The following is a 48,037-nucleotide window of genomic DNA, read 5'->3' as shown; positions in this document are numbered from 1 at the left end:
TTACCAAACAACTCGTTAGTTATTTGCTAGGAACCACTCTCTATAAAATATAGATGGTATCCCCTAGGGGATTCGAACCCCTGTTACCGCCGTGAAAGGGCGGTGTCCTAGGCCTCTAGACGAAGGGGACCCGGACTTATGTTTTAACTCGTAACCGAGCTTTGTAACACATTCACTTCAGTAGGCTAGGAAGCAAATGCCTTGTTCTTACCAAACAACTCGTTAGTTATTTGCTAGGAACCCAAATGTGGTATCCCCTAGGGGATTCGAACCCCTGTTACCGCCGTGAAAGGGCGGTGTCCTAGGCCTCTAGACGAAGGGGACCCGGACTTATGTTTTAACTCGTAACCGAGTTTTGTAACACATTCACTTCAGTAGGCTAGGAAGCAAATGCCTTGTTCTTACCAAACAACTCGTTAGTTATTTGCTAGGAACCCAAATGTGGTATCCCCTAGGGGATTCGAACCCCTGTTACCGCCGTGAAAGGGCGGTGTCCTAGGCCTCTAGACGAAGGGGACCCGGACATATTAATTTGAACCTAACGTTCCCGTTTAACATCTACGGCCTCATATGCACTCTTCTAAATAACGAATTGTGCCTGGGTGCATTAATTTAAACTTTCGTTTCTGCTTAATAAGGCAGTAAATTGGTGGAGCTACACGGGATCGAACCGTGGACCTCTTGCATGCCATGCAAGCGCTCTCCCAGCTGAGCTATAGCCCCAAATTTTTGTCAACACAGCTAACTTTAGCAGTATATGTATCAGCAGAAATTTAGATTTTGTTCTTACCAAATAACTCGTTAGTTATTCGCTAGGAACCAATATTTGGTATCCCCTAGGGGATTCGAACCCCTGTTACCGCCGTGAAAGGGCGGTGTCCTAGGCCTCTAGACGAAGGGGACCCCGGACATATTAATTTGAACTTTTCACTAGAAAAGGTTCCCGTTTAACATCTACGGTAAGTTTGGTGGAGCTACACGGGATCGAACCGTGGACCTCTTGCATGCCATGCAAGCGCTCTCCCAGCTGAGCTATAACCCCAAACCTATCGAACTACATTTAAGTGCACTGCAAGCATTTGCTCGACTGTGTCTCAACTGCGTGGCGCATTCTATGCAGCGCACCTAAAAGTGTCAACTCGTTTTTTTAGGAATTTATTCTATCTGCTACAAATTCAATCGCTTTGGATATTCTTTGCTCAGAACGGCTTCTTCCAATTAAAAATAGTGTGATATCTAAGCCTGGAGACTGCCCTGCCCCTGTTACTGCAACACGTAAAGGCATACCGACCTTACCCATACCCACATCTAATTCAGTCGCAGTATCTTCAATTGCCTGATGAATAGCTTCAGCTGTCCACTCAGTTAATGCTAATAATTTCTGTTGCACCAGTTGCAATGGCTCTAACGCAACACCGCGTAAATGCTTTTTCGCCTGTGCTTCATCAAACTCAGCAAAATCTTCATAGAAATAGCGGCTAGATGCGGCTAACTCTTTTAGAGTCTTAGCGCGCTCAGCTAATGCAGTGACCACTTCAGCTAATGCTGGGCCATTTGACAGATCAATTTTTTGATCGTCCATGTGCCATTGTAAGTGTGTTGCCACATATTCTGGATCTAGGCTCTTTATATAGTGTTGGTTCAACCACACCAGTTTATCGGTATTAAAAGCAGAAGCGGCTTTGTTGATGTCACTCAACTTAAAGAATTGCTTCATTTCTTCTAATGAGAAAATCTCTTGATCGCCATGTGACCAACCTAAACGTACTAAATAGTTCAGCAGTGCTTCTGGTAAATAGCCATCGTCACGGTACTGCATTACGCTAACAGCGCCATGGCGCTTGGACAACTTAGCGCCGTCATCACCTAGAATCATAGATACGTGTGCATATTCTGGGATCGGCGCCCCTAATGCTTTAAGAATGTTGATTTGACGCGGGGTATTGTTGATATGATCTTCACCACGCACCACACAAGTGATCCCCATATTCCAATCATCAACCACCACACAGAAGTTATAGGTTGGTACGCCGTCGGTACGGGCGATGATCAAGTCATCTAATGCATCGTTAGAAAATTCAATCCGACCACGAACATGGTCATCAAATACCACTGAACCACCGATTGGATTTTTAAAACGCACCACAAATGGTTCATCAGTCTCGCGAGCGGGTAAGTCGCGACAGCAACCATCATACTTTTGTGCTTCACCGTTAGCGGCCTGTGATTCTCTTAAGGCATCGATTCGCTCACGTGAACAGTAACATTTATACGCTGTGCCCTTATCTAACATTTGAGCAATGATTTCGTTATAACGGTCAAAACGCTTAGTTTGGTAATATGGGCCCTCGTCCCACGTCAAACCTAGCCAGTTCATGCCTTCTAAAATCGCATCGCAAGCGGCTTGAGTCGAACGCTCAATATCAGTGTCTTCAATACGTAATACAAACTCACCGTTATTGGCACGGGCTTGTAACCAAGAATAAAGTGCAGTACGGGCACCACCAACATGCAAGAAACCGGTAGGACTAGGGGCAAAACGCGTCTTAGTTGTCATAATGGGACACTAACCTATATAAAGTCGTCTAGATAAAGACAATCACGATAAAAAAAGTGGGCTTATTCTAACAGTCAAAGCAGGCGCTGCAAATGGGACAAGCTTCACAGTATCACTTATCTGGTTAAATCGTGTCGCAAATCCCTCTCCTTTATATAGGGAAGCCAATATAAAGCGATATATAAAGGTGGCACTATTGCTATCACCACCATTGATTAATGCTAACACTTGAGATGATTTTTCAGGCTTTATATTCCACCCCCTAAATCTCTACACCTATATTCCTTCGACTATAAATATCTGCGCCATCGAACACGCGCATCTATACACTATCAATGCACTCATACTATTTAGTTAGTGCGCTAATTTTTATAAATCACTCACTTCCTCAGCACTTTTACCACAAAAAAGTCTGGTTAATGCGATGAGTTCAACTCGTATTTAATCACGAGCGTCCAAATTACGTACCATTGACTGGCGAATTAAATAACACTTTGATCGGCGGCGTGATTAGCATTAAGCCAATGTGGACAAAAATAGCGCGACCAATGCTTTTTTCACTAAAAAGCGTTGACACTAGATCGAACCTCCCTATAATACGGCTCCACACAGCGAGGTCGATTAGCTCAGCTGGGAGAGCACCTCCCTTACAAGGAGGGGGTCACTGGTTCGAGCCCAGTATCGACCACCATATTTTCTACAAAGAAATTATGGCATACAAAATGTTATATCCCAGGTCGCTTAGCTCAGCTGGGAGAGCACCTCCCTTACAAGGAGGGGGTCACTGGTTCGAGCCCAGTAGCGACCACCATATAACTTGATGTATTAATGTGTAAAAGTCATTCCCAGGTCGCTTAGCTCAGCTGGGAGAGCACCTCCCTTACAAGGAGGGGGTCACTGGTTCGAGCCCAGTAGCGACCACCATTCTTTAGTGAAGAATGACTTAAAAATTGTGTAGTTTAAGAATGCCCAGGTCGCTTAGCTCAGCTGGGAGAGCACCTCCCTTACAAGGAGGGGGTCACTGGTTCGAGCCCAGTAGCGACCACCACATTCTGCAATACACATGTTATATCCCAGGTCGCTTAGCTCAGCTGGGAGAGCACCTCCCTTACAAGGAGGGGGTCACTGGTTCGAGCCCAGTAGCGACCACCATATTCTGCAATACACACGTTATATCCCAGGTCGCTTAGCTCAGCTGGGAGAGCACCTCCCTTACAAGGAGGGGGTCACTGGTTCGAGCCCAGTAGCGACCACCATATTTCTCCCCCAATAAACTTTACCCGCGCGCTGACTCAACTATGCTTGATCTCAATCAGCGAGTGATAAATTATGCTGTTCGGCATTTTATACTTCGTTAAATACTAAGACTATCGACACTCAGCCTGATTTCATTCTGCTTTAGCATTTTTGGAGATCAACATTATGGCCAGCGTCAGTCAATCCGCTTCTCTTGCCAATATTGCCACTTATTTAAAGCATACCCACGCCTGCGATGAGCAAACGGCTCTAAAAGAAGCGCGGGAAGTCATGCATAATCTCGTCAGCATGCGCCAAAAAGGCTTTATTACAGGTTGGTACTTTGATGAACAAGGCCATTTAGCCTTGTTACCTAGCGATGCTATCCTTAAACGTATTCTTTTAGAGGATGACTAACAGTCATCAAATGAATTGTGTCTTGATTGACTACGATAGCTATCGACTTAACCTCCCTAGACTTCACATCTCACCTACACTGCTTATCCTAAAGCAACCCACCACAATATTTGTCGTTATATCGCATACTTTTACGGCTTTTTTTGATCTCAAAATAACTAAGTTTGTTTAATTTATCTGCAACGACAAGAGCCGTCAATTTGGGGCCGATCTTCACTATGGGTGGGTTTCCACCCAAACACAAAATCACTGTGAGCGAGATCTCACCCACCAAACTAAAAGTGTGACAAACATCAAATGAACTACACTTTAGTAACCAAACACTTACAGAAGCCAGTGTAAGTTGGCGTGGTATTTGCCTTTAGTAAGACAGACCTCAGGGAAATCAAGGCTGTATTCCTACTCAAACTTGGTAACAAACTAACCAAGACTGAGGACAAATCCTAACAACAGAAAAAGGAACTCAAGATGATATTGAATCAACAAACTGGATTGACCCGTCCACTCAAAACCTTAGTCAAAATGCTCGCTGTTGCCTCCGTATTTGCGACCAGTTTTAACGTATTTGCAGAACCGATTGAAATTAAGTTTTCACACGTAGTGGCAGAAAACACACCTAAAGGCCAAATGGCACTTAAATTTAAAGAACTCGTTGAACAACGTTTACCAGGTGAATACAAAGTCAGTGTATTTCCTAGCTCACAGTTATTTGGGGATAACAACGAACTAGCGGCACTGCTGTTAAACGACGTACAATTTGTCGCGCCTTCACTCTCAAAGTTTGAGCGTTACACTAAACGTCTACAAATATTCGATTTACCTTTCCTATTCAATGATATGGATGCCGTGAACCGTTTCCAACAAGGTGAAGCTGGTCAAACATTACTGAACTCCATGAGCCGTAAAGGAATTGTCGGTCTGGGTTATTTACACAATGGTATGAAACAGTTCTCATCTAACACACCACTTAAAAATCCTGCTGATGCAAAAGGCTTGAAATTCCGCGTTATGGCATCTGATGTTCTAGCAGCCCAGTTTGATGCTGTTGGTGCAATCCCTGTGAAAAAACCTTTCTCTGAAGTATTTACCCTACTTCAAACCCGCGCTATCGATGGTCAAGAAAACACTTGGTCAAATACTTATTCACAAAAGTTCTATGAAGTGCAAAGCCAAATCACTGAAAGTAATCACGGTGTTCTCGACTATATGGTCGTGACCTCTGACACTTTCTGGAAAGGTCTACCTGCTGACAAACGTAAGATCATCAAAGAAGCTTTAGACGAATCTATCGCATTAGGTAACAAGATTGCCGCTGAAAAAGACAATGAAGACAAACAGTTAATCCTTGATTCTAAACGTTCACAGTTAGTAACTCTGTCTCCTGCTGAACGTCAAAAATGGGTTGAGGTAATGAAACCTGTTTGGGCTAAGTTTGAAGATCAAATCGGAAAAGATGTGATTGATGCTGCTGTAGCTGCAAATAAATAATAATGATGATAGCCGCTTAAGCTCAACCGAGCTTAGGCGGCCATTTCAGCGAGGGGATTATGGCTGTGATATCGCGAATATTTGGTTATATTGAAGAAGGTGTGCTCAATTTATTGATCACTCTGATGACGCTGTTAGTGTTTTCAGAAGTCGTCGCTCGCTTCTTCTTCAACACGGGTTTTCTTTGGATCCAAGAACTTACATTAACCTTTTGCGGTTGGTTTGTGTTATTTGGTATGTCCTATGGGGTTAAAGTCGGTGCCCATATTGGTGTCGATGCGTTTGTTAAAAATTTAGCGCCAAAGGCTAAAAAGATAGTATCTCTTATTACCGCCTTTGTTTGTATCGTCTATTGCGGACTCTTTTTAAAAGGCAGTTGGGATTACTTAAGCCAGATGTATCAAATCGGTTTGCCTATGGAAGACATACATTTCCCACAATTTATATTAAAAAGCCTCGATCCAGATTTTGCTTGGAACACTTTAAAAATCGATATTGAAGATGGCGCAATACCGATTTGGTTATCTCAAAGTATTTTAATTATTGGCTTTTTTATGTTGACTTGGCGTTTCGTCGAACTCTTTATCGCCATTCTGCGTGACCAAGTCTCAGGCTTCCAATTTGCCGATGAAGCGAAAGAAAGTATGCATTTAATCGATGAGAGCGCTAAAAACGCTAAAGTAGATCCAGTCTCTGACCAAAAGGAGGCTAAATAATGGCTATTGCAACCCTATTTACCGCCCTATTCGTATGTATGTTTCTCGGTATGCCTATCGCTATCGCATTAGGTTTTTCCAGCATGCTGACGATTTTATTGTTCTCGAATGACTCCTTAGCTTCAGTTGCACTCAAGCTGTATGAGTCTTCATCAGAGCATTACACTTTACTCGCAATCCCCTTCTTTATTCTGTCATCCGCCTTCCTATCAACGGGTGGTGTCGCTAGACGGATTATCGATTTTGCCATGGACAGTATTGGACATGTCCGTGGTGGATTAGCGATGGCATCCGTTATGGCGTGTATGCTGTTTGCTGCGGTTTCTGGATCATCTCCTGCGACTGTTGCGGCAATTGGTTCTATCGTCATAGTCGGCATGGTAAAAGCAGGTTATCCCGAAAAATTTGCTGCAGGCGTGATCACGACCTCTGGCACTCTCGGGATTTTGATCCCACCTTCAATCGTCATGTTAGTGTATGCCGCAGCAACGGAAGTGTCGGCTGCAAAAATGTTTATGGCAGGCTTAATCCCAGGTTTAATGATGGGATTTATATTGATGATCGTCATTTATATCGTTGCCCGCTTTAAAAACTTGCCCTCACGTCCTTTTCCAGGCGTTAAACAACTGGGGATTTCAAGTGCCAAGGCAATGGGTGGATTAGCACTCATCTTTATCGTATTAGGCTCTATCTATGGTGGCGTCGCTAGCCCAACCGAAGCATCAGCTGTGGCTTGTGTATATGCTTACCTTATTGCGGTATTTGGCTACCGTGATATCGGGCCATTAAAAGACGTGGCATGGCGTAATCAAGGTGAAAACTTAGCCAAAGCAACTGCGCGTAACTTAGGCCATATGTTCTTAGGACTGATTAAAACGCCTATCGACAAAGACATACGTCATGTTGTGCGCGATGGTGCCAAGGTCAGTATCATGCTGCTGTTTATCATAGCTAACGCTATGCTATTTGCGCATGTATTAACCACAGAACGTATCCCTCACATTATTGCTGAGTATATTGTTAGCATGGGTTTACCCGCTTGGGGATTCCTGATCATCGTTAACTTACTGTTGCTTGCTGCTGGTAACTTTATGGAGCCATCGGCGATTGTACTCATTATGGCGCCAATTCTGTTCCCTATTGCAACGCAATTAGGCATAGATCCTATCCACTTGGGTATCATCATGGTCGTGAACATGGAGATCGGTATGCTAACGCCGCCGGTGGGACTCAATCTCTTTGTCACCGCTGGGATCACAGGGCGCAGTATTGGTTGGGTGATTCAGTCGGTTCTGCCTTGGTTACTCGTGATGCTAGCCTTCTTAGCCCTGATTACTTACGTACCACAGATTTCACTCTTCTTACCTGAATGGTTGGATTCGATGCGTGGATATTAGTCTGCAATTCAAGGTTGTGAGATTACCCCTTGATTACAGATAGATTTTAAGCGAGCCTAGTCAGGCTCGCTTTGTTTTATTATGCGCAGTATCAGTTATTGATCCCGTTGCTTTATCAGGATAACCACCATGTTGCCCATGACGCCTAAGGCCAAGAAACGCCTCTTTCTGACCGTTGTGTTACTTGCAGGCCTATTTGCAACCCTCAAACTGACCTACTGGGTGCATTTGCATCAAGGTAAAATCGAGATCCAAAAGCAATCGGAGAAACAACTAAAGGAATTAGTCAGTTTTCTCGATGGTGCACTATCGCGCTACGAAAGTATTCCCCACGTGCTCTCGACTAACCCAATGCTCGCCAATGTCCTGAACGACCAGCAGAATCTAGATAAAGTTCAAGAGCTTAATTTATATCTCGAAGAAATTCAGCATGTCACCGAAGCATCCGATATCTATCTGATTGATGCCTTAGGTATCGCCATTGCCGCCAGTAACTGGCAACAAAGTTTTTCCTTTATAGGCAAGGACTACTCCTTTAGACCCTATTACACAGATGCTATCTCGGGCAATCTAGGCCGTTATTATGCAGTGGGTACCAGCTCAGATAAGCGCGGATTTTATTTCTCTTACCCTATTTATCAACAAGGTGGTAAAGGCATACTTGGAGCCATCATAGTCAAAGTTAATATTGCCGACATAGAGCAACAAAGTACCAGTATTGCGATTGCGGGTCAGTATCAATTCCTTATCAGTGATCCTGAAGATATCGTCTTTATTTCCAGTATCGATGAATGGCGGTTAAAGTCACTAACCCCGCTTACCCAAGCCAAGCAATATGCCCTTAATGCCTCAAAACGCTATGCAGAACGTCCCATAGGAGAGTTGTTGATGAAGCCGCCCTATGAAAGTGGTAGTCAAGCTATGCTCTACCAGCTGCAAACGGGTACAGACCATGAACAATACATGGACATCCACCAATCAATGGCGAAGGCAGGCTGGCGAGTACACATCTTAGCGCCAATCAAACCTTTACTGACCTCTTTGCCCGCACTGATGTTACTGTCAGCCAGTATTTATCTTTTGCTGGCACTCAGCATCCTATTTAACGCCGAGCGCCGTCGCAATCTACACCGAATGCAACTAGCACAAAGCCTGTTAGAACAGCGAGTTGAAGAACGTACTCAGGACTTACAACAGGCTAACAATCAGCTCAAAGATACTCAAGATGAACTGATCCAAGCGGCAAAACTGACAGTGATCGGAAGTTTATCCGCCAGTATTAACCATGAACTCAATCAACCACTCGCGGCACTTCGCAGCTATGCCCAAAATACCCAAACTTTTCTCGCCCGTGATATGCAAGATAAGGCACTGGATAATATCAAGATTATTATTGAACTTACCGACAGATTAGCCGATATTGTTGGGCAATTTAAAAGCTTTACCCGCAAGAGCCAAGGCGCTGATAGCGCAACCGATATTGGCCGCTGTATCAAGCAAGCCCTGACCATAGTTCAACCTGCAATTGATAAACAGGGTGTTGAACTCGATGTGCAATTACCCAACGGCAACTATCAGGTTTGGGGCGATAAGGTTAGATTACAACAAGTGTTTGTCAACATTATGAGCAACGCCATTGTCGCTATGCAACAATCGGTTAAACGCCAATTGATTATCCGCGTGACCAGTGAGGATAAGTTTTGCATCAGTATCCAAGATTCAGGCCCGGGTGTACGTGAAAGCCAAATGGAGAAAATCTTCGAACCCTACTTTACCACCAACGAACGGCACGGACTGGGGCTAGGCTTATCGATTTCACAACGTATTATCGAATCCATGCAAGGCCAAATTAACGTTGCCAATGCCGAAGAGGGTGGCGCTATTTTCCAGATTATTTTACCTATTTACTTGCTCGAGGAACGTTAGTTTTATGAGTGTGCCCAATTCAATTCAAGATTATTCTGTTCTCATCATCGACGATGAGCCGCACATAGGCACAGTTCTCGTTCAACTATTTGAACTGGAGGGCATTAAGGCGCTCGCCACCACAGAACCCAAAGGTATCGCTAAGTTGCTGCATAAAGATTGGGCGGGAATGGTGATATCGGATGTCAACATGCCACAATTAGACGGCATCAGCTTAATGCAACAAATCCGTCTGCAAGATCCCGATCTCCCCGTCGTGCTACTCACTGGTTTTGGTGATATAGCCATGGCAGTCAATGCGTTAAAACAAGGCGCCTACGACTTCCTCGAAAAACCCTTTAATAACGAACATATACTCGATGTGGTTAAACGCGCCTTAGAAAAACGCAGTCTGACCTTAGAGAACCGCAAGCTTAAAAAGGATCTCGAAAGCCAAAGCGTACCGGGCCCTCGTATTTTGGGCAACAGTGTCGGCATCAACCGTATGCGCCACATCATAACGCAAGTGATAGATACGCCTGCGGATGTGTTAATTGAAGGCGAAACAGGTACAGGTAAAGAACTTGTTGCCCGCTATTTACACGACCACAGCAGCCGCAGCCAAGCTAACTTTGTCGCCATCAACTGTGGTGCAATCCCCGAAAACCTGATTGAAAGTGAACTCTTTGGCGCCGAAGCGGGGGCCTTTACTGGCGTCGATAAGATGCGCATTGGCAAATTTGAATATGCCAATGGTGGCACGTTATTTTTAGATGAAATTGAAAGTACACCACTGTCGTTGCAAGTAAAACTGCTGCGAGTGCTTGAAGATCGTAAGGTTGAACGTTTAGGGTCAAACAAAAGCATCAGCCTTGATATACGGGTAATCGCCGCCACTAAAGTAGATTTAAAGAGCCTGTGTGACACCGGGGAATTTCGCCAAGACTTGTTGTATCGCTTAAATCTGGTGACTGTACCCATCCCTCCCCTGAGAGATCGCCGTGAAGATATTCCGTTACTCTTTTTACACTTTGCCCGCGTCGCATCGGCACGCTATCACAAAGCGCTTATCGCCTTAAATGCAGAGCAAAACGCGATACTTACTTCCCACGACTGGCCAGGCAATGTGCGTGAGTTACGTAATCTCGCCGAACGCTTTGTGCTGCTGGGCGGAGAAGCCGCCTTTGCTGGCACGTTAGGCAATACTCCAAGCCTGCACTCGAGTATGTCCCTGCTACAAAGGGTAGAGTTTTTTGAACGGGTACTGATTGAAGAAGCACTTAGCCACAACAAGGGCAGTATTAAGCAGACCATGGAGCAGCTAGAACTGCCCCGAAAAACCCTCTACGACAAAATGCGTAAATACGATTTAGACCGCAAACAGTACATTAATTCCGATGACTAAAAGGCATATTTAAGCTTTAGACCAACGCCCGTTTGACATGAGTTTGATGGTAATGCAAACGGGTGATAGCTAAGGCGATCAAGGCTAATAAGGTTAACGACCCCATCACCACACCTCGCCACTGCGCCTCATGCCAAAACATCATCAAATAAGGGCCGCCAATCGCAGCACCTAAGTAATAACAACATAAATAGAGTGACGTTGCCTTAGCTCGATCACGACTGGCCCGCATTGCAACAAAGGAATTACAACAACTGTGGGTAAGGAAGAACCCACAGGCGGTCATTAAAAAACCTAAGCTAATGGTTAAGGTCGTATCAAACAGGGTCAGTAAACTGCCGAGTAACATCACGCACCAAGACCATTGATACAACTTATGTTGACCAAATTTGGCGAGCCACTTTGCAGTAAAATACGAAGCGACAGTCCCGCTGGAATAACACAGAAAAATCAAGGTGGCTTGGAAACGACTCCATTCATAGGGTGGAGCCATCAAATGCAGTTGAATAAAGCTAAATTGATTCACCATCATCATAAAGGTCAAGCCACCAATCGCGTAGACCAAACGCATTTGCGCATCGGTGAGATGATGACTAAAGCCATGAAGATCTTGCGCTAAACGGACGCGTTTTGATAAGGAAGGCTCAGTGTTACTGGGGGACATCGACTGCGCATCGGCAAGTGAAGGCAGCAAATAGTTCACTAAAGCCACCCCCGCTAACGTCACTAGAAACAGCAACCACATAGATTCTTGCCAAGATAAAAACTGCGACATTAAACCACCGAGCAGACGTCCAACAATCCCGCCAATACTGTTCGCCATGATATAAATGCCTGCGGCTTTCAGCATAGTGCTTGGTGATAATTGCTCCTTAAAGTACGCCATGGCAATCGCAGGTACGGCAGCGAGTAATGCACCTTGTAGCAATCGTACTAGCACTAACCCATTAAAATCCGGTGCCCAAATTAATAGTAAGTTAGACAATGCCAATAACCACAAGCTGACAATAATTGGAGTGTGTCGACCGATACGATCTGACAGTACCGCATACAAGAGCAATGAAAAGGCTAAGGAAAAACTGGTCACCGACAGGATCAAGGTTGCTTTAGAGCCTGATACCGCAAAATGTTCCGCAATCAGCGGCAACATGCCTTGCATTAAATACAAGTTGATATAGACCACCACTGAAGCGACGCAGAGCGCCCACATCAATCGGGTGTCACGCTGTTTATTGTCAATCATAGTATCTAATACGGCTTGCACGGGAGCCTCAACCAAGTATCACTCATAGGATAGACAAAGATTATCACTGGGCATAACATAACAATAATAGATAATATCTATCGTAATCATTGATTTTTGTTATAGAAATAGCGCACCAAAAGTACACTTCTTGCCACTAATAAAATAGTACGAGCCCGATTAATGGATATTCGCCAACTCAAACATTTAGATGCCCTTGCCAATACCGGCAGCTTTACCGCCGCAGCCAAGAAACTGAATATGGCTCAGCCCGCGTTAAGTCAAAGTATCAAGCGCTTAGAGGTCGCACTCGGCGTCACCTTAGTCAATCGTACGAGCAACAAGAATGATAAACTGCTCACACTCACGGCCGAAGGTATAGTCCTGCATCAACACGCCACTTTGATCCTAAAACAAGTTAAGCAGGCCGAAGCGCAAATCCGCGCCATGGCCAATCTCACCTCGGGAGAGGTCCGCATTGCCGTGCCGGGCATGCTGGGTTCTTTCTATCTCCCCTCGCGCTTAATGGCTTTTCGGCATAAATACCCCGAGTTGAAACTATCACTGTTTGAAGGCGGGACGCGGGATGCACTGCGCATGTTGCAACAGGAAGAAGTGGATATTGCGATCATTACCGCCCAAGACCTACAACCCGAATTTGATAGTCAGCTGTTGATCCGTGAGCAAATGGTGATCGCCATGGGTGCTGAACACCCTTTAGCAGAACATAGCGCTGTGAGTCTACATGACTTTTTCGACCATGAATTAGTGATGTTCAAAACAGGTTATTTCCACCGTGAGTGGATACTATCTCAAGCCAAAGAATTAGGCAAAAAGCCCAATATTGCCTTCGAGACCAATCTTATTAATCTGATTAAACAGATTGTTTCCCAAGGATTTGGGATCACCAGTGTACTTGAGATGGCGATAAGCTCAAAAGATGACATTTTAGCCAAACCCTTCGATCCACCGGTATTTTTAAACCTCCATATTGCATGGAAAAAGCAGCGCCCCGTCAGCCAAGCAGACCGCGCATTTGTCGATTTTTTAATGTCAAATCGCTAACCCAAACCAGCAAATACAAAAAGGGCTGATATCAATATCAGCCCTTCACTCTTACCATTAAACCTTCCGATTTTACTCTGAGGGTTTAGCCTTGTTTACGACGACCAAAAGCAAAAGGTAGCAACAACAAGCTTAACCAACCTAAGGCACCACCATCATCTTTCTTGGCTGGTGTTTCAGTCACAGATACAGACACAACACTTGAATCTTTATTGCCGTGGTTATCAGATACTGTCAGTTGGAATGAAACCGTCTGAGCAGAGCCACTCACGTTTGGTGCGACGAGATTAAGCTTGGCCGCATTAGCGTCAAAGTTAAAGCTAGCGCCCCCTAACTGAGTCCATTTGTAGGTCAAAGGATCATTGTTGGCATCCGACGACTTGCTCGCATCGATGAACAAAGGTTTACCTTCTTGGACAGTGGCAGGAGCTTCAATCACAGCTACTGGCGCCACTTCTGGAACATCAAATTGATACTCCTGCTTTAAGATTTCAGCCGAGTCGTTATTCACTTTGTTGGTCAATGCCACTATGTTGCCTTGACTCGCCTTACGTGGCACTAAGTCAAACGTGACATCTAATGCCGATGCACCAGAGGCCATTTCGATAGTCCAAGTGATCTTATTGCCCACTTGCGCACCTTGATGGCTGATATTAGCCACTTCGTGACCTTCTGGTAATAACGCCTCTAGGGTGTAAACACGAGTTTCTTGCGTTTTGTTCGCTTCAATACGTGTCTTCATCACTTTAGCGGTGCCAGGTGTTAATTCACCAGAAACAGTACTGCCTAGAGAAGGTAATACGTCATCACTGACGCGCTCAAATACGACCGGAATTTCAACTGGTGCGACTTTGTCATCAGTGGTGGTCAGCGTCAGCATAGCTATGCCAGCATCTCCCACTAGCATCGCTTGTTTCCATGCTAAGTTGACATTGAAATCTTTATGATCACCCGTAAGATTTGCTGTTAAGTTATCACCCGCTTCATCGTATAACGTCACTTGTTTCAAACTAAAGGCATCATCCGCATCGGCTGTAGATGCCTGATAGTTTTGTACAACGACAATATACTCGCCCTTCACTGGGTTCTTAATAGATACACTTTCCTTTGAACCCTCGAAAGCAGAAGATGCAGCAATTGAAAGCTTGCTACCATCTTTCTTATCGAGTATCACAAACATGTCTAAGTCAGGAGAGGTTGTATTACCGATTGATGCATTGAAATATAAAGCTTTGTCTTCAACGTTAAAGCTAAATACTTTTACGCCATCGGCCAAATCATCAAATGCACTACCGGTATTTGAATCCTGTTTCACACTTGATTCATAAGTAGCGCTTAACTTAAGTGCAGTCACTGTCGCCGCAACACCCGGTAGATCAATCGCTTTCAAGTGCGCCAAATTACGTTCATCTGCATCACGTGAGGCTGAAACATTAACCAAAGCAGGTAAATCGCGTTTAGCTATCTTAGCTACGATCGGCATATTAGCCGTTGGGAAAGTATCGGACGTTAATACTAAGTTACCAAAGCCCCAACTTGCACCGACGTCAGTCACATCCGCAGTCACTGTAATCGTTTGGCTTTCACCTTTTTTGAGATTAAAGCTTTCTGGCGTCACAGTTAACGCGAATTTATCCGTTGCGGAAACGCCTTTTGCAGTCCAGCTACCATCAGCCGTTGCAGTGACAGTACGTGTCCAAGTACAAGTATCGATACAACGTGAATCAGCCATGCTTGGAATGTTTAGCTTACGTGGATCGCCACCTGTCGAAGGATTAGCAATCTCGTAGTTTAAGGCACTTTCATCCATCACTAAGCCCGTTTTTGCCGCTAAATCAACACGAATACGACCGGCTCCTACGTCAAACGGATCAGCAACGGTTTTACCATCGGCTTTTTTCATGGCTTGGGCTGTCGTTGACGTCATCATTAGCGCAGAACGAATGTTGTCTGGCGTCCAATCCTTATGCAGCGATTTAAGTAACGCACCAGCACCGGCAACGTGAGGACTCGCCATTGAAGTACCTGACATCAAAGTGAAATCAGCAGGATCTGTACCTGTTTCATCATGGCCAAACTGTTGGTCGGAATAAGCAGCGTAGATGTCACTGCCCGGTGCAGCGACATAGGGTACGAGTACATCGTTAGTCAGATTAGGTCCAATCAATGAACTGGCAGATAAAACATCCGCTTCTTTACTGGCAACTTTAGGGGTTGGAGACAGCGTGATTTCAAGAGCAGGATTTGCCGCCATAGCAGCAATCAATTCTAAGCCATCAATATCACCAATAAATACCGCTGGAATATTCAATTTATCCAGCCCCGACATAGTCAGACGCGCATTATTTTCACCATCTCTATTGAAAACAATCACACCCTTAGCGCCAGCTTCCATTGCTGCGGCCACTTTGATATCGAATGAGCAAACACCGCGTCTTAAAACGGCGATCTTGTCTTTAAAGGCATCTGCTGGGAACGGTTTACAGGCTTCAAAATTGGTCGCATCAATTGCGCCAGCATAAAGGGGAACACCTTTGAGCACTTCAGTTTGAACCGGACCAGAACCAGCAGTGTAATGATAGTTTTTACCATTAAATTCCACGGCGCGTACTATGTCACGGTTATGAGTCGAGTTAGCGACCGAAGTATACCAAGGTGCATTTTTAGGCGTAGAGTAAGGTATTTGATTAATCGCAGGGCTCGTGTTTGTCGCGGCACGTGTGTTACCCGCAGCCACTGCAGCAAAAATCCCCGCATTACGCGCGGCTAAAAAGCCTTGTTCCGTCGCACTATTCCACGGGTTTCCACCGCCACTGATAGAAAAGTTCAGCACATCGACGCCATCTTTAATCGCATCATCTAAGGCTTTTAAAATCGGTGCGGTCGGGCAGCCAGAATAAGTGTCGCCCGCATTACCCGGATTACAAATTTGATAAGCTATAATGTTTGCATGTGGTGCAACACCTGAGATTTGTTTAAATTCAAGGCCTGTCGCAATGCCATCGCTTTCTAACTTACCTGTTTCACCTTGCACATAAGGCACATTCACTAGGATGTTACCTGCTGCGGTACTCGCAACGTGAGTACCATGCCCACCGTAATCCTCACCATTTTTAGCTGGAGGGGTGTCACCAAACACTTTTGCATCGTCGTAGTTATTTGTTATCTCAGAGTAACTGCGAACTCCAATCAACTTGTCATTACACATGCTCGCGAAATCAGTTTTACAATCACCAATATAGATGCCTTGACCTAATGGGTTTGTGTGGTCATAGCCATCTTGGCCAACATCAGCGAATGAAGCATGATCTGAGTTAATACCTGAGTCGATAATACCGACGATCACGCCTTCCCCCATGGCTTTCGTGCCCGTCGCACTGCCATCCCATACATTAGGAGAACCGATAAGCGCTTGACTGACATCGGTTTCCATTTGCTCCATGCGCTCGCGCTCAACAAACGCAACCTCAGGTAACTCAGCCATTTTCTTCGCTTGAGCTTGAGTCATGCGAACCGCCATACCGTTTAACGCATACTGATATGTCGTTAATGGTTGCAGATTGGTGCCAATAGCAGCACTCGCGTTAGCTAAAAATCGGTTCTGTTTTACTTTCAAATAACTAACATAACTTTTGACTTCAGCTTTAGAAGCATCAAGTTTGCCGTTCACAGCAACTTTTGAAGTACCGTTTACCTGCACTCTTTGTGAACTAGTCGCTTTCAATCCTGGAATAGTTCCTTGGTAATTAGCAACCGAACTATCGCGTAAACGAACGATATAAGTATATTCACCCTCACCTAAATCTGCTTCTGGTACAAACTTAACCTCAGCTCCGGCAGCGTTACCGCGTAATGAAGTGACTTGTAATTCACTTGGAATATCTAACTGCAAGGTTTCACCCGTAGGTGATAATACGGTTTGTGCATTTGCCGCCGACGATAACAGTGCCATAGACACTGCTAATGCTATTTTAGTTTTCATTGTAACTTCCCTAATTCTTATAAGTTGTATGATTTATAAAACTCAGGTTTGGGTGGCATGAAAACGCTGCGACAACCAAAAACATCACCCGTAACTGACATTTTTTATGAATAACCATTCAATTTACTGTGATGATGATCACTGAGTTTTATCGCGACAATTTGTAACACGCGATGATACAAATTAAAACAGCAAATTAACAGAACGCAATTCAGTAAATGATGAACAACCTCATACCTTGTTAAAATAAATCCATAGAACCTTTATCAGACTGTTTTATGTCCCAACGATAAGTCGTAGTATAAAGTCGATAAAAACAAATAATAAACATTAAATCATAGCGTTAAAATTAACCTTTAAGTGTCGGCTCAAAAATAGCATTAGGTTAAACAGAATAAATCCCCGTAAATAAATACTCTTTTTTATAAATATCATTAGTTACAAAATAAACACAAAACACCATAAATTGAAATAATAGAGCACAAAAAAAGAAACGTTAAATTAACAAATTGTATGCATTTTGTATTTGTATAATATTTTACAAAATGATACCCCTTATAAAAATTAACTAACTTATGCATTAATATTCTTAATCCTGTATAGAGCAAATTAATACTTAATCTCACATTTACAGCATAGCAAGCGGATTATTGACCACAAAAAAGCCCTTTCAATATCGAATTGAAAGGGCTAAATCTTCATCAATATAAAAACAATATTATTGCAGTTATGGCCAGTGGTTAATTCGCCATAACCGCTTTCATTAGCACTTCTGTCGTGAACTTATCATTATTGATAACTGGGAACCTGTCATAGGTTTGGAAAATCACTTGGTCTTGAAACTTGATCATCGCCACCACCCCATATTGGATACTTTTATCGATCGATTTAGCGGGCAGTGTAAATTTAAATGGCACAGGTGCTCTGGCGATATTGAAGGTTTTTTGTGCGACGATGACGCCTGGAGTATTCAAATCAATAATGGCAATAATGATTTGGCAGCCTTGAGGTAATGGGATCTTCTCTAGATAGCCAGCTGCGCCATTGATGATAATCGGTTGTTCAGGTGTTACAGTCACGCAGCCATTGAGCAAGACAGCCATGAGAGAGAACAATATAAACGATTTTATTTTCAGATACATACTAACGTCCTTTTACCATGCGTATCAGGCCTTCTTGGGTAGAAGAAGCCACTAACTCGCCTTGTTGATTGAAAAACTGCCCTCTGACGTAACCTCTGCCACCGCTAGCATTAGGGCTATCGATACTGTAAAGCAACCACTCCCCCATATTAATCGGGCGGTGGAACCACATCGCGTGGTCGATCGTCGCCATTCGTACCCCTGGACTTAAGAAGGATACACCGTGGGGCTGAGCTGCCGTGACTAAAAAGTTAAAGTCTGAGGCATAGGCGAGTAAATATTCATGGATATGGGCATCATTTGGCATAGGGCCATTAGCCCTCATCCAAACATAACGGTACGGCTCGGTTTCTTTAGGCGCAAAAGGGTGCAGTGGATTGACCAATCGCATCTCAATTGGCGCATCGGCCATAAACTTTTCAAGTATGCTCGGCGGTACTTTATCCCGCATCGTCAGCGCCAATTCCTGCTGATTCAACAAACCTTCAGGTCCGGGCACTTGCGGCATAGCGGCTTGATGACTAAAGCCTTCCTCAGGTTCTTGGAAGGAGCAGGTCATATGAAAAATGGGGCGACCTTTTTGAATAGCACTAACCCGACGAGCGCTAAAACTACCGCCATCACGCATATTTTCTACTTCATAAACAATCGGCAACTTCTCGTCACCTGCACGTAAAAAGTAGGAGTGTAATGAATGGATCTTACGCTCAGCAGCTACAGTCTGTTTTGCGGCGCTCAGTGCTTGACCCATCACCTGACCACCAAACACATGCCCAAAACCCAGATCTTGGCTTTGACCACGAAAGAGGCCAATTTCAATTTGCTCAAGGGAAAGTAATGATAAAAGATCGTCTAATACCTGACTCATGGGATCCTACTGCGTAATTAGCAATTAATCTTAAAGGGTAACTCAGTTAGCCTTAAGCTGACCAGTCTTCTATCGATTATTCACAATCAAATCATCACTCCAACGGTGAGGAATTAAACGAGGCACGCTGGAGTGTCTATGTTATTTATTGTGGTTAGCATTTACGGCTTTATTGAGCCACTTACTGCATTTAAATCGCTATAGATGCAGGCTTAGTTCAAATACAAGCATGATGAATCAATCGATTTTAATGTGATGTTCTAGCGCACTTAACTTAGACCAAGACAACACTTTATCCTCTCCACAGGAGTGCAAAGTCACGGGGAAGGATTGGTGTAACTGTGGCCACTGCTGCGCGAGGTTATCTGGCGTAAAAAGACCTTCATTAAAATACATAGGCTGAAATTCGACAAACATGCCGTGGCTAACACTGCCCGCTCCGGCGAGTAGATGTTGACCATTTGGCGCCTGTTCACTCACCAAGAAAGCCGTAGTCGCCGTTAATGATTCAAAGGAAAATAGCGGCTGAATCGCACTCGCTAAATGTTTGGCCGTCATCGCGGTTACGGCCTGAGGGCATAAACTATTGACTCGAATATTATGAATTTCACCTTCTAATGATAAGCTATTCACCATGCCGACCAGCGCCATCTTGCTTGCACTAAAACCAACTTGGTGCAAGTCACCAAACAAGGCCGAGGCTCCCGTTGTCATCATTATCCGGCCAAAATGCTGTTGTTGCATATAAGGCCAAACAGCTTGAGTGAGATAAAAGCTGCCATTGAGATCGACATCCAATTGCCGTTGCCACTGCTCAAGTTTAATGTGCTCAAAGGGACAAGCACCATAAACGCCCGCGTTATTAATCAAGATATCAATGCGATGCCAGCGTAGGATCACCTCTTCGATCATGCTATTCACTTCATTTCGCTGACTCACATCAAGCACAAAATAAATGCAATCTCCACCGAGTTTAATAATGCTGCAATAGGTCTGCATTAATTCTAAGTTGGCTTGGCTCGTCTGAGCGCCGTCGGTGGAAATTGACTCATAGGACGATAACGGCTGGTCGACGAGTATCACTTTTGCCCCCCGTTCAGCCAACATGATGGCATACGCTCGACCTAACCCAGCCGCAGCCCCAGTGACTAATGCCACCTTATTGTCAAAACGCATCCAAATATGTCCTTATCGGCATTGTTGTAGCAGCAAAAAATAACGGGCATAGGGTAACAACCGCCTATGCTATCTACTAAACAGAGTATTTAGCGTTACGCCTATGTCATGGACAGCACAAAGCCTCCATCGACATTAACTATGGAAACACAGACTTTTTTGATTTTCTTTGAACTTAACGACAAATCTCATCCTGCATCAGTGAACATATGTGCGCCAATTCAAACTCTGTTAAATGCGTTTATTAGATAGTGCTCACTTTCGTGTTAAATCTTGTTATGCTATGCGCTAATTGAGCCCTTGCTCGGTACCATTTCCATTTACCAATAACGACTGGACGCCATGAATCCTTGGATTTTAGCAATAAGACCCCGTACGCTACCCGCGGCCATAGGTCCCCTACTGATAGGCAACATTCTCGCCCTGCATCTTGAGAGTTACAGCTGGTTAATCGCTGCCACTTCAATGTTGTGTGCTGTCTTATTACAAATCGCCGTCAACCTCGCTAACGACTATTTTGATTTTAAAAACGGCATAGATACAGACGAGCGCTTAGGGCCCGTTCGCGTGACTCAAAGTGGTTTAATTTCACCAACAAGCGTTCGCAATGCCATGATATTTTGTCTCTTAATGGCGCTTGCCGTGGGATCATATCTGATTTGGCACGGAGGCTGGCCCATCGCCATTCTCGCCGCAGCCGCTATTTTAGGTGCTCTTGGCTACAGTGGTGGCCCCTATCCCCTCGCCTCCCATGGGCTCGGTGAAGTAGCAGCATTTGTCTTTTTTGGCTTAGTTGCAGTGGTGGGCAGTTATTATCTGCAGGCAGGCGATACGACTATTAATGCTTGGTTATTAGGTTGTGCGATTGGCTTATTTAACGCTGCGATTATGTTGGTGAATAACACTCGCGACATCCGTACCGACACCCAAGCGGGCAAACATACTCTAGCGGTACGTATTGGCGAAGCTCAGGCAAAAGTGCTTTATCAAGCCTTAATCTATTTGCCCTTTGGCTTAGTCATCGCTGGCTTTTTATTCGGTATTTTACCCGGCTTACCAGTACTACTTGCGGGATTATCTCTGCTTATTGCCCGCAAACTCAGTAGCGATTTTTATGCGGTTTCTGGTGAAGCCTTAAATCCGTTACTCGGCCGTACAGCTAAGTTAACCATGATTTTCAGTACCTTGTTTAGCGTGGGTTTAGTTTTTACCGCATGAGAGTAAAACCATTAAGCTAGGACAAACGATCCTGAATAAAAAAGGTTCATATCTTCGATAGATACGAACCTTTTTTATTGGCAGCTGCACGACTTCAATTTGGCTTATTATCGACGAGGGCAATCCTCCCCCCATTTATTGCCAGATATAACCAGAGATCAGCGTGTTTAACAAAATACCATTAAAGTTGCGTTCGGCATGGGATGAACCATTATGGCCTGCACCAAAACACACATGTAGCGGTAATAAATGTTCTTCCCGCGGATGACTAAAACGCGCTTCAGGGGCTGATTGCCAATGAATTAACGCTGTTTTTACCTCGGCAAAACTAACACTTGCCGTTAAAGTTTGCGTCAACCAATGATCAAATTCTGCACTGCGGCTTTGCACTGTGAGATCGCTTGAGAAAAATGCCCGCATATTGTGAAACGACATGCCAGACCCCACGATCAACACCCCTTGGTCCCGCAGCGGCGCTAAAGCCTCCCCAATCGCTATATGGATTTTAGGATCGAGGCTGTGGACTAACGACATCTGCACCACGGGAATATTCGCCTCAGGATACATCAACTTAAGTGGTACAAAAGTACCGTGATCAAATGCGCGTTCGCTATCTAAGCGGGCGGCGATGCCCTTATCCGATAGCATATTCGCAATCTGTGCGGCTAATTCTGGCTCACCGGGTGCAGGATATGTCAGCTGATAAGCCTCAGGTGGAAATCCATAGTAATCATACAAAATACTTGGCTTTGGGCTACTCGACAAAGTCACCACAGATTCTTCCCAATGGGCAGTGATCAACACAATCGCCTTCGGAGTTGGCATTGGCGCTGTTACTGAAGTTAAAAATGCACGCAACTCCCTATGATTAACATCATTGAGCAAAGGCATAGGGCCACCACCATGGGGCACAAATAGCACAGGCATACGACTCGCGTTAACTTGCATCATAATCCTCTCGTGTTGATTAACTTATATCTGTACTACTGGCTTTAAACTCAGCATTTCTCACTTAACTCACGGTTCTACATAACACTTCAATGCACGCTTAAAATGCGGAGCGATTCAGCACCAACTGCCGCTGAAATTGCACTAAACGCTCAATAATTTCATCCAGTTTGATAACCAGAAAGAGGCCAGCCGATAAACTCAATGCGGGCAGTGCATTAATCGGCGCTTCATAATTAAAGTGGAAATAAATCGCCCCCATCATAATCGCCAGTAAACCGCTCGCCGATAGCACTCGGTAGTCACGTAGACACAACCCAAGGGCACCAATCACTTCCATCAAACCAATAAAATAGCCAAATCCGGTGGGAAGATTCATCAAAGTAAACGGAACATGGAACATAGGCACGCCAAATAACTTGGCAAATCCCGAGATAAAAAACACTATGCTCATCGCCAGTGTGACGGTTGCAGCGGCGCGATTGAGTGTATTGGCACAAAGGAATAACTTCTGTGTATCAACCTCTGCAACTAAGCCATTGATACTTAAAACCTTGGTATCACATAAGTTTAAAAATCGCATCGCACACACCCCATTAAACGTGATATTTGCCGTCAGTCTTGGGCATAAATTCGCAGACGACGAACGAGAATGGAATCGATTATGAGCCGATAAAAGATAAATAAATATGGAATAAAATCTAATATCTCCTAAACTAATAATTTATAAATTGCGAGCAATCCTTGTGACCTTAGATCAACTGCTGATGTTTAAAACCGTAGCTGAGGCGGGCTCACTCAAAGCTGCCAGTGACAAGCTACATAAAACCCAACCCGCCATTAGCCAAAGTATCAAACAGTTAGAATCCCAACTCGATCTTATCCTGTTTAATCGCGAAGGTTATCGACTCGCCATCACTGAGCAAGGTCGAAAACTGCTGCAACATACCCTGCGGGTACTGAATGAAGCGCAAGAAATGAAGCAAGTAGCGAAGCATTTAGCCAAAGGTAACGAAGCAAGCATCACCTTAGCTTTTGAAGCCTCCTTTAATCTCGCTCGAATTTTGCCGATTTTAGAGCTGACTCAAAATGAGTTTCCCTATACCCAAATTATTCTCAAACAAGAGTTTTTAACTGGTGCACTCGAAGCGCTGAATCAAGATAAAGCTGAAATCATCATCTCCGCAGGCGGAATTGAGCCCATACGCTCGAGTCATTTAGAATTAGCCTATTTATTTTCCGGTAGCCTTCTCGATGTTGCCGCGCCGCGCATGCTTGAGCGTCATCCGACACTGACCTACGCACGAGAGCTCGTTAATGAATACCAAATCGTGATCCAAGATACGGGCTCAGGCACTGCGAATATTGAGTTTGGGGTACAGGCGGGGCAACGACGTTGGTATGTTAATGATTTTTACACTAAAAAAATGCTTATTCAAAGTGGTATGGGCTGGGGCAAGCTGCCGCACTATATGATTGTAGATTCACTCAAACAGGGCGCGTTGATTGCACTGGATCTGCGTGAAAGGCAAAACAACATTCAACTCGATTACTATGTGATGCGAAAACCCCACTCACCTTTAGGCCCTGTCGCCCAAGCACTCTGGCAAAAGCTGATCGCCTTTTCATCTGAACTGAATTCTTAGGACTTCAAGCATAAGATTTAGCTTAGTGACTTAAAATGAATTGAAGTCAAAAAGTCATAAGCCGTTATAAAATCATCGACCATAAAAAAAACGCCCCTTGATAAGGGCGTTTTCATTTTGTTAGCGGGCAGAACCTTAGACTAAACCTTAGCTAAGGTACGCTCTTTGGCGCTCCAATCTAAGTGATATTTCTCGCCTGCTGGGGTATCGATACGCTCAAATGTATGGGAACCGAAAAAGTCACGCTGACCTTGGAGCAAGTTTGCCGGTAATGTTTCGCAGCGGTAACTGTCGTAATACGCCAGAGCCGAGCTAATACAAGGTGCTGGAATGCCTTGCATCACCGCAGTCGCGACTGCGGTACGCCATAGGCCTTGCTTTTCAGACAAGGCAGACGCAAAACTGTCCGCCATCAACAGATTGCTAAGATCAGATTTGTCTTCATAGGCTTGAGTGATTGATTGCAAGAAAGTCGCGCGAATAATACAACCCGCACGCCAAATTTTTGCAATTTCAGCAAAGTCTAACTGCCATTTTTGTTCATGAGCCGTCATCGCCATCAACTGGAAGCCTTGGGCGTAACAACACACTTTCGCGCAATATAACGCGCTTTCAAGGGCTTCGATCAACAGTGCTTTTTGTGCGTCATCGATAACAGGTGCATTTGGCCCAGCCAATTTCTGGCTAAGTTGTAGACGTAAGGATTTTTGGGTACTTACGGCGCGCGCATACACAGCTTCAGCAATCGTCGGTGCAGGGCAACCAATTTGTAAACTGCTCACGGCCGTCCACAAACCTGTGCCTTTTTGGCCCGCTTTATCTAAGATCATTTCCACCAGCGGTTTACCCGTTAATGGATCGGCTTGTTTTAAGACTTCGGCACTGATCCCCATCAAATAGCTGTTTAAACTACCTTTGTTCCAGCGTTCAAACACATCGCCCACTTCTGCAGCGCTCATGCCTAAACCGTCATGCAGCATTTGATAGGCTTCGCAAATCAACTGCATGTCAGCGTATTCAATACCGTTATGCACCATCTTCACATAATGACCAGAACCCGCAGGACCAATATAAGTCGTGCATGGCTCGCCTTCTGTCACGGGATTACCCGGCTCGAAGCGTTCGATAGGTAGCCCAGTTTTGGCATCAACCTTAGCGGCAATCGCTTTCCAAATAGGTGCCACGTGATGCCATGCATCGATATCGCCGCTTGGCATAAGTGATGGACCGAAACGCGCACCGACTTCACCGCCCGAAACTGCAGAGCTGAAAAATACAAACTGACCTTTGTAGCGCGCTTCACGCTCAACAGTGTCAGTCCATAGGCTGTTACCAGTATCGATCACAATATCATCGGACTCAATTCCGGCAGAAATCAAAGCACTACAGACACCATCGACGGGTGCACCCGCGGGAACAGAAAGCACAAAAATACGGGGTTTTGTGAGACTGGCTAACATTTCGGTAAGATTAGCACAGCCAAGAATGCGAGACTCGAGTCCAGCACGTTCCTGTTTTTCTTGCTGTATTACACCATTAACTTTAACAGGATCGAGGTCAAACGCGCTGACGTGATATTGGTTATCTGCGATGTTTAGCGCAAGGTTTTTACCCATAACACCAAGGCCAATTACGCCGATATCATTAAGATTGCTGTGGTTTTGCATTATATTATTCCCACGGGTCACAGAGGTTAGAGCTAACCAATTTTGAGGGGTAATTATACCGATCTTTGTAACTTAATTACCAGAGACATACGATTGGCAATTTCGATTGTGCCGAAAGTACCAATCGTTTAGGTCTCATTTTATCTAGGGCGTGTTGACGTTTCAGGGTTGTTTTTGCAGCGAGTTGGCTGGCTTTTATGCAAGGCAAAGCCCGAGCAGTGTAGTTATTCTACATAAACGGGCGATAACGCAGCAGAAACGCCAGCCAAACGCTGCCCGAAGGGTTCGTCTGGCAAGCTCTTGCTCTTTGTCACTCGTCATTTGAGTAGAATAACTACACGTCACTCCTCGTTTCGTGATCACGAGCTTGCCAGAGCGAACAAAATTTAATCTCGAAACGTCAACACGCCCTAATAGAACCGTCAATTAATGGGCAAGTTTAAGCCCTAAAACACCCAGTAATATCAATATCAAACTGGCGATTTTAAGTAAGCTAACGCCTTCTCCTAAGAGGATAATTCCCGCAATTGCGGTGCCCATAGCGCCAATACCGACCCACACGCCGTAAGCCGTACCGATAGGTAGCTGCTTAACCGCGAGTCCTAGTAGCAACACACTCACTGCCATCGACGCTACTGTAAAGATACTTGGCCACAAACGCGTAAAACCGTCGGTATATTTAAGCCCTATAGCCCAACCAATTTCGAATAAACCCGCAAGAACTAATAAGAACCAACTCATAGTGAACTCCCATAAAGGGGTCGTCCCCATGTTAGATTAGGCGTATTTAGGGTCGTCCCTAAGCCATTTGATTACAGTAAAACTGTAGGTGATGATTTTACGTGATAACTGTGCGTGATGAGCCTGCAAGACTAGCAAATTTGAGGTGAAAATTTCAATCTTTGATTTTACCGAAATAAGAAATGCCATGAGAAAAAGGCGATAGCAAGCTTGGTCAGTTTACTATCACCTTGATATTTCAACTCTCTATAAGACCTTTACACTCTTCCTATAAAAGCCTTTACGCTCTATTTCTTACACTAAGGCATCGGCATAACCCATACGAGTGAGCGCGGTGCGCACTAGCTCTAAGGTTTGTGGATCTTCTATGGTCGCTGGCGCAGTATATTGCTGATTATCGGCAATTTTTCGCATAGTACCGCGTAAAATTTTACCCGAGCGCGTTTTAGGTAATTTTTGAATCGCACTCACTAACCTAAAGGAAGCGACGGGACCAATTTCTTGGCGTACCAGGGTTATTAACTGTTTATGCAGCTCTTCATCACTGATCGTCACGCCTTTCTTGAGTACCACTAATCCGAGGGGAACTTGGCCCTTAAGCTGATCATCTACCCCAATTACCGCGGCTTCGGCCACATCAGGGTGTTGACATAACACTTCTTCGAAGCGTCCCGTCGATAGCCTGTGCCCCGCTACGTTTATGATGTCATCAATACGACTCATAATGTAGAGATAGCCGTCTTCATCGGTATAACCCGCATCGCCAGTTAAGTAGTAACCCGGATACATAGACAAGTAACTATCTTGATAGCGTTGATCATTTTGCCACAGTGTCGTTAAGGTTCCCGGCGGTAGAGGCAATTTAATAACCACATTACCTGAAGTATTGACCGCAACTTGCTCACCTAATTCGTCCAGCACTTCAACCGCATAACCCGGTACAGGTAAAGCTGGCGAACCTGGTTTAATGGTAACCGGTGCTGTACCCATCAAGTTTGCTGCGACAGGCCAGCCCGTTTCGGTTTGCCACCAGTGATCAATAACAGGTTTAGCGAGTTTAGTGTGTGCCCAAACTAAAGTGTCGGGATCGCAACGCTCCCCCGCCAAAAACACATTTTTAAGACAATTTAAATCAACACCTTGTAGATATTCACCGTCAGGATCTTCACGCTTAATTGCGCGAATGGCCGTCGGCGCGGTGAAGAAGCTTTTGACCTTATATTTGGCAATCGTGCGCCAAAATGCGCCGGGATCTGGCGTACCAACAGGTTTGCCTTCATACATTAAGGTTGTAGCGCCCACCAGCAGTGGCCCATACACTATGTAAGAATGACCCACAACCCAACCCACATCGGACGCAGCCCAAAACACATCACCCGCTTGAATATCGTAAATATGCTGCATCGACCAAGCCAGAGCCACGGCATGGCCACCATTATCGCGTACCACACCTTTAGGCTGACCCGTGGTGCCTGAGGTATAAAGCACATACAAGGGATCGGTAGCCTTAAGCGCAACACAATCGGCCTTAGGTGCAGTTGCTAATGCGGCTTGCCAATCTAAGTCACGGCCCTCAAATAAATCGGCCTGATACTGGCTACGATTCAAAATTAGGCAGTGATCAACCTGATGTACTGACTGAGCTAACGCTTTATCTAACAGAGGCTTGTAAGGGATCACGCCCGAAGGCTCAATGCCGCAAGATGCCGACAAGACCAATTTAGGCTTAGCATCATTGATCCGAGTCGCGAGCTCATTGGCAGCAAAGCCACCAAAAACCACCGAATGAATCGCACCTATGCGGGCACAGGCCAGCATAGCGAAGGCGGTTTCAGGCACCATAGGCATATAAATCACCACACGGTCGCCCTTTCCTATACCAATAGATTGCATAAAGCCCGCGAGTCGGCTCACTTGAGCCTGTAACTCACCATAGCTAATGCCGTATTCAGTGTCTGTCACTGGGCTCACATACTGGATAGCCACTTGGTCACCGCGTCCAGCCAACACATGGCGGTCAACGGCGTTATAACAAGTGTTCATCTCACCATCGGCGAACCAGTGATAAAACGGTGCCTGCGATTCATCGAGCACCGTTTGCGCCGGTTTAATCCAATCGAGCGTCTTCGCCGCTTCTCCCCAGAATTCGGCTTTATTAAGCAAGGATGCTTGGTGCAACGCTTGATGTTTTTGTTGGTTCTGTTTTTGATTTGTGGCTTGCGCTACAGATGCATTTTGCTGTTCGGTCAACATATGTCCTCCAATCAGGACTGCGACTCACATCGTCAGCCGCAATAACTACCCCTTCCTGCTTCTATTATTAGCAAGGAGGTCTAAAGCCCACTATTAGACGTTAGCCTATAACCAGAAGATATTTGTGGTTTTATGTGAGAACACTAATTTAAAGCATACGTTTTAATCTCGCTGCACAGGCTTATGGCAATTGGGATTGACACTTTTTTGCCAACAGAATAAAAGCCAAAATCTTTACCTTTACGTAAACTTCATATATCTTGCTTAAAACTGATTATTTAGGGTGCATGAATGAGCGCAACGAACACACCACAAACGACTTACTCGATCAGTGATCTCTCAAAAGAGTTTGATATCACTACTCGTAGTATTCGTTTTTACGAAGACCAAGGTTTGCTTAAACCTAAACGCCGCGGCCAAACCCGTATTTATAGCCTCAAAGACAGGGTGCGTCTCAAGCTCATTCTTCGCGGTAAACGCTTGGGCTTTTCTTTGGCAGAAACCCGTCGTTTGTTCGAATTATACGATGCCGACAAGAGCAGCACTTCACAACTCAATACCATGCTGGCGCTAGTGGAAGAAAAGAAGTCCGCACTACAACAGCAAATGGACGACATCAAAGTCGTATTGATGGAACTCAATTCCGCCGAGCAGCAGTGCCGTTTAGCCTTAGAAGATAACAAAACGGCAAAAGCCTAAATCCCCGTTGACACAAAATCAAATCAATTTGATGGCGATAACGACTACGGATTTAAGTACAAGATTTAAAAGACTCAAGCACCTAAAAATCATAAAAACTATAACAATCTGAAATTAGAACATCTGAAAGGACACAAGCAATGAACTCTCTCTACACAAGTCTAAATTTTGGCCTAGGCGAAGACGTCGATATGCTGCGCGATGCAGTGCAGGATTTTGCCGCGAATGAAATCGCCCCAATTGCCGCGAAAGTGGATCACGACAATGCCTTTCCCAATGAACTTTGGCCTGTGCTTGGAGGAATGGGACTGCTCGGAGTAACGGTACCCGAAGAGTTCGGCGGCGCGAACATGGGCTACCTAGCCCACGTCGTTGCAATGGAAGAAATCTCCCGTGCATCAGCTTCTATCGGCCTAAGTTATGGCGCCCACTCAAACCTGTGTGTCAATCAAATCAACCGTAACGGTAATGCCGCGCAAAAAGCCAAGTACCTGCCAAAACTGGTGAGCGGTGAGCATATTGGCGCGCTGGCCATGAGTGAGCCAAACGCAGGTTCTGACGTGGTTTCGATGAAGCTGCATGCCCGTAAAGAAGGCGACCGATTCATCTTAAACGGCAACAAAATGTGGATCACCAACGGTCCAGATGCACACACCTATGTCATTTACGCGAAAACCGACTTAACCAAAGGCGCACACGGTATTACCGCCTTTATCGTTGAACGTGATTCGAAAGGTTTTAGCCAAGCGCAAAAGCTCGACAAACTCGGCATGCGCGGCTCTAACACCTGCGAACTGGTGTTTGAAGATGTAGAAGTACCAGAAGAAAACATTTTAGGCGGCCTCAATAACGGCGTAAAAGTGCTGATGAGCGGCCTAGATTACGAGCGCGTCGTGCTTTCTGGCGGCCCGCTGGGGATCATGAATGCCTGTATGGATATCGTTGTGCCTTACATCCACGAGCGTGAGCAATTTGGCAAATCCATCGGTGAATTCCAACTAGTGCAAGGCAAGTTAGCCGACATGTACACAGGTATGAATGCCGCCAAATCCTATGTCTATAACGTGGCAAAATCCTGCGATCGCGGTGAAACCACCCGTAAAGATGCCGCAGGCGCCATTCTTTATAGCGCAGAACTCGCCACCAAAATGGCACTGGATGCCATTCAACTGCTAGGCGGCAATGGCTATGTCAACGAATACGCCACTGGCCGCTTACTGCGTGATGCCAAGCTGTATGAAATCGGCGCCGGCACCTCAGAAATTCGCCGCATGCTAATTGGCCGCGAACTGTTCAATGAGTCGAAATAACGCGTGTTCAAATAATCTCTCACAAGTGAATGGGTAGCACCTCACTGTAACTTACAGTTTGCGCCACCCATTCGAGCAAGGTGATACCGAGTTTCCGCTTTATAAGGACAATCAAAGTGACGCAATTAAGCAGTCGTATCAACGCCCGTAGCGATGAATTTAAAGCAAAATCAGACGATATGGCCGCCCTAGTGGCCGATCTCAAAACTAAACTCAATAAAATCGAACTCGGCGGCGGCCCTGTGGCGCTGGAGCGTCATTTATCCCGCGGTAAATTATTGCCACGTCAACGGGTTGAAAAGCTGCTCGATGCGGGCTCGCCCTTTTTAGAGCTATCGCAATTTGCGGCGTTTGAAGTCTATGACGAGGAAGTGCCCGCAGCGGGCATTATCGCTGGTATCGGCCGTGTGAGTGGTGTCGAATGCATGATCATCGCCAACGACGCTACAGTTAAAGGCGGCACTTACTACCCGATTACCGTTAAAAAACACCTTCGCGCCCAAGATATTGCCAGCCGTTGTCACTTGCCTTGTATCTATTTAGTCGACTCGGGCGGCGCTAACCTGCCCCGCCAAGATGAAGTCTTCCCCGACCGCGACCATTTCGGCCGCATCTTTTACAATCAAGCGCAAATGTCGGCAAAAGGCATTCCGCAAATTGCGGTGGTGATGGGTTTATGTACCGCAGGCGGCGCTTATGTGCCAGCCATGGCGGATGAATCGATTATCGTAAAAGATCAAGGCACTATCTTCTTAGCCGGCCCACCATTAGTCAAAGCGGCCACAGGTGAAGAAGTCAGCGCCGAAGAGTTAGGCGGCGCCGAAGTGCACACTAAAATTTCCGGCGTAGCGGATCATTTAGCCCAAAACGATGAGCACGCGTTAGAGCTTGCCCGCCGCGCGGTATCACGCCTGAATCATCAAAAAGAAATCAAATCACTCTTAAGTCCTGTCAAACCACCGAAGTTCGACATTAGCGAACTGTACGGCATTGTCGGCACCGACTTGAAAAAGCCCTTTGATGTTAAAGAAGTGATCGCCCGTATCGTCGATGATTCTGATTTTGATGAGTTTAAAGCCAACTATGGCGCAACCTTAGTGTGCGGTTTTGCCCGTATTCACGGCTACCCCGTCGGCATTGTCGCCAACAACGGCATTCTGTTCTCGGAGTCGGCGCAAAAAGGCGCGCACTTTATTGAACTGTGCTGCCAGCGCAAAATTCCGCTGCTGTTCCTACAAAATATCACCGGCTTTATGGTGGGTAAAAAGTACGAACACGAAGGCATAGCCAAACACGGTGCCAAAATGGTAACCGCGGTGTCTTGTGCCAATGTGCCTAAATTTACTGTGATTATCGGCGGCAGCTACGGCGCGGGTAACTACGGCATGTGTGGCCGCGCGTTCGAACCGACCATGATGTGGATGTGGCCTAACGCCCGTATTTCTGTGATGGGCGGAGAGCAAGCCGCAGGCGTTCTTGCCACAGTGCGCCGCGACGGTTTAGCCCGTAAAGGTGAAGAATGGTCACTTGAGGATGAAAAAGCCTTTAAAGCGCCAATTGTCGCCCAGTACGATAAAGAAGGTCATCCGTATCATGCCAGCGCCCGTTTATGGGATGACGGCATTATTGACCCAGCGCAAACCCGCGATGTGGTCGGCCTTGCGCTATCGGCGGCATTAAATGCCCCTATCGAAGACACCCGCTTTGGTGTGTTCCGTATGTAAACCATACGTATACACAGCAAATCAATAAGATAGGGAAACAGTTATGACAAATTTACCAATAACGCCACAGGAATTAAGCAACTTGCAGCACGTGAGTTACTCACTCAATGACGGCGTTGCCGAGTTAATCCTTAACCGTGCAGAAGTACACAACGCCTTCGATGAAGTGATGATTAGCGAGATGATTAGCGTCCTTGGCTATTTTGCTGAGCATAAGGATTGCCAAGTGCTGGTGCTTAAAGCGAACGGCAAAAACTTCAGCGCCGGCGCCGATCTCAATTGGATGCGCAAGCAAGCCCAAATGGATTTTGAGCAAAACCTAACGGATGCCAAAGCCTTAGCGAAACTGATGCAGGATTTAGATACCTTTCCAAAACCCACCATTGCATTAGTGCAAGGTGCAGCCTTTGGCGGCGCACTGGGGCTGATTTGCGCCAGCGATATCGCTATCGCCACAACGCGCGCCAGTTTTTGTTTGAGCGAAGTAAAACTTGGATTAATTCCTGCGGTGATTAGCCCTTACGTTGCCCGCGCTATGGGTAACCGCGCATCGCGCCGCTACATGCTGACCGCCGAGCGTTTTAGTGCAGAAACTGCATTAAAACTTAATGTCGTCCATGAGATAAGCGATGACTTAGACGCCGCCGCAAAGCCTATGATTGATGCGCTACTTGCCAATAGTCCGCAAGGCATGGCATGGGTAAAAACCTTATTATCACGCCTTGAAGATGGCGTGATAGACCAAAACACCATTGATTACACTAGCGAGCGTATCGCCCGCATTCGGGTATCAACCGAGGGCCAAGAAGGCTTAAATGCCTTTTTTGAGAAACGTCAGCCAAACTGGCAACAAGCGCACTCCGCCCCCTCTCCTACGCCAATGCAAAAGCCAAGTGATACCCAAGGAGCCCTTTGATGTTAACCAAGCACATGTTTACCAAGCTATTGATTGCTAACCGCGGTGAAATCGCCTGTCGCATCATCAAAACCGCCCATGCCATGGGTGTTCGCACCGTTGCCCTATATTCCGATGCCGATAAAGAAGCGCGCCATGTCGCCATGGCCGACGAATCTTTCTACTTAGGCGGCAGTGCGCCAGCAGACTCCTATTTAAAGGGCGATTTGATTATCGACATAGCCAAAAAAGCGGGCGCACAAGCGATTCATCCCGGTTATGGTTTCTTATCTGAAAACGCCGACTTTGCCCGTAAATGTGAAGCCTCAGGCATCGCATTTGTTGGCCCAGGCAGTGATGCTATCGATGCCATGGGCAGCAAAAGCGCCGCAAAATCCATTATGACTGCGGCAAATGTGCCCTTAGTGCCGGGTTATCACGGCGATGACCAAACCGATGCGACCTTAAAAGCGGAGGCACTGAAAATCGGCTTCCCTATGCTGATTAAAGCGGCTTATGGCGGCGGCGGTAAAGGCATGCGAATCGTCGAGAATGAAGGCGAAATCATGGAAGCCGTTAACTCAGCGCGCCGTGAAGCGGCCTCTTCTTTTGGTAACGATAAATTATTGATGGAGCGTTATTTACGCCAGCCGCGCCACGTCGAAGTGCAAGTGTTTGCCGACACCTTTGGCAACGCGATTTACTTATCTGATCGCGATTGCTCGATTCAACGTCGCCACCAAAAAGTGGTCGAAGAAGCGCCAGCGCCAGGGTTAAGCGATGCACTGCGCGCCCAAATGGGTGAAGCAGCCGTCGCGGCAGCCAAAGCCATCGATTATGTTGGCGCGGGGACTGTAGAGTTTCTGCTAGATACAGACAATAGCTTCTATTTTATGGAGATGAACACCCGTCTGCAGGTTGAGCATCCAGTGACTGAGATGGTCACAGGCCAAGATTTAGTGAAATGGCAATTGATGGTCGCCAGTGGTCAGCCACTGCCCCTTAAGCAAGATGAAGTACGTATTCACGGCCACTCCTTTGAAGTGCGTATTTATGCCGAAGATCCACAGAATGAGTTTTTACCCGCCAGCGGTAAGCTCAACTTTTTGCGCGAACCCGAGCAAAGCAAATACGTGCGTATCGATTCGGGCATTCGTGAAAACGATGTGATCAGTAACTTCTACGATCCTATGATTGCCAAGCTTATCGTCTGGGATGAATCGCGCCCACGCGCCCTGCAACGTTTAGTGCATGCGTTAGAGTCGTATCAAATCAGCGGTCTTAAGCACAACATTGAGTTTTTAGCGAACATTGCCGAACACCCAGCGTTTGCCAATGCCGACTTTAGCACTGACTTTATTGGCCGTTATGGCGACACCTTAATTGGCACAGCTTCAAGCGAAGCTGACACTGCCCTTGCCTTTGCCGCGCTGTATCAAGTGCTTGCCCGTAAAGAAGCCGCCAAAGCACAAGCGATCAACAGCGCCGATCCTTACTCGCCTTGGGGTCAAGTCAGCGGCTTTAGACTCAACAGCTGCAGCCAGCACAATATTGCCCTGCTCGATGATGCCCATGAATTGCAGCAGTTAGTGATGCTCGATTTAGGCGGCATGTATCAGCTACCGCTGCACGGACAAGATTGGTTGCTAAATGGCGAGCTGAAACAAGATTTACTGCTCGCCGAAATCAACGGCCATAAGAGTAAAGTGCCCGTTAGTGCCCAAGGTGATGACTTTACGCTATTTTTATCCTCCGGCAGTTACCACTTTAAAGCAGTGCAAACACTCGTAGTCGAAGAACAAGCCAGCAATGCTGACAAGTTAAAAGCACCGATGAACGGCACAGTAGTGACCCATTTAGTCGATGTTGGTACACAAGTTAAAGCGGGCCAAGGTTTGCTAGTGATGGAAGCCATGAAGATGGAATACACAATCGAAGCGCCCTTTGATGGCATAGTCACTGAATTCTACTTTAAGGCGGGCGAGCTGGTGACCGATGGCGCAACCTTGCTTAACGTTGAGCCGTTAAACCTAGCGTCATTAAATGGGATTGAAGCTGAGCCCACTGCGACCAAGGAAGCCTAAGATGTCGTTAGCCAATCTAAGCCAAGCAGCGAACGCCAAAGACAGAGTCAGCATCTTCGAGATGGGCGCGCGCGACGGCCTGCAAAACGAAGTCGCTGTGCCGACGGTAGCTAAAATCGCCTTGATTGAATCGCTGGCAGGTGCGGGGCTTAAGCGTATCGAAGCAGGCAGCTTTGTGTCACCTAAATGGGTGCCACAAATGGCCGATTCTGCCGATGTGCTCAAGCAAATACAGCGTCAAAGCGGCGTGGTGTATAGCGCGCTCACACCCAACGTCAAAGGCTTTGAACTGGCGCTGGATGCAAAAGCGAGTGAGGTGGCAATATTTGGCGCCGCCTCACAAAGCTTTAGTCAGCGCAATATCAACTGCTCGATAGAAGAGTCGATTGAACGCTTTATCCCTTTGATGGAATTAGCAAAAAAACACAATATTCCGGTGCGCGGCTATGTGTCCTGTGTGCTCGGCTGCCCCTATGAAGGTGAGATAGCGGTCAGTGAAGTGGCCCGTGTGTCTGAAATCCTTTACAAAATGGGCTGCTACGAAATATCGCTCGGCGACACTATCGGTGTAGGCACGCCGCAAAAAGCCCGTAGAATGCTGCAAACAGTGGCTGAGCGCGTCCCAGTCGAAAAACTGGCGCTACACTTTCACGACACCTATGGCCAAGCATTAGCCAACATTTTGGCCTGTTTAGACTTAGGTGTGCGGGTGTTTGACTCCTCGGTTGCGGGTCTTGGTGGTTGCCCCTATGCCAAAGGCGCATCGGGCAATCTTGCCACCGAAGACTTAGTGTATATGCTGCACGGCATGGGATTCGAAACGGGTATCGATTTACAAAAACTCGCGTTAGCAGGTCAAGCCATCAGCACACAGTTGAATCGTAAAAACGGTTCGAAAGTGGCCACAGCCCTGTTAGCAAAATAGAACAACAATAATTAACGACACCAACAACCGTTATTAAAAATGCGCGTCATTCGCAGCGCGTTTTATAAAGCATAAAAGGACATCACAATGGCAGGACTCAATAAAGTCGTCAGCAGCTATGAAGAAGCGTTAGCAGGCTTATCAAACGACATGACCATTATGGTCGGCGGCTTTGGCCTATGCGGCATTCCAGAAGGCTTAATCAATCAAATGGTTAAGATGGGCGTTAACGGCTTAACGGCGATTTCGAACAACGCGGGCGTTGATGATTTCGGCCTTGGCTTACTGTTAAAACATCGCCAAATCGCCACTATGATCGCCTCTTACGTGGGTGAAAATGCCACCTTTGAACAGCAAATGCTCTCTGGCGAACTGAACGTGATTTTAACGCCCCAAGGCACGCTGGCGGAAAAGATCCGCGCAGGCGGCGCAGGTATTCCGGCATTTTTCACCGCTACAGGCTACGGCACGCCAGTCGCTGATGGCAAAGAAACCCGCGAAATCAAAGGTCGCCATTACGTATTAGAAGAGTCGCTGACCGCAGATTTTGCCTTAGTGCGCGCATGGAAAGCCGATACCATGGGTAATTTGGTGTTCCGTAAAACCGCCGCCAACTTTAACCCTATGATGGCGACCGCGGGCAAAATCACTGTGGTTGAAGCCGAGTTTATTGTTGAGCCGGGCGAGCTAGACCCAGATCATATCCACACGCCGGGCATCTATGTTGACCGCGTTATTCAAGGCACGTTCGAGAAACGTATCGAGCAGCGCACGGTAAAAGCCGCGAAATAAAAGGCGCTGGCAAAACCTTGAAACACAGTTAACGCAATTGGCACTTAGCTCCCTAAAGTAAAAACTAAGAGTAAAGACCAAAGCGTCAAAGCCAAATAGAAAGGATAGATATCATGGCATTATCAAGAGAACAACTGGCTCAGCGCGTCGCCAAAGAATTAAAAGATGGCTACTACGTCAACCTCGGCATTGGCATTCCAACACTGGTGGCCAACTACATTCCCGAAGGCATGGAAGTCATGTTGCAATCTGAAAACGGCCTACTCGGCATGGGTGAATTCCCTACCGAAGACGCCATCGACCCAGATTTAATCAACGCGGGCAAACAAACCGTTACCGCAGTGAAAGGCGCGTCGTTTTTTTCTTCAGCCGAGAGCTTTGCCATGATCCGTGGCGGCCATGTGGATTTAACCGTACTCGGCGCCTTTGAAGTCGATGTCAATGGCTCTATCGCCTCATGGATGATCCCCGGCAAACTCATCAAAGGCATGGGCGGCGCGATGGATTTAGTCGCCGGCGCCGAAAACATTATCGTGACTATGATGCACGCCGATAAATACGGTAATTCTAAGCTACTGCCCGTATGCGAATTGCCGCTGACTGGTTACGGCTGCATTAAACGCGTCGTCACAGATTTAGCCTTTATCGAAATCAAAGATGGCGCCTTCCATTTACTCGAGCGCGCCCCAGGCGTCAGCGTCGAAGAAATCGTCAGCAAAACCGCCGGTAAGTTAATCGTGCCAGAGCATGTACCAGAAATGGTGTTTTAAGCATTCAGTTTAGCTTTGCTTCTTACCATCACTGCTCAAGTTTTATATATAAAAGCTCAGAAGATAATTCTGGGCTTTTTGTTTATCTAGCAATTAGTTAGCGCTGCGACTTGAGAGCTAATCCTAGTCAATTGCACAACTCATTCATTAGTATGAATTACCTGATTAACTCATTAGAGTTGAGCAAATGACCTCTTGAAAAAGCGATAATACGCACCAAATTGTAGGCTATAGCTCATTGCAGTTCGTGATAAGGATGCGGAACGAATACCTTAAGTCCTATAAAACACTAACTAATTGTATATATTAAACAATTCCAAAATAACACCAAAAAACTATCCGCACAAAGCCAGAGGAAAGCTTATGTACCAGATTGCGATTGTGATATTTGATGAATTTACCGATATCGATTTCTTCTTAATGCGCGATATTCTCGGCCGTACAAAAACCGATTGGACAGTAAAAGTACTCGGGACCAAACCTAGCCACAGATCGAGTTTAGGGATGACGGTTGCAACCGATGGTCATGTGGCCGAAGTCGCTGATGCCGACGTGGTATTATTCAGCAGTGGTTACAAAGGCGTACCTGCGGCACTTGCTGATACTGAGTTTATGTCCGCCCTTAAATTAGATCCCACACGACAATTGCTTGGCAGTATCTGCGCGGGGTCATTCTTCTTTGCCAAATTAGGGCTACTCGACAATCTCTCGGCAACGACTCACCCCGATGCAAAACCTGCCCTAGTTGCCATGGGCGTCGATGTAGAAGACTGCGCCCTCGTGATTAATGGCAATATTGCCACTGCGGGCGGCTGCCTTTCCTCAATCTATTTAACGGGTTGGGTTGCGGAGCGTTTATTCGACAGTGCGAAACGCCGCGAAATTCACAGGCAGCTTATTCCAGCCGGGCAAACAGATATTTTTGAAGCATTAATCCAATCCTCCATCTCCGCGGCCATTCGTTAAAAGTGATGTAGATACTCTCGATGAATGAAAAAGATCCCATGATAAAACTTAAAAATCTTCTCGAGGCTATAAAAGCCGAGCATCAAATAACCACCCAGAATGAGCTTGTGGCTTTGCTATCGCAAAATGAATTACTCATTCAGCAAATCCAAACTGCTGATGCGCAGTATTGGGTCAATTTTGCTAAGAATACCTTCGATGGTTGGTATTGCATTCGAACACCTATGCTCAGTACCTTTCATGTTTATTACCAAGAACGTGGACAAAACTGTTGGGGAGAAGATGTTTTTACCGAGCAAAGTGAAGCCATAGCAGCGGTTATTTTTATGTCTGGCATTTGGGATCAAGTCCCCTAGCACTAAGCAAATAAAAGCCTGCTCACTCATCCTATATTTTCACCTTCACAAATGGCGATATGTAACGAATCATTGCGCGACTTTCAATATCGAAATCATCCTGTTAGGGTGAGTGCTTAGATTGACTCATAATAACAGACACATTTTGAGCGCTCTGTTTAACTCTCTCATTGTCCAAAGGAGCGGTATCTATGGACTGGCTTATTATTGCACTCGCGGGCTTTTTAGGCGGCATGCTCAATGCAGTTGCCGGTGGAGGCAGTTTTATTACCCTATTAGCGTTAGTGTTTGTCGGGGTTCCACCGATTGCGGCGAATGCCACGGGGACAGCCGCGCTGCTGCCTGGTTATATCGCCAGCGCATGGCGTTTTAGAAAGGATATCGAATATCCGGCGAGTCTTAGCCTTAAGAATCTGATCTTAATTGCTTTAATTGGCGGCAGTATTGGCGCGGGTATTTTGCTGACCACCAGCGAGCAAGTCTTCGCAAAGCTGATCCCTTGGCTGATTCTACTGGCCACCGCGGCCTTTATTGTTGGCCCTTGGTTGCTCAAACGAAGAATCGCAGAGCAAGGCGAAAACACCTCTACGCCAATGTTAAGTCCGATAACGGCACTGATAATGCTGTCGGCTGTGTGTATCTATGGCGGTTATTTTAATGGTGGCTTAGGCATCATACTACTCGCAAGTTTTGGCCTGATGGGGCAAACCAATCTACATGGGATGAACGGACTTAAAAATCTGATTTCAGCCCTGCTCACCGCCATTGCCGTTGTGGTTTATGCCGCGGGCAATGTTATCGATGGGCAATATCTGTTGCTGCTTGCCGTTATGGCGATTGTCGGTGGTTATGTGGGGGCGGCGCTGGCCTACCGTATTTCACAGCCCTTGCTACGCGGCTTTATTGTGATCGTCGGTTTAGCGATGGCTTTAGGCTTTTTCATGCGTTAGTTTTCATACGTTAGGCTTTTGATTTGTGAAGCTTAAACTCATAAAAGCTGGACAGGCGAGTTTTCGATACAAGGTCTCACCGATAAATTGCCCTTATGTGACTGACTTGTTACTCTGATCCATCCTATAGGAGAACACTGTGATTAAGGATAGCGATGAAACTGATGACCTTGAAGCTGAGGACCTTAAGACTGAGTAAATTAATGCCAAAGACCTTGAAGCTAAGCACCTTAAATCTTGCCCTGTGTCTTATTGCATGCTCACCGGCTATTTACACCGAAACCGCTAGCGCAGCAACCATTAGCGTCAAAACGGAAACGGGTAATATTCAGGTAAAAACCATAGCCCAAGGGTTAGAGAATGTCTGGGGTATGGCATTCTTACCCGATGGCAGTATGCTCGTGACTGAACGCGCTGGCAGAATGCGCATTGTCAGCACGGCAGGCAAAGTGGGTGAACCCTTAACGGGTTTACCGCCGATGTATGCCAAAGGTCAAGGTGGTTTACTTGATGTCGTGCTTGCGCCAGATTTTGCCAGCAGCAAAAAAATCTATTTCAGTTATTCAGAACCCGCTGAAGGTGATGCAAGCGAGCTCAATAGCACAGCGGTCAGTTTTGCCACGCTCAATGGTAACAAGCTTGAAAATCTCACCCGCGTTTTTAGTCAACAACCCAAAATCAACAGCGGCCACCATTTTGGATCTCGTTTAGTGTGGGCGCCTGATGGCACACTGTTTATCACACTCGGCGATCGCTACAGCGAAAAAGATAGCGCCCAAACATTGGACAATCATTTAGGCAAAGTGGTGCGTATTCATGCCGATGGCTCAGTGCCTAAGGATAACCCCTTCGCCAATACGGCTGGCGCCTTACCCGAGATCTGGTCTATTGGTCATCGCAATATGCAGGGCGCGGCGATTAATCCCATCAGCAAAGTATTGTGGACTGGCGAGCATGGACCTCAGGGCGGCGATGAACTCAATATTGATGAGGCGGGCAAAAACTATGGCTGACCTGTGATTACCTATGGTGAGAATTACGGCGGCGGCAAAATTGGCGAAGGCACTCATAAGACAGGAATGGAGCAACCCGTCTACAAATGGGTGCCCTCGATTGCCACGGCGGGCTTTATGTTTTACACAGGTGATAAATTTCCACAGTGGCAAAATAATCTGTTACTCGCCAGCCTAAAGGGAAAAACACTGGTGCGTTTAGTGCTTGATGGCGACAAGATAATTAAAGAAGAGCGGCTACTGAAAACTGAATTAGGGCAAAGATTGCGCTCAGTCGTGCAAGGGCCAGATGGACTGATTTATCTCGTAACCGATGAAGCTAAATCAAAAATTTACCAGTTATCGCCGCAGTAATCTTAATCGCTGCACTTTAAATAGAGCGCTTTAACTAAAGCACCTTAACCACAGCAATAAGCTCAATCGATAGAAAATTTAAGCCTTAAAACGACAAAAAGTGTTCATCAGGAACACTCTTTGTCGTTGGCGTGGCACTTATTAATTCATGCCTTTATTCGTTCACCACACACATGCCCTGCTCGGTTTGTACATAGGGAGCTAAAATAGGCATCATGCCCTTCATCACCTGCAATGGCAGCGCTGAAGTAAAACTAAAATCATCGGATTTACTGCCTGGCACAAAGGCGGTCAAAGTACCGAAGTATTTGTCACCTAGATAAAACACGAAGGTCGCGGTGCGGTTCATCGCCGTAGTCGCCACTTTTTTACCTTGCTGCATCTGAGTCACAATACGGTTATCACCGGTGCCGGTTTTCCCGCCTATGGCTAACATGCCACCTTTTTCATCGGTAAAAATGCCCTTTAAACGACGTGCGGTGCCGTTTTGCACTACGTTCGCCAGCGCTGCTTTTAAGGCTTGTGCTACTTCATGGCGCATTACCCGCTCACCTTGGGTGTTCTGATTCTGCAATCTCACTTCATAGGGCGTATCTGCGGCGAAATGCAGCTGATTGATACGCACTGTGGGCAAACGATAGCCGTCATTTTGAATAATGCCCATCAGCTCGGCTAAGGCTGCGGGTCGGTCACCCGAGCTACCCAGTGCTGAGCCTAAGGATGGCACCATAGAATCAAAGGGATAACCTAAACGCGCCCAACGTTGATGTATGTCAAGGAAGGCTTCAACTTCAAGCATCACTTGCACTCGTACGTCACGGGCGTTTTTATGCCGCGTCCTAAACAACCAACGGTAAACCTCTTGACGTTGTGCTTCACTCGCCTGCTTAACATCGTTCAAGTTGGCATCAGGATTATGATTAAGGTAATCCAGCACCCACAATTCCAAGGGATGCACCCGTGCGATATAGCCTTGATCTGGCAAATTATATTTATCCGGACCGTACTTGTTATATAAGCTCTTAATACGACCATCGGTATAGCTCACCTGCGGCAATCTTTGCTTCAAGAAAGCCTTAAATGCCGCCATAGATTCATCGGGCAGTAAATAGCGATACGCCGCCGTCAACTGCTGCTCCGACTGGGACAAACCGTCAAAAAACATGTCGAAACGCTCATTCGCAGCCACTTTTTTGTACTTGCGATAAAACTTAGTAACGAAGGTATTACCTTCTCTATCAGCAAATACTCGCAGATATTCGTCACGGCGCGGATCTTTATCATTACGCAGCAACTGGGCCATATTGCCCTCGTTTTGCATACTACTGCTGTAATTCACGATATCGCGCATGAGACGCACAAACGGCAAGTTAACCGAATCCTGCAGGGCTTGGTAAAGTGTTGGCGTTTTTAAATCTTCTGTTTTTTTAAAGTTATTAAACACATGCAACCCACCACCGGTAAAAAATTGTTCACTGGTTGAGGCCGAATATTCTCGCTGTAACGCCGCATCTAACATGCGGTCTAAACGTCTGTCGGGATTCAAAATCAAGTAATCAATCGCCCAACGGGTTAAATGATCCCTAGGTTCGATAATGATAGATTCCAATTCAATCCCATGTTTCTTGGAATACTTGTCGTGGATCTCGGCAATGATTTCTAAGTAGGTCGCCATCACCCGCAATTTAGCGGTTGAGCCCAATTCCAACTTACTGCCCTCGTTAATATCAAAAGGCTGATCGGTGCTATCCGTCTGCACTCTAACTCGGTTGGCGGTCTCAGTGCGCTCATAAAGCGTAAAGCTATACAATACGTTTTGCAGTTGACTTGGGTCGAGTAACCGTTCGCCAAGCAGACCCACTTTCTCCGCGGTAGGCACTTGCGCCAGACTGCGTAAGTAGTGACTGACTTTCTGCTGTAAGTCACTGTGTAAGCTACTATTGACCGTCAAATCGAGCCTGTCTAAATCATACAGCCCCACATTTAACATGCCTGCGGTGCGAATGCGAACTGTGTTCACGCCCTTATCTGCGCCAGATTGGGTATTACGCTGCGGCTTGGCGACCTTAAACTGCAATTTCTGCGCGAGTGCAGCATCACGTAGACCACGATCAATCAAATAATACTGGCCGAGTAAACGGATATGGCTATCGACTAAGTTTTCAAGATCTTCATGACCTTGTAATAGATAGTAGGACGGACGACGTTGGGCGATCATCAAGGCAACCACTTGTCGGAATACTTGTCCGCGCTTGGTGGCATTACCTTTGATCTGCGGCGATGCTAACAGCTTGTTTGCAGTATCAAAATCGGTACCAAACCACGCCCACAATCCATCACCAATACCATGAACTTCACCATGATTTGGCGCCGAAGATAATGGCACGGTATTCAGATAATCTTGAACGATGCGCTTACGAGCAGGTTCAGTGTTTTCACCTTGTTGGTACACGCGCACACTGGCCGAGCCAATTTGCAGTAACTTATCTTTAATACTCAAGGTTAAACCTTGGGAAGAATGGCGGAATTTCTCAATCTGAGTCGCGAGTGTACTGCCACCCGCGGTAGAGACATTCATACCAACCATTTCAGCAATTTGGCTCATGCCTGCCACCACAAAACGTGGCCAGTCGATCACAGGATTGAGTTTCTCTTCCGTCGTCCATAACTCGCGGTTTTCAATAAACAGCAAAGTATTAACGATTTCATTGGGGATCTTATCGTCGTCCTGATAAACCCGTTTAGGATAGGCAAATTCGTATAAATCAGTATTGCGGCAATCGAGCAGCGTCAATCCAGATTGGGCCTTTTCATGGTAAGGCGGAAAAAATCCAAGTTGAGCGTATTCCTGCAACGCTGGCGAAAACGCCACTTGTTGCGTTACCTGAAAATTCCGTTGCAATAACCTATCAATATACTGAGGTAACTTACTGTAGCCATGGCGCTCATCAAAAGGACCATAACTAGGATAAATAACCGCTTGGCTCGGTGAGCTTTCTAATTCATAGGTGAGCGTCTTAGCATATTGATTGATGAATTTTGCTTGATAAAACGAAGTTTTAACCTCAAGTCCAATCAGCAATGCAGCGCAGCAAATCAGAATGAAAAATAAGAACCAGACCCTGCCCTTTGATCTGGCTTTACGCGGCGGCTTAACCTTAGCTTTAGGCTCAGGTTGTGGTGGACGAGGACGATAATTTTCGAACTTCATCTCTGATGTGGAATTAGGCAAAACAGCTCCAAAAAAACACTAAAATATTCATCTTTCATGCAACTCAGCAAATCCGTTGCCACTCAGTAAAGCAAGATATCAAACTCATCTAGCCATTATCCGGCTCTATTAATTAGTCTTAGTACCCATTATGTTCCACACTTTATCAAACCTAACTTCACTGTAAATAAGGGGGCCTGTGACCCACAACCGCCACTAATCAATACTAATGTTAAGCTGATAGTACATTTTGCCAAATATTAATTTGTTGATATCAAGGTATTTTCAGCGATTAAGGCAACAGACAGTATGACTTAAAAACAAAACGAGCTAATTTAAGTCGCACAAAAAGAATGAGTCGCTCAATAATCACACTATTAACGAAGCCTCATCCCACATATTCATGCGCATCCCAGATAAATTCACGAAAATGTTTGCGACAGACAGACTCGTAACTTTCATTACCACCAATCGCCACTTGCTCACCCTCGCGCATCACCTTGCCTTCACCATCAAGACGCACCACCATGTTAGCCTTACGTCCACAATGGCAAATAGTCTTCAACTCAACTAATTTATCGGCCCAAGCTAATAAATAATGACTGCCGCTAAAAAGTTCGCCTTGAAAGTCCGTTCTTAGGCCATAGCAGAGTACAGGAATATCAATATTATCGACCACATGCGTCAGCTGCTTAACCTGTTCTTTACTCAAAAACTGACACTCATCCACCAGCACACAACTTAATGGCGTAGCTTGATGCACATCGCTAATCATTTGAGTCAAATCATCTTGGCTACTAAATACCTGTGCTTCGGTTTCAATGCCAATACGTGAGGCCACTTTACCTTTGCCATATCTGTCATCTATTGAGGCTGTCATGACCAAAGTATTCATACCGCGTTCACGGTAGTTATAGGATGACTGTAATAGGGAAGTGGATTTACCCGCGTTCATTGCCGAATAATAAAAATACAATTGAGCCAAGACTTATACCCTTTAAAAACGTTATCGCTTACGCGTCTGCTACCAGAGCCAAATTGAGCGCTAGTCTAACATTGCGCTTCACATCAGAACACTAGCAGCCGCTAAGCTTTTATCATGAAATTCTGCAATGACACCAACTTATCAATCATTTTAATCCCCAATCGCCTCCTGAAATATTTCTAGCCCACTTCATTTAATACTCTTCCCTGCAAAAAACATAAAAAACGCCCCGATGCCGTTCAATTGTTAATGAAAGCTTAACTGAAACTTAAATGTTGTTTCGTAAGGAAAAATTAGTAAAAGTTAAATTTAAAAAGTGCGATCTACCTCCAAAGTAATAGGTATAAATGGGCTTGCGCTCAAAAAATAAACATAGCGTTAACAGTAATATTTCATTCGAGACAAAACGTGCTCAATTAAAAAAAGAAAAGTATTCGATAGCTTGCAAATTAAGACCAACGGTCAAAGCACTAATCTACCCTGCAAACTTTAGTGCTCCACTCCGTCCTTTATTCGCATATTGGATCAAATGGAGATTATGATGAGAATTTTCACCTCTAGAAAACTGGCATATTTAGTTGCCTTAGCACTAACTGGCGCCCTTGTTGGCTGTGGCGATGATGGTAAAGATGGTGTAGATGGAGCACCAGGAACGCCCGGTATCCCTGGAACACCTGGTGAACCTGGAACACCCGGTGAGCCTGGAACACCGCCCCCTGTCACCAGTTCTACTATGACTAACGTCAAAGTGATCAACTATAGCTTTGGCGAAGGCAGTATCACTTACGAATTTGAAATTACAGATGAAAACAATAACCTAATCAACGGACTGTTAAATGCTCAAGCCAAAGTGGCGGCACTAACAGATAAAGGCTTCATCACTAACCGCACCGAAGCTGATAAAAATGGTGTTACAGATAACGTCCATATTGGCGGTGAAGCAACTCAAGCAACCGTCGGTGCTGAATTGACCGCTTTAGCTGATGGTCATTACCAATTTAAAGTACCAATGAAAGGGGTTAATCCAAGCACTGAAGGTATCGTTTGGTTACGTGTCGGTGGTAATAATGGTATTGCGACCTCTAAACCTCTGGTCGTTAACAAACCTGAAGGCACCCATTCAACCACAACTGATAGTTGTTACTCTTGCCATATCGACTACTCAACAAGTCCTCGTCGTCATGCAAGCTATGTCGCTACTGGCATGGACAGCGAAGTCACCTTCGTGGAAGGCTGTTTAGTGTGTCACGGCTCAGTTAGCCGCGCAGTTGTCAATGCTGAAGGTTTCTCTACGGGTGGCTATGCGACAAACACCCTATCTAAAATTGGTCATATCAATCACCAAGATTTTACTAAAGACTTTTCAGTACAAAACTGTACATCTTGTCACGTTGAAGCACCTAAAAACATCAACGTAGCTGGACCAGGTTGTATTGATTGCCATGACAGTGGTGGCGTACCAGGGGCTATTATCCCAAGTAATGGTGCGGATCTGCGCATTATGCACGAAAGCAAAGCGGGTATAACCGAACGCCAAGCGATTCGCGCTAAGTATAAATTGAGTCTATCAACACCTGTTAAAGTAGATGATATTTCTACCAAGACAGACCACTATGCGCCGACAGGTGCTGCGGCTGCAGTAACCGCCCCAGGCTGGTGTACAACGCTGACAGTGAAAGACACCGATGGTAACGTCTTTAGCATTAAAGACAACTTTAACTATTCTAGCCCGCTAGTATATGACGCTAAGAAACCCGTAGTTTATGCGGGCGCTTATTTACATTCCTATGAAAATGGCAGCTTAGTGGGTCGCCCAGGTAACCGTACTAACTACTACTATGGTTACAACACTGACGGCACTAAAAATATCTGTCATTTACTGACAGATATCAGCGCAGTGAATGCTAACTATGTTTATTCTGCCCGCGTGACA

General features: G+C 45.8%; 34 protein-coding genes, 12 tRNA genes and 1 pseudogene (1 of these 47 only partly in view). 28 read left to right on the top strand and 19 right to left on the bottom strand.

The window, feature by feature from the left end:
• Positions 1–54 precede the first annotated feature (54 nt).
• From L5M51_RS15770 to gltX, 7 genes are all read right to left on the bottom strand, one after another.
• A tRNA-Glu gene (locus L5M51_RS15770) sits at positions 55–130 on the bottom strand.
• 118 nt (positions 131–248) lie between these two features.
• A tRNA-Glu gene (locus L5M51_RS15765) sits at positions 249–324 on the bottom strand.
• A 118-nt stretch (positions 325–442) separates the two neighbouring features.
• Positions 443–518, bottom strand: a tRNA-Glu gene (locus tag L5M51_RS15760).
• A gap of 129 nt (positions 519–647) precedes the next feature.
• Positions 648–723: transfer RNA gene (locus L5M51_RS15755), tRNA-Ala, on the bottom strand.
• A gap of 104 nt (positions 724–827) precedes the next feature.
• Positions 828–903 (bottom strand) — tRNA-Glu (locus L5M51_RS15750).
• A 63-nt stretch (positions 904–966) separates the two neighbouring features.
• Positions 967–1,042, bottom strand: a tRNA-Ala gene (locus tag L5M51_RS15745).
• Positions 1,043–1,147: 105 nt separating this feature from the next.
• The gene (gltX, locus tag L5M51_RS15740) at positions 1,148–2,557 is read right to left on the bottom strand and encodes a glutamate--tRNA ligase (protein ID WP_263173682.1); all 1,410 of its coding nucleotides are present in this window, start codon (positions 2,555–2,557) and stop codon (positions 1,148–1,150) included.
• A 615-nt stretch (positions 2,558–3,172) separates the two neighbouring features.
• On the opposite strand from gltX, the gene L5M51_RS15735 reads away from it, so the two are divergent.
• From L5M51_RS15735 to L5M51_RS15680, 12 genes are all read left to right on the top strand, one after another.
• Positions 3,173–3,248, top strand: a tRNA-Val gene (locus L5M51_RS15735).
• A 44-nt stretch (positions 3,249–3,292) separates the two neighbouring features.
• Positions 3,293–3,368 (top strand) — tRNA-Val (locus L5M51_RS15730).
• Between the two features lie 37 nt (positions 3,369–3,405).
• Positions 3,406–3,481, top strand: a tRNA-Val gene (locus L5M51_RS15725).
• Positions 3,482–3,529: 48 nt separating this feature from the next.
• Positions 3,530–3,605, top strand: a tRNA-Val gene (locus tag L5M51_RS15720).
• Between the two features lie 28 nt (positions 3,606–3,633).
• Positions 3,634–3,709 (top strand) — tRNA-Val (locus L5M51_RS15715).
• Positions 3,710–3,737: 28 nt separating this feature from the next.
• Positions 3,738–3,813: transfer RNA gene (locus L5M51_RS15710), tRNA-Val, on the top strand.
• Positions 3,814–3,979: 166 nt separating this feature from the next.
• Positions 3,980–4,210, top strand: coding sequence for a hypothetical protein (locus L5M51_RS15705; protein ID WP_105252063.1), 231 nt, complete (start codon positions 3,980–3,982; stop codon positions 4,208–4,210).
• Positions 4,211–4,678: 468 nt separating this feature from the next.
• Positions 4,679–5,698 carry a TRAP transporter substrate-binding protein gene (locus L5M51_RS15700; RefSeq protein WP_113941003.1) on the top strand — a complete coding sequence of 340 codons (1,020 nt, stop codon included), beginning with the start codon at positions 4,679–4,681 and terminating at the stop codon, positions 5,696–5,698.
• A gap of 59 nt (positions 5,699–5,757) precedes the next feature.
• The gene (locus L5M51_RS15695; protein WP_173497702.1) at positions 5,758–6,414 is read left to right on the top strand and encodes a TRAP transporter small permease; all 657 of its coding nucleotides are present in this window, start codon (positions 5,758–5,760) and stop codon (positions 6,412–6,414) included.
• Complete coding sequence (locus L5M51_RS15690) at positions 6,414–7,811, top strand: TRAP transporter large permease (RefSeq protein WP_028761090.1); 1,398 nt, start codon at positions 6,414–6,416, stop codon at positions 7,809–7,811. The genes L5M51_RS15695 and L5M51_RS15690 overlap by 1 nt, the downstream gene beginning before the upstream one ends.
• Positions 7,812–7,940: 129 nt before the next feature.
• A complete protein-coding gene (locus L5M51_RS15685; RefSeq protein ID WP_263148751.1) occupies positions 7,941–9,737 on the top strand; it encodes an ATP-binding protein in 1,797 nt (598 codons plus the stop codon).
• 4 nt (positions 9,738–9,741) lie between these two features.
• Positions 9,742–11,121: a sigma-54-dependent transcriptional regulator gene (locus tag L5M51_RS15680; protein ID WP_173497699.1), complete on the top strand. Its 1,380-nt coding sequence runs from the start codon at positions 9,742–9,744 to the stop codon at positions 11,119–11,121.
• Positions 11,122–11,137: 16 nt separating this feature from the next.
• On the opposite strand, the gene L5M51_RS15675 is transcribed toward L5M51_RS15680, so the two are convergent.
• Positions 11,138–12,385 (bottom strand): MFS transporter, encoded by a 1,248-nt coding sequence (locus tag L5M51_RS15675; RefSeq protein WP_263148775.1) that lies wholly within the window; start codon positions 12,383–12,385, stop codon positions 11,138–11,140.
• A 162-nt stretch (positions 12,386–12,547) separates the two neighbouring features.
• Between L5M51_RS15675 and L5M51_RS15670 the strand changes: the two genes are divergently transcribed.
• Positions 12,548–13,429, top strand: a complete 882-nt coding sequence (locus tag L5M51_RS15670; RefSeq protein ID WP_028761094.1) for a LysR family transcriptional regulator — start codon at positions 12,548–12,550, stop codon at positions 13,427–13,429.
• Between the two features lie 85 nt (positions 13,430–13,514).
• On the opposite strand, the gene L5M51_RS15665 is transcribed toward L5M51_RS15670, so the two are convergent.
• From L5M51_RS15665 to L5M51_RS15650, 4 genes are all read right to left on the bottom strand, one after another.
• Entirely contained in the window at positions 13,515–17,411 is a 3,897-nt protein-coding gene (locus L5M51_RS15665; RefSeq protein WP_263173680.1) for a S8 family serine peptidase, read from the bottom strand.
• 740 nt (positions 17,412–18,151) lie between these two features.
• Positions 18,152–18,553, bottom strand: coding sequence for a YbaY family lipoprotein (locus L5M51_RS15660; RefSeq protein ID WP_131523152.1), 402 nt, complete (start codon positions 18,551–18,553; stop codon positions 18,152–18,154).
• Position 18,554: 1 nt separating this feature from the next.
• The gene (tesB, locus tag L5M51_RS15655) at positions 18,555–19,421 is read right to left on the bottom strand and encodes an acyl-CoA thioesterase II (protein WP_028761097.1); all 867 of its coding nucleotides are present in this window, start codon (positions 19,419–19,421) and stop codon (positions 18,555–18,557) included.
• A 237-nt stretch (positions 19,422–19,658) separates the two neighbouring features.
• Positions 19,659–20,597, bottom strand: a complete 939-nt coding sequence (locus L5M51_RS15650; RefSeq protein WP_173243966.1) for an SDR family NAD(P)-dependent oxidoreductase — start codon at positions 20,595–20,597, stop codon at positions 19,659–19,661.
• A gap of 342 nt (positions 20,598–20,939) precedes the next feature.
• On the opposite strand from L5M51_RS15650, the gene L5M51_RS15645 reads away from it, so the two are divergent.
• Positions 20,940–21,815 (top strand): 1,4-dihydroxy-2-naphthoate polyprenyltransferase, encoded by an 876-nt coding sequence (locus L5M51_RS15645; protein WP_028761099.1) that lies wholly within the window; start codon positions 20,940–20,942, stop codon positions 21,813–21,815.
• A 135-nt stretch (positions 21,816–21,950) separates the two neighbouring features.
• On the opposite strand, the gene L5M51_RS15640 is transcribed toward L5M51_RS15645, so the two are convergent.
• Both L5M51_RS15640 and L5M51_RS15635 read right to left on the bottom strand, forming a co-directional pair.
• Positions 21,951–22,766 carry a DODA-type extradiol aromatic ring-opening family dioxygenase gene (locus tag L5M51_RS15640; protein WP_263163468.1) on the bottom strand — a complete coding sequence of 272 codons (816 nt, stop codon included), beginning with the start codon at positions 22,764–22,766 and terminating at the stop codon, positions 21,951–21,953.
• A 97-nt stretch (positions 22,767–22,863) separates the two neighbouring features.
• Positions 22,864–23,346 (bottom strand): DoxX family protein, encoded by a 483-nt coding sequence (locus L5M51_RS15635; protein ID WP_263163470.1) that lies wholly within the window; start codon positions 23,344–23,346, stop codon positions 22,864–22,866.
• Positions 23,347–23,509: 163 nt separating this feature from the next.
• Here L5M51_RS15635 and L5M51_RS15630 point away from each other — a divergent pair, with 163 nt between their 5' ends.
• Entirely contained in the window at positions 23,510–24,409 is a 900-nt protein-coding gene (locus L5M51_RS15630) for a LysR family transcriptional regulator (protein ID WP_263173679.1), read from the top strand.
• A 140-nt stretch (positions 24,410–24,549) separates the two neighbouring features.
• On the opposite strand, the gene gndA is transcribed toward L5M51_RS15630, so the two are convergent.
• From gndA to L5M51_RS15615, 3 genes are all read right to left on the bottom strand, one after another.
• The gene (gndA, locus tag L5M51_RS15625) at positions 24,550–26,076 is read right to left on the bottom strand and encodes an NADP-dependent phosphogluconate dehydrogenase (RefSeq protein WP_263173677.1); all 1,527 of its coding nucleotides are present in this window, start codon (positions 26,074–26,076) and stop codon (positions 24,550–24,552) included.
• Positions 26,077–26,502: 426 nt separating this feature from the next.
• Positions 26,503–26,817 (bottom strand): quaternary ammonium compound efflux SMR transporter SugE, encoded by a 315-nt coding sequence (sugE, locus tag L5M51_RS15620; RefSeq protein ID WP_028761104.1) that lies wholly within the window; start codon positions 26,815–26,817, stop codon positions 26,503–26,505.
• Positions 26,818–27,111: 294 nt separating this feature from the next.
• Complete coding sequence (locus L5M51_RS15615) at positions 27,112–29,070, bottom strand: propionyl-CoA synthetase (RefSeq protein ID WP_263173674.1); 1,959 nt, start codon at positions 29,068–29,070, stop codon at positions 27,112–27,114.
• Between the two features lie 291 nt (positions 29,071–29,361).
• Between L5M51_RS15615 and L5M51_RS15610 the strand changes: the two genes are divergently transcribed.
• The 12 genes and pseudogenes from L5M51_RS15610 to L5M51_RS15555 all read left to right on the top strand — a co-directional run bounded on the left by L5M51_RS15610 (position 29,362) and on the right by L5M51_RS15555 (position 41,908).
• Positions 29,362–29,769 (top strand): MerR family transcriptional regulator, encoded by a 408-nt coding sequence (locus tag L5M51_RS15610; protein ID WP_006082318.1) that lies wholly within the window; start codon positions 29,362–29,364, stop codon positions 29,767–29,769.
• Between the two features lie 140 nt (positions 29,770–29,909).
• A complete protein-coding gene (locus tag L5M51_RS15605; RefSeq protein WP_113940993.1) occupies positions 29,910–31,079 on the top strand; it encodes an isovaleryl-CoA dehydrogenase in 1,170 nt (389 codons plus the stop codon).
• Positions 31,080–31,195: 116 nt separating this feature from the next.
• Complete coding sequence (locus L5M51_RS15600) at positions 31,196–32,803, top strand: carboxyl transferase domain-containing protein (RefSeq protein WP_105252050.1); 1,608 nt, start codon at positions 31,196–31,198, stop codon at positions 32,801–32,803.
• A gap of 43 nt (positions 32,804–32,846) precedes the next feature.
• Positions 32,847–33,719 (top strand): enoyl-CoA hydratase-related protein, encoded by an 873-nt coding sequence (locus L5M51_RS15595; protein ID WP_263173671.1) that lies wholly within the window; start codon positions 32,847–32,849, stop codon positions 33,717–33,719.
• Complete coding sequence (locus tag L5M51_RS15590; RefSeq protein WP_263173669.1) at positions 33,719–35,782, top strand: acetyl/propionyl/methylcrotonyl-CoA carboxylase subunit alpha; 2,064 nt, start codon at positions 33,719–33,721, stop codon at positions 35,780–35,782. Before L5M51_RS15595 ends, L5M51_RS15590 begins: the two co-directional genes overlap by 1 nt.
• A gap of 1 nt (position 35,783) precedes the next feature.
• Complete coding sequence (locus tag L5M51_RS15585) at positions 35,784–36,707, top strand: hydroxymethylglutaryl-CoA lyase (protein WP_263173667.1); 924 nt, start codon at positions 35,784–35,786, stop codon at positions 36,705–36,707.
• A gap of 87 nt (positions 36,708–36,794) precedes the next feature.
• On the top strand, positions 36,795–37,499 hold the full coding sequence (locus L5M51_RS15580; RefSeq protein WP_219253343.1) for a CoA transferase subunit A: 705 nt from the start codon (positions 36,795–36,797) through the stop codon (positions 37,497–37,499).
• A 113-nt stretch (positions 37,500–37,612) separates the two neighbouring features.
• Complete coding sequence (locus L5M51_RS15575; RefSeq protein ID WP_173243940.1) at positions 37,613–38,269, top strand: 3-oxoacid CoA-transferase subunit B; 657 nt, start codon at positions 37,613–37,615, stop codon at positions 38,267–38,269.
• Positions 38,270–38,632: 363 nt separating this feature from the next.
• A complete protein-coding gene (locus tag L5M51_RS15570) occupies positions 38,633–39,235 on the top strand; it encodes a DJ-1/PfpI family protein (protein WP_263173664.1) in 603 nt (200 codons plus the stop codon).
• A 38-nt stretch (positions 39,236–39,273) separates the two neighbouring features.
• Positions 39,274–39,591 carry a hypothetical protein gene (locus L5M51_RS15565; protein WP_025008087.1) on the top strand — a complete coding sequence of 106 codons (318 nt, stop codon included), beginning with the start codon at positions 39,274–39,276 and terminating at the stop codon, positions 39,589–39,591.
• A 191-nt stretch (positions 39,592–39,782) separates the two neighbouring features.
• The gene (locus L5M51_RS15560) at positions 39,783–40,541 is read left to right on the top strand and encodes a sulfite exporter TauE/SafE family protein (protein WP_105252043.1); all 759 of its coding nucleotides are present in this window, start codon (positions 39,783–39,785) and stop codon (positions 40,539–40,541) included.
• A gap of 155 nt (positions 40,542–40,696) precedes the next feature.
• Positions 40,697–41,908, top strand: a pseudogene (locus L5M51_RS15555) (PQQ-dependent sugar dehydrogenase).
• Positions 41,909–42,062: 154 nt separating this feature from the next.
• Here the strand turns inward: L5M51_RS15555 and L5M51_RS15550 are convergent.
• Both L5M51_RS15550 and L5M51_RS15545 read right to left on the bottom strand, forming a co-directional pair.
• Positions 42,063–45,140 (bottom strand): transglycosylase domain-containing protein, encoded by a 3,078-nt coding sequence (locus L5M51_RS15550; protein WP_263173660.1) that lies wholly within the window; start codon positions 45,138–45,140, stop codon positions 42,063–42,065.
• Between the two features lie 367 nt (positions 45,141–45,507).
• Positions 45,508–46,104 carry a thymidine kinase gene (locus L5M51_RS15545; protein WP_028761119.1) on the bottom strand — a complete coding sequence of 199 codons (597 nt, stop codon included), beginning with the start codon at positions 46,102–46,104 and terminating at the stop codon, positions 45,508–45,510.
• Positions 46,105–46,645: 541 nt separating this feature from the next.
• On the opposite strand from L5M51_RS15545, the gene L5M51_RS15540 reads away from it, so the two are divergent.
• Positions 46,646–48,037: the 5' portion of a multiheme c-type cytochrome gene (locus tag L5M51_RS15540; RefSeq protein WP_263173658.1), read on the top strand. Its footprint extends 708 nt past the window's final position; 1,392 of the gene's 2,100 nt are visible here — the first part of the coding sequence; its start codon is at positions 46,646–46,648; its stop codon lies beyond the right edge, outside the window.

Source organism: Shewanella sp. SM73, assembly GCF_025653795.1.
GTDB lineage: Bacteria > Pseudomonadota > Gammaproteobacteria > Enterobacterales > Shewanellaceae > Shewanella > Shewanella oncorhynchi.
Note: the sequence above shows the minus strand (reverse complement) of the source record. Positions and strands in the feature narration are given on the sequence as shown.

Bases quoted from the DNA above. Each gene is read 5' to 3' on its own strand.
- L5M51_RS15610 (WP_006082318.1), top strand. From the start codon at position 29,362: ATGAGCGCAACGAACACACCACAAACGACTTACTCGATCAGTGATCTC.
- L5M51_RS15575 (WP_173243940.1), top strand. From the start codon at position 37,613: ATGGCATTATCAAGAGAACAACTGGCTCAGCGCGTCGCCAAAGAATTA.
- L5M51_RS15640 (WP_263163468.1), bottom strand. From the start codon at position 22,766: ATGATGCAAGTTAACGCGAGTCGTATGCCTGTGCTATTTGTGCCCCAT.
- L5M51_RS15690 (WP_028761090.1), top strand. From the start codon at position 6,414: ATGGCTATTGCAACCCTATTTACCGCCCTATTCGTATGTATGTTTCTC.
- L5M51_RS15650 (WP_173243966.1), bottom strand. From the start codon at position 20,597: ATGCGTTTTGACAATAAGGTGGCATTAGTCACTGGGGCTGCGGCTGGG.
- L5M51_RS15590 (WP_263173669.1), top strand. From the start codon at position 33,719: ATGTTAACCAAGCACATGTTTACCAAGCTATTGATTGCTAACCGCGGT.
- gltX (WP_263173682.1), bottom strand. From the start codon at position 2,557: ATGACAACTAAGACGCGTTTTGCCCCTAGTCCTACCGGTTTCTTGCAT.
- gndA (WP_263173677.1), bottom strand. From the start codon at position 26,076: ATGCAAAACCACAGCAATCTTAATGATATCGGCGTAATTGGCCTTGGT.
- L5M51_RS15645 (WP_028761099.1), top strand. From the start codon at position 20,940: ATGAATCCTTGGATTTTAGCAATAAGACCCCGTACGCTACCCGCGGCC.
- L5M51_RS15615 (WP_263173674.1), bottom strand. From the start codon at position 29,070: ATGTTGACCGAACAGCAAAATGCATCTGTAGCGCAAGCCACAAATCAA.
- L5M51_RS15595 (WP_263173671.1), top strand. From the start codon at position 32,847: ATGACAAATTTACCAATAACGCCACAGGAATTAAGCAACTTGCAGCAC.
- L5M51_RS15660 (WP_131523152.1), bottom strand. From the start codon at position 18,553: ATGTATCTGAAAATAAAATCGTTTATATTGTTCTCTCTCATGGCTGTC.
- L5M51_RS15670 (WP_028761094.1), top strand. From the start codon at position 12,548: ATGGATATTCGCCAACTCAAACATTTAGATGCCCTTGCCAATACCGGC.
- L5M51_RS15580 (WP_219253343.1), top strand. From the start codon at position 36,795: ATGGCAGGACTCAATAAAGTCGTCAGCAGCTATGAAGAAGCGTTAGCA.
- L5M51_RS15665 (WP_263173680.1), bottom strand. From the start codon at position 17,411: ATGAAAACTAAAATAGCATTAGCAGTGTCTATGGCACTGTTATCGTCG.
- L5M51_RS15695 (WP_173497702.1), top strand. From the start codon at position 5,758: ATGGCTGTGATATCGCGAATATTTGGTTATATTGAAGAAGGTGTGCTC.
- L5M51_RS15585 (WP_263173667.1), top strand. From the start codon at position 35,784: ATGTCGTTAGCCAATCTAAGCCAAGCAGCGAACGCCAAAGACAGAGTC.
- L5M51_RS15560 (WP_105252043.1), top strand. From the start codon at position 39,783: ATGGACTGGCTTATTATTGCACTCGCGGGCTTTTTAGGCGGCATGCTC.
- L5M51_RS15565 (WP_025008087.1), top strand. From the start codon at position 39,274: ATGATAAAACTTAAAAATCTTCTCGAGGCTATAAAAGCCGAGCATCAA.
- L5M51_RS15685 (WP_263148751.1), top strand. From the start codon at position 7,941: ATGTTGCCCATGACGCCTAAGGCCAAGAAACGCCTCTTTCTGACCGTT.
- L5M51_RS15570 (WP_263173664.1), top strand. From the start codon at position 38,633: ATGTACCAGATTGCGATTGTGATATTTGATGAATTTACCGATATCGAT.
- L5M51_RS15680 (WP_173497699.1), top strand. From the start codon at position 9,742: ATGAGTGTGCCCAATTCAATTCAAGATTATTCTGTTCTCATCATCGAC.
- L5M51_RS15635 (WP_263163470.1), bottom strand. From the start codon at position 23,346: ATGCGATTTTTAAACTTATGTGATACCAAGGTTTTAAGTATCAATGGC.
- L5M51_RS15605 (WP_113940993.1), top strand. From the start codon at position 29,910: ATGAACTCTCTCTACACAAGTCTAAATTTTGGCCTAGGCGAAGACGTC.
- sugE (WP_028761104.1), bottom strand. From the start codon at position 26,817: ATGAGTTGGTTCTTATTAGTTCTTGCGGGTTTATTCGAAATTGGTTGG.
- L5M51_RS15700 (WP_113941003.1), top strand. From the start codon at position 4,679: ATGATATTGAATCAACAAACTGGATTGACCCGTCCACTCAAAACCTTA.
- tesB (WP_028761097.1), bottom strand. From the start codon at position 19,421: ATGAGTCAGGTATTAGACGATCTTTTATCATTACTTTCCCTTGAGCAA.
- L5M51_RS15705 (WP_105252063.1), top strand. From the start codon at position 3,980: ATGGCCAGCGTCAGTCAATCCGCTTCTCTTGCCAATATTGCCACTTAT.